At 69.9% G+C, this 57,671-nt stretch carries 48 protein-coding genes and 1 tRNA gene (1 of these 49 only partly in view); 35 read left to right on the top strand and 14 right to left on the bottom strand.

The genetic code is table 11. From position 1 onward, the window contains the following. Positions 1-150: 150 nt before the first annotated feature. Positions 151-357: a DUF397 domain-containing protein gene (locus ACIPYQ_RS20690; protein ID WP_401253048.1), complete on the bottom strand. Its 207-nt coding sequence runs from the start codon at positions 355-357 to the stop codon at positions 151-153. Beyond that, positions 354-1,238 carry a helix-turn-helix domain-containing protein gene (locus tag ACIPYQ_RS20685; RefSeq protein ID WP_401253045.1) on the bottom strand — a complete coding sequence of 295 codons (885 nt, stop codon included), beginning with the start codon at positions 1,236-1,238 and terminating at the stop codon, positions 354-356. The genes ACIPYQ_RS20690 and ACIPYQ_RS20685 overlap by 4 nt, the downstream gene beginning before the upstream one ends. A gap of 260 nt (positions 1,239-1,498) precedes the next feature. Here ACIPYQ_RS20685 and ACIPYQ_RS20680 point away from each other — a divergent pair, with 260 nt between their 5' ends. After that, positions 1,499-2,056: an ATP-binding protein gene (locus ACIPYQ_RS20680; RefSeq protein ID WP_401253042.1), complete on the top strand. Its 558-nt coding sequence runs from the start codon at positions 1,499-1,501 to the stop codon at positions 2,054-2,056. Here the strand turns inward: ACIPYQ_RS20680 and pglX are convergent, their stop codons facing one another. Next, entirely contained in the window at positions 2,057-5,842 is a 3,786-nt protein-coding gene (gene pglX, locus ACIPYQ_RS20675; protein ID WP_401253040.1) for a BREX-2 system adenine-specific DNA-methyltransferase PglX, read from the bottom strand. After that, positions 5,839-10,497, bottom strand: coding sequence for a BREX system serine/threonine kinase PglW (gene pglW, locus ACIPYQ_RS20670; RefSeq protein ID WP_401253037.1), 4,659 nt, complete (start codon positions 10,495-10,497; stop codon positions 5,839-5,841). The genes pglX and pglW overlap by 4 nt, the downstream gene beginning before the upstream one ends. Before the next feature lie 174 nt (positions 10,498-10,671). Here pglW and ACIPYQ_RS20665 point away from each other — a divergent pair, with 174 nt between their 5' ends. Together ACIPYQ_RS20665 and ACIPYQ_RS20660 are read left to right on the top strand one after the other, a co-directional pair. Further along, positions 10,672-12,150 carry an HNH endonuclease gene (locus ACIPYQ_RS20665; protein ID WP_401253034.1) on the top strand — a complete coding sequence of 493 codons (1,479 nt, stop codon included), beginning with the start codon at positions 10,672-10,674 and terminating at the stop codon, positions 12,148-12,150. A gap of 107 nt (positions 12,151-12,257) precedes the next feature. Then, positions 12,258-14,903 carry a HelD family protein gene (locus tag ACIPYQ_RS20660; protein WP_401253032.1) on the top strand — a complete coding sequence of 882 codons (2,646 nt, stop codon included), beginning with the start codon at positions 12,258-12,260 and terminating at the stop codon, positions 14,901-14,903. Positions 14,904-15,747: 844 nt separating this feature from the next. On the opposite strand, the gene ACIPYQ_RS20655 is transcribed toward ACIPYQ_RS20660, so the two are convergent. Continuing rightward, a tRNA-Arg gene (locus ACIPYQ_RS20655) sits at positions 15,748-15,819 on the bottom strand. Positions 15,820-15,901: 82 nt separating this feature from the next. Here ACIPYQ_RS20655 and ACIPYQ_RS20650 point away from each other — a divergent pair. The 26 genes from ACIPYQ_RS20650 (at position 15,902) to ACIPYQ_RS20525 (ending at position 42,891) form a co-directional block, all read left to right on the top strand. Next, complete coding sequence (locus ACIPYQ_RS20650) at positions 15,902-16,399, top strand: response regulator (RefSeq protein WP_401253029.1); 498 nt, start codon at positions 15,902-15,904, stop codon at positions 16,397-16,399. A gap of 119 nt (positions 16,400-16,518) precedes the next feature. After that, the gene (gene nrtL / locus ACIPYQ_RS20645) at positions 16,519-17,508 is read left to right on the top strand and encodes an ArgS-related anticodon-binding protein NrtL (RefSeq protein ID WP_401253027.1); all 990 of its coding nucleotides are present in this window, start codon (positions 16,519-16,521) and stop codon (positions 17,506-17,508) included. 19 nt (positions 17,509-17,527) lie between these two features. Continuing rightward, positions 17,528-18,919: a diaminopimelate decarboxylase gene (gene lysA / locus ACIPYQ_RS20640; RefSeq protein WP_361754854.1), complete on the top strand. Its 1,392-nt coding sequence runs from the start codon at positions 17,528-17,530 to the stop codon at positions 18,917-18,919. A 124-nt stretch (positions 18,920-19,043) separates the two neighbouring features. Next, a complete protein-coding gene (locus tag ACIPYQ_RS20635; protein ID WP_361754857.1) occupies positions 19,044-20,336 on the top strand; it encodes a homoserine dehydrogenase in 1,293 nt (430 codons plus the stop codon). A gap of 6 nt (positions 20,337-20,342) precedes the next feature. After that, positions 20,343-21,413: a threonine synthase gene (gene thrC / locus ACIPYQ_RS20630; RefSeq protein ID WP_401253022.1), complete on the top strand. Its 1,071-nt coding sequence runs from the start codon at positions 20,343-20,345 to the stop codon at positions 21,411-21,413. A 385-nt stretch (positions 21,414-21,798) separates the two neighbouring features. Then, positions 21,799-22,725: a homoserine kinase gene (gene thrB, locus ACIPYQ_RS20625; RefSeq protein WP_361754863.1), complete on the top strand. Its 927-nt coding sequence runs from the start codon at positions 21,799-21,801 to the stop codon at positions 22,723-22,725. 432 nt (positions 22,726-23,157) lie between these two features. Further along, the gene (rho, locus tag ACIPYQ_RS20620) at positions 23,158-25,251 is read left to right on the top strand and encodes a transcription termination factor Rho (RefSeq protein WP_401253019.1); all 2,094 of its coding nucleotides are present in this window, start codon (positions 23,158-23,160) and stop codon (positions 25,249-25,251) included. A gap of 251 nt (positions 25,252-25,502) precedes the next feature. Then, positions 25,503-26,603 (top strand): LCP family protein, encoded by a 1,101-nt coding sequence (locus ACIPYQ_RS20615; RefSeq protein ID WP_362232646.1) that lies wholly within the window; start codon positions 25,503-25,505, stop codon positions 26,601-26,603. Between the two features lie 196 nt (positions 26,604-26,799). Next, entirely contained in the window at positions 26,800-27,018 is a 219-nt protein-coding gene (gene rpmE, locus ACIPYQ_RS20610; RefSeq protein ID WP_030708126.1) for a 50S ribosomal protein L31, read from the top strand. 117 nt (positions 27,019-27,135) lie between these two features. Further along, the gene (prfA, locus tag ACIPYQ_RS20605) at positions 27,136-28,215 is read left to right on the top strand and encodes a peptide chain release factor 1 (protein ID WP_327416462.1); all 1,080 of its coding nucleotides are present in this window, start codon (positions 27,136-27,138) and stop codon (positions 28,213-28,215) included. A 49-nt stretch (positions 28,216-28,264) separates the two neighbouring features. Next, the gene (prmC, locus tag ACIPYQ_RS20600; protein ID WP_030295285.1) at positions 28,265-29,110 is read left to right on the top strand and encodes a peptide chain release factor N(5)-glutamine methyltransferase; all 846 of its coding nucleotides are present in this window, start codon (positions 28,265-28,267) and stop codon (positions 29,108-29,110) included. A gap of 49 nt (positions 29,111-29,159) precedes the next feature. Next, entirely contained in the window at positions 29,160-29,807 is a 648-nt protein-coding gene (locus ACIPYQ_RS20595; RefSeq protein WP_327416463.1) for an L-threonylcarbamoyladenylate synthase, read from the top strand. Continuing rightward, positions 29,804-30,433 (top strand): protein-tyrosine-phosphatase, encoded by a 630-nt coding sequence (locus ACIPYQ_RS20590; RefSeq protein ID WP_361754875.1) that lies wholly within the window; start codon positions 29,804-29,806, stop codon positions 30,431-30,433. The genes ACIPYQ_RS20595 and ACIPYQ_RS20590 overlap by 4 nt, the downstream gene beginning before the upstream one ends. A gap of 307 nt (positions 30,434-30,740) precedes the next feature. Beyond that, the gene (gene glyA / locus ACIPYQ_RS20585) at positions 30,741-31,970 is read left to right on the top strand and encodes a serine hydroxymethyltransferase (RefSeq protein WP_401253014.1); all 1,230 of its coding nucleotides are present in this window, start codon (positions 30,741-30,743) and stop codon (positions 31,968-31,970) included. Between the two features lie 116 nt (positions 31,971-32,086). Continuing rightward, the gene (locus ACIPYQ_RS20580) at positions 32,087-33,421 is read left to right on the top strand and encodes an MraY family glycosyltransferase (protein ID WP_401253011.1); all 1,335 of its coding nucleotides are present in this window, start codon (positions 32,087-32,089) and stop codon (positions 33,419-33,421) included. A 330-nt stretch (positions 33,422-33,751) separates the two neighbouring features. Continuing rightward, a complete protein-coding gene (locus ACIPYQ_RS20575; protein WP_401253009.1) occupies positions 33,752-34,090 on the top strand; it encodes a hypothetical protein in 339 nt (112 codons plus the stop codon). A gap of 378 nt (positions 34,091-34,468) precedes the next feature. Next, a complete protein-coding gene (locus tag ACIPYQ_RS20570) occupies positions 34,469-34,906 on the top strand; it encodes a hypothetical protein (protein WP_401253006.1) in 438 nt (145 codons plus the stop codon). Positions 34,907-35,119: 213 nt separating this feature from the next. Then, positions 35,120-35,956, top strand: a complete 837-nt coding sequence (gene atpB / locus ACIPYQ_RS20565; protein ID WP_401253419.1) for a F0F1 ATP synthase subunit A — start codon at positions 35,120-35,122, stop codon at positions 35,954-35,956. Between the two features lie 81 nt (positions 35,957-36,037). After that, positions 36,038-36,265: an ATP synthase F0 subunit C gene (gene atpE / locus ACIPYQ_RS20560; protein WP_030386954.1), complete on the top strand. Its 228-nt coding sequence runs from the start codon at positions 36,038-36,040 to the stop codon at positions 36,263-36,265. A gap of 41 nt (positions 36,266-36,306) precedes the next feature. Continuing rightward, a complete protein-coding gene (locus ACIPYQ_RS20555; RefSeq protein WP_401253003.1) occupies positions 36,307-36,849 on the top strand; it encodes a F0F1 ATP synthase subunit B in 543 nt (180 codons plus the stop codon). Next, on the top strand, positions 36,846-37,661 hold the full coding sequence (locus ACIPYQ_RS20550) for a F0F1 ATP synthase subunit delta (RefSeq protein WP_401253000.1): 816 nt from the start codon (positions 36,846-36,848) through the stop codon (positions 37,659-37,661). Before ACIPYQ_RS20555 ends, ACIPYQ_RS20550 begins: the two co-directional genes overlap by 4 nt. A gap of 129 nt (positions 37,662-37,790) precedes the next feature. After that, the gene (gene atpA / locus ACIPYQ_RS20545; RefSeq protein WP_314244060.1) at positions 37,791-39,386 is read left to right on the top strand and encodes a F0F1 ATP synthase subunit alpha; all 1,596 of its coding nucleotides are present in this window, start codon (positions 37,791-37,793) and stop codon (positions 39,384-39,386) included. A gap of 20 nt (positions 39,387-39,406) precedes the next feature. After that, positions 39,407-40,324: a F0F1 ATP synthase subunit gamma gene (locus tag ACIPYQ_RS20540; protein WP_361754894.1), complete on the top strand. Its 918-nt coding sequence runs from the start codon at positions 39,407-39,409 to the stop codon at positions 40,322-40,324. Then, the gene (gene atpD / locus ACIPYQ_RS20535) at positions 40,324-41,766 is read left to right on the top strand and encodes a F0F1 ATP synthase subunit beta (RefSeq protein WP_361754897.1); all 1,443 of its coding nucleotides are present in this window, start codon (positions 40,324-40,326) and stop codon (positions 41,764-41,766) included. The genes ACIPYQ_RS20540 and atpD overlap by 1 nt, the downstream gene beginning before the upstream one ends. Positions 41,767-41,907: 141 nt before the next feature. After that, positions 41,908-42,279 (top strand): F0F1 ATP synthase subunit epsilon, encoded by a 372-nt coding sequence (locus tag ACIPYQ_RS20530; protein ID WP_361754900.1) that lies wholly within the window; start codon positions 41,908-41,910, stop codon positions 42,277-42,279. 165 nt (positions 42,280-42,444) lie between these two features. Then, the gene (locus tag ACIPYQ_RS20525; protein WP_327416472.1) at positions 42,445-42,891 is read left to right on the top strand and encodes a DUF2550 domain-containing protein; all 447 of its coding nucleotides are present in this window, start codon (positions 42,445-42,447) and stop codon (positions 42,889-42,891) included. A gap of 129 nt (positions 42,892-43,020) precedes the next feature. Here ACIPYQ_RS20525 and ACIPYQ_RS20520 read toward each other — a convergent pair whose 3' ends face one another. The 3 genes from ACIPYQ_RS20520 to ACIPYQ_RS20510 all read right to left on the bottom strand — a co-directional run bounded on the left by ACIPYQ_RS20520 (position 43,021) and on the right by ACIPYQ_RS20510 (position 46,891). Next, the gene (locus ACIPYQ_RS20520; RefSeq protein WP_401252994.1) at positions 43,021-44,874 is read right to left on the bottom strand and encodes a glycosyl hydrolase family 18 protein; all 1,854 of its coding nucleotides are present in this window, start codon (positions 44,872-44,874) and stop codon (positions 43,021-43,023) included. A 182-nt stretch (positions 44,875-45,056) separates the two neighbouring features. Then, positions 45,057-45,710: a response regulator transcription factor gene (locus ACIPYQ_RS20515; RefSeq protein WP_361754906.1), complete on the bottom strand. Its 654-nt coding sequence runs from the start codon at positions 45,708-45,710 to the stop codon at positions 45,057-45,059. After that, positions 45,707-46,891, bottom strand: a complete 1,185-nt coding sequence (locus ACIPYQ_RS20510; RefSeq protein WP_401252992.1) for a sensor histidine kinase — start codon at positions 46,889-46,891, stop codon at positions 45,707-45,709. Before ACIPYQ_RS20510 ends, ACIPYQ_RS20515 begins: the two co-directional genes overlap by 4 nt. A 162-nt stretch (positions 46,892-47,053) precedes the next feature. Here ACIPYQ_RS20510 and ACIPYQ_RS20505 point away from each other — a divergent pair, with 162 nt between their 5' ends. Next, entirely contained in the window at positions 47,054-47,626 is a 573-nt protein-coding gene (locus tag ACIPYQ_RS20505; protein WP_401252989.1) for a hypothetical protein, read from the top strand. Between the two features lie 39 nt (positions 47,627-47,665). On the opposite strand, the gene ACIPYQ_RS20500 is transcribed toward ACIPYQ_RS20505, so the two are convergent. Further along, positions 47,666-48,238 carry a cob(I)yrinic acid a,c-diamide adenosyltransferase gene (locus tag ACIPYQ_RS20500; RefSeq protein WP_361754915.1) on the bottom strand — a complete coding sequence of 191 codons (573 nt, stop codon included), beginning with the start codon at positions 48,236-48,238 and terminating at the stop codon, positions 47,666-47,668. Positions 48,239-48,464: 226 nt separating this feature from the next. Here ACIPYQ_RS20500 and ACIPYQ_RS20495 point away from each other — a divergent pair, with 226 nt between their 5' ends. From ACIPYQ_RS20495 to ACIPYQ_RS20485, 3 genes are all read left to right on the top strand, one after another. Further along, positions 48,465-49,313: a 3-hydroxyacyl-CoA dehydrogenase family protein gene (locus ACIPYQ_RS20495; protein WP_319724631.1), complete on the top strand. Its 849-nt coding sequence runs from the start codon at positions 48,465-48,467 to the stop codon at positions 49,311-49,313. Positions 49,314-49,495: 182 nt separating this feature from the next. Next, positions 49,496-49,819: an STAS domain-containing protein gene (locus ACIPYQ_RS20490; protein ID WP_030153791.1), complete on the top strand. Its 324-nt coding sequence runs from the start codon at positions 49,496-49,498 to the stop codon at positions 49,817-49,819. A gap of 194 nt (positions 49,820-50,013) precedes the next feature. Further along, positions 50,014-52,563, top strand: coding sequence for an ATP-binding protein (locus tag ACIPYQ_RS20485; RefSeq protein ID WP_401252984.1), 2,550 nt, complete (start codon positions 50,014-50,016; stop codon positions 52,561-52,563). Between the two features lie 78 nt (positions 52,564-52,641). Here the strand turns inward: ACIPYQ_RS20485 and nucS are convergent, their stop codons facing one another. Next, on the bottom strand, positions 52,642-53,313 hold the full coding sequence (nucS, locus tag ACIPYQ_RS20480) for an endonuclease NucS (protein WP_361754922.1): 672 nt from the start codon (positions 53,311-53,313) through the stop codon (positions 52,642-52,644). 220 nt (positions 53,314-53,533) lie between these two features. On the opposite strand from nucS, the gene ACIPYQ_RS20475 reads away from it, so the two are divergent. Then, positions 53,534-53,926 (top strand): SCO5389 family protein, encoded by a 393-nt coding sequence (locus ACIPYQ_RS20475; protein WP_030660337.1) that lies wholly within the window; start codon positions 53,534-53,536, stop codon positions 53,924-53,926. A 16-nt stretch (positions 53,927-53,942) separates the two neighbouring features. Here the strand turns inward: ACIPYQ_RS20475 and ACIPYQ_RS20470 are convergent, their stop codons facing one another. Next, on the bottom strand, positions 53,943-54,974 hold the full coding sequence (locus tag ACIPYQ_RS20470) for an LLM class flavin-dependent oxidoreductase (protein ID WP_361754925.1): 1,032 nt from the start codon (positions 54,972-54,974) through the stop codon (positions 53,943-53,945). 229 nt (positions 54,975-55,203) lie between these two features. Here ACIPYQ_RS20470 and ACIPYQ_RS20465 point away from each other — a divergent pair, with 229 nt between their 5' ends. Further along, the gene (locus ACIPYQ_RS20465) at positions 55,204-55,530 is read left to right on the top strand and encodes an ATP/GTP-binding protein (RefSeq protein WP_150259404.1); all 327 of its coding nucleotides are present in this window, start codon (positions 55,204-55,206) and stop codon (positions 55,528-55,530) included. Between the two features lie 6 nt (positions 55,531-55,536). On the opposite strand, the gene ACIPYQ_RS20460 is transcribed toward ACIPYQ_RS20465, so the two are convergent. From ACIPYQ_RS20460 to ACIPYQ_RS20450, 3 genes are all read right to left on the bottom strand, one after another. Beyond that, positions 55,537-56,373 (bottom strand): ABC transporter permease, encoded by an 837-nt coding sequence (locus ACIPYQ_RS20460; RefSeq protein ID WP_361754928.1) that lies wholly within the window; start codon positions 56,371-56,373, stop codon positions 55,537-55,539. Beyond that, the gene (locus ACIPYQ_RS20455; protein ID WP_361754931.1) at positions 56,370-57,485 is read right to left on the bottom strand and encodes an ABC transporter ATP-binding protein; all 1,116 of its coding nucleotides are present in this window, start codon (positions 57,483-57,485) and stop codon (positions 56,370-56,372) included. The genes ACIPYQ_RS20460 and ACIPYQ_RS20455 overlap by 4 nt, the downstream gene beginning before the upstream one ends. Before the next feature lie 145 nt (positions 57,486-57,630). Next, on the bottom strand, positions 57,631-57,671 hold the end of the coding sequence (locus ACIPYQ_RS20450) for an ABC transporter permease (RefSeq protein ID WP_361754934.1). It continues 730 nt past the right edge of the window; 41 of the gene's 771 nt are visible here — the last part of the coding sequence; its start codon lies off the right edge, out of view — the gene reads right to left on this strand; it ends in the stop codon at positions 57,631-57,633.

Here is a 57,671-nt window from a genome sequence, read left to right as displayed (position 1 = left end):
CCTGGCGCGGGCGGCAGCGCACCGGATGTCACGCGTGGTGCGTGCGTGACGCCGGGGAGTGTCGGTCGACCGGTGTTGCAGCGGTGACGGCCTGCGGCCCACCCTCGATCGTAACTGGTGGGTGGTGTGACACCGGCGTCTACGGGCGGCTCAGGTGCCGAGGTGTGCCACGAAGGAGCGCCAGGCGTCGGGCGTGAACCCGATCACGGGGCCGGCGGGACGCTTGCTGTCGCGGACGGGGACGAGGTGGGGGACGTTGTCGGCGACCTGGACGCACTCGTTGTTGCCGCCGCTGAATGTGCTCGTGCGCCACCTTGCACCAGTCAGATCGGGCATGCTGCGGCGTCCGTTGATCATGTTCTGTGCTCCTTGGCCCTACGCTCGATGACGGCACGGGATTCCGTTGGGGAGAGCGCAGAGGTTCGTGCGGCATTGAAAAGCTCCTGGTAGCGGGAGACCTCGGCTTCCCGCTCCAGCCAGATGGATCCGGTCGGGTTGTCCGCCAGCACTACGTCCAGCGCCCCCTCCTCGCGGAAGCCCAGCACTACGTACGGGCCGAACATACTCGCATGGGCCCCGCGTGAGAACGGCAGCACTTGGACAGTCACGTTGGGTGCCTCGGAGGCGGCGAGCATGTGCTCCAGCTGTGCGCGCATGACGTCGCCTCCACCCACCTGCTGGAGGAGCACGCCCTCGGACAGGACGGCCCAGAGGTGCAACGGAGAGTCCCCGCTGAGGCGCTCCTGCCGGGCAAGCCGCACCTGCACGAACTGCTCGATCTCGCCGCCGGTCTGCCATTGCCGCGAGGCGACCGTAACGGCCCGGACGTAGTCGGGGGTTTGGAGGAGGCCGGGGATGAGCTGCGCCTGGAAGGTGCGGATTGATCCCGCCATGGCCTCCAGCGCGATGTAGTCGCGATATGTGTCGGCGAGAACCGGGCCGTACTGGTTCCACCAGCCTTCGCTGCGGCGCCGATTGGCCTTTCGGGCCAGCATGCCGAGCCTGGCTTGTGTCTCTGTGTCGGACACCCGATAGGCGTGCAACATCGCGGTCAGATCGGGCAGTCGCACGGCCACGCGGCCGTTCTCGATACGGCTGATCTTGCCCTTGGTGCAGTCCAGAGCCTCTGCGGCATCGGTGGTCGTCAGGCTTGCCGCTTCGCGCAAACAACGTAGTTCGTCGCCAAGTTGGCGCCCGAGGACGGTTGACGGGCTGGTGGTCGTGCTCTTCGTCGGCATGTCAACACGTCTAGCAGAGTCGCTGCCGTCAGAGGGCTCGCTTAACTCGAAAGGGCGAAGATTAAGCTGAAGTCGATCTGCAACGTTGCAGATTCGCGCGATGCCGGTCCATTCTGCTGGCCATGGCACCGGCCGTCGGGTGCCGGTGGCTCGCCGACTCTCAGGGGGTTGCACCATGGCCACACTCAATGAAGTCTCATTTCGGCTGTCCCGCCGTCCGCGCAGCGTGCCGAGAGCTCGGGCGGCGCTGCACGCAGTGATTGGAGACTGGGGGCGCAGGTCAGGAGGCCCTAGAGACCGCCGAGCTCGTTCTCTCGGAACTACTGACCAACGCGCTACGTGTGCGGGTGCCGAGTGACCGGCAGGTGGGTGTGCGGATCGCGCACTCGACGGCCGACGGCTTGCTCCGGCTGGAGGTCAGCGATGCGGGGGAAGGGCGGCCCGAGCTGCGATCGCCGGAGCCGGACGACACGGGAGGTCGTGGCTTGCTGATCGTGGACGCGCTGGCGCATTGCTGGGGCGTCAGTCCCCGCGCGGGAGGCATCGGGAAGACGATCTGGGCGGAGCTGAAGGCGCCGGACCTTCGAGCCGGACCGGAAACGACGGAAATGGCGGCGGTCACAGTCCGGACGGGTCAGTTGGTGCGGGTGTGGGGCGAGTGGCACACGGTGCGAAGTGTGCGGGCGGAGCGATACGTAACGGGCGGACTGGGTCTCGACGAGGGCCCACCGCTCCGGGTGCCCGCCGCAGAACCGCTGGAGGTGCGGTGCCACGGTGTGTCCTCCCCACGAAGTGGTGGGGAGGACACACCGGATTGATCAGCCCTTGGCCTTCTTCCGAGCCCCGCGCACGGCGGCCGGGGGCCGCCACGCGCGGAGGTCGTCGTCGGTCAGCCCGTGCTCGCCCTGCTTGGCCGAGCGGTAGCCCTCGAAGAAGGCTGCGGGCGAGCCACCGTAGAGGCCGTCGAACTCGTCGTGCCACTGGGTGAGCCAGGGCTGGAGCTCGAGGAGGCCGGCGAGGAGCGGGGTGAGTTCCTCGGCGGACAGCTCGTCGTGGTTGGTGAAGTACGTCGACAGTGCCTGGGCCTGTTCCCGGTGATCCCAGCCGGCCCAGCCGAAGAGGGTAGGCGTGCCGGAAATCGCGCCGGTCGCGTAGGAGATGAAGCGCTCCTTGGGCACGTCGAGCTTGCCGCGGGCCTTCCAGTAGGAAGCCTTGAGGAAGTCGGCCGAGGCGTACTTCGGAGGCACCGGGATCGAGTCCCGGATCTTCCGCTTCTCGGACTCCTCTGTGGCGGCGTCCTCCTGTCGCTGGAGGTCCCAGACGTGCTCCCAGTCCGCGCGCTTCTTGAGGGCGGCGGGCCTGTAGCGCAGGGCGGCGAGGAAGGGGACATGCTCGTCAGCGAGGAGATCGGAGACGACGGCTGAGAGCTCCTTGCGGGGAGCGTAGATCTCGGCAACCGATACGAAGTCCTCGTCGCGGGAGAGTACGTCGGTGAGCTGGTGCAGGGCGACGATGGCTGGCTGACCGTTCTCGTCGAACCAATGGTCCCGGTTCTCGATGCGGTCGAGCAGCCAGGATTTCAGGGCGCGCTCCTGGAGAACGTCCCAGCCCTCGGTTGCCCATCGGCGCTTGTACTCGGGCCGCTCGACCATGCCTATGGCGCGGCTGGTCTCGATGATGTCAATGCGCTTCTGGACGACGGCCTTGTAGGAGTCCGGCCAGTGGGTGGGGATCTTGGTGATGGGAGTCGACCCGTGCCGCTTGAACCACTCACCGGAAGCCTCGCCAGCCTCAACCCGTCGCGCAAGCACGATCTCAAACGCCCGCTCCCCAAGTGCCAGTTCGGGGACATCTGACTCGGGCGCGCGCAGATCCTCGGAGTGCAGGTTGTAGAGCGAGTAGACCTGCCAGTCCAATTCCTCTTGCAGCGCGATCATCGTGGCGCGAGTCGACTCCCACTCGGTGCGCGCTTGCCGGAGGGTCGCAGGGTCTGTTGGAGCAGAAGCGGGAAGGCCGCTGCTGGCAATTTGCTGCGCGAGGGCGTCAAGGGTTGCTGCTATGGCCGTGGGGTAAGCGGCAGGAAGGGGAAAGCCCTCGAGCTTGGTGCCAGTGAACTCGTAGCGGTCTGACCACGGATGGATACTGACGCGTGCACCATCGCCGCCCACAGGGTCGCCACCCTTGGGATAGCTCACCATCTTGAGCCAGAAGCAGGCGGTGGAACTATTGAGGAGCCCAAGGAGGCGGATGTGATTCTCCTCGGTTGCGCCAGAATGCAGCCTGATCACCGGGGCGGTACTACCGAACAGTCGTGCCTCGCGGTCGAGTGCGAAGTGATTGTGCGTTGCTACGAAAGGAAAAGTGATGCCGATGCGTGTCGTCAGCTTCTTGGGATAGCACTCGAGATGCGCGTACCAGGGGCGGCCGTGCGCTGTGATCGTCTTCCCGAAAAGCTTTCGCCCTCTGAGTATGGTGCGAGCCATCCACAGGTGTCGCGAGACTAGCCGGGACGTTTCTGGCAGCGGGCTGTTATTAGAGCTGTCGGTGTAGGGATTGCAGAGGGTAACGGTATCTGTAATTTCGAAATCCCGAACACTCGTCCCAGTGACCAGCTCGCGTACGTTGTCGAGAAGCGACAGGCGTGCGGCCGTAGAGGTATCGGGCAGGAAGAACACATCGTCAGCCCCTGATTTCGTGGTACGTCCAATACTGTCCGTCTTGTGGGCCAGTCGGAGGGGCGTGGCCGCATTGAGCCTTTCGGTCATCTCGAGTCCGCCGTCGCTCAAGATCCACGGCTGCTTTCCGAAATATCGAGAGCGCTCGAGATCGTCTACTGACACCCATTTACTCGTTGAGCCGGGTTTGTCGATCTGCTCCAAGATGGCATTCCAGACAAATCCGGTGGCGCCTTCTTTGGGTGCGGCGGGCTCTCCCTGGATGCTCCGAACGGCCCGGATCGTCCCCTCTCGCTCGCGCCCAAATCGCCGTCGACCCACCAAAATCACCGTCGGCGTGCCGTGTCCTGGAATGTACGCTCCAGAAGTGTCAATCACCTCTGCAAGTTCAACCTTATGTGCGAAGTACTCTTCGATGAGTTTCGTCCCGAATTCACGCTTCGCGAAAGAATTCGAAGTAATTTGGCCGACCATCCCATAGCCGCGACCGTGTGAATCCCCTGCCTTGCCTAGTTGGAAAAATCGCTCAGCGAAGGGGATCGAGAGGGCGTATGTTCCCGTGCACGACTTGTACAGTTCTCGATACAGTTTGTTGAGATTGACATCGTCGACTTGGATGTACGGCGGGTTTCCCACGACCACGTCATACCGGCCCTGATCCAGGATCCCCTTGTGCTCGTGCACGTCCTCCGTGGCGTAAGAGAACTCGGCCAGCTCATCCCGCTGCTCAGCGACGAGCTCCAGCTCGCCCTGCCCAGTCCCACCGCGCAAGCCGAACTCAAGCTGCCGGGCCTTGATCAGCGAGTCGCCCACCGCCAGGTGCACCGGCCAGTCGTAGCGGCCCGCCTCCGCCAGCGTGCGGATGTTTGCCGCCGCCATCGCTGCCATCAGCAGTCGGAACCGGGCGATGGCCACGGCGAACGGGTTGACGTCTACGCCGTGCACCGCGTTCAGCGAGGTCCGGACGCGCTCGTGCAGCTCCATGCCCGGCTGTTTCTCCGCCAGCAGCCGCACCATCCGTCGGAACGCGCCCAGGACAAAGTGGCCCGACCCGCACGTGGGGTCGATCATCTTCAGCTCGCCGACACGGCCGCCCATCTCCCGTACCACCGGGTCCATCGTCCGGTCGAGGATGAACTCCTCCACGAACTCCGGCGTCTGCAGCAGCGCATAGGTCTTCCGCGCCGCCTCCGACAGGTCCTGGTACAGGTCGCCCAGGAACCGGGTGTCCCAGCCCTCCGTGCCGTCCTCGTTCAAGGGGTCGGTGAAGTCATGCACCAGCACATCCGCGTCGTCGCGCTCGCGCCAGAACTCCACCAGTTTCCGCGCACCGTCATGCGACAGCGGGATCTGGTACAGAGGGTTCCGGCGCGGGTTGAACAGCAGCTTGCCGGCTTCGCCCGACCCCAGCTCCGCGAAGGCACGCTCCAGCCACCCACGGAACGTCGGGTTCGGGGTCTCCTCGACGTACTGCGCGTACCGAGCCTCCGCCAGGTCGCGCCGCTCCGGCTCCGCACCCGTCAGGTACGGGTCCGGGATGAGCCGGTTGTCCTCGCAGAAGCGGACGAACACCGTGCCCAGCACCCACGCCACCGCGACCTGCGTGACCCGCTCGTCCAGCCAGGCGTTCCAGGTCGCCGCCGTGCGCCCCAGCTCCCGCGCGCGGTCGTACTCGGCGCGCAGCCGCCCCGCACCCGACTGGGCCAGCCGGACTCGGTCCGCCTGGTCCTCCTGCATCTCCGCGGCGCGGGAGTCCACCCAGACCGGCCACTCCGGCGTACCGCCCGCATCGGCCTTCGCCGCCTTCGCGTACTCAGCCTTCAGCGGCCTCAGGATGGCCTCGCCGTCCTTCACCTGCTCGGCGAGGTCCGCCTCGACCGCCTTGACCTGCTTGATCAGGTCAGCCAACAACGCCTTGCGGTCGATCACTGCGCCACATCCCCTTCACCAGCACCAACAGCATCAACAGAAACTCGCGCCCCGGACCTGTGCAGGTTGTCCACCCACGCATCCGGCAGCGAAATCCACTCACCCAGCCCGGCCTGATACGGCACGGACGTCGTCCCCAGCCGCGGCGCCCGTGCGGGGTCGCCCTGCGGGCACAGCAGCCACAGACCGCGCCCGCCGCCCCGGGCTCGCTCCGCCAGCCGGTCCAGCACGCTCATCGCGTCGTACCGGGCCAGGGCACCCGCATCCGTCAGTAGCAGCGGGAGCCGCACATCGGCCGCCAGCCGCTCCGCCAGCCGCGGCTCGACCGCACCCCACGCCGTACGCGCGTACTCCGCGAACTTCAGCGCGGCCTTCGAACCCGGCTCCGCCGCATCCGCCCGCAGGATCGTCTCCCACGAAGGCTTCGGACGCGGATCCACCAGCTTGTGCAGGGCGTCCAGGAACAACTCGGTCACCGACACCGGCTGCGCCCCGAAACGCTCCGCGACCAGCGACCGCACCGCATCCTGCGTACGGCTCATCCGGACCGTCAACACCCGGAAGCCGTCCCGCTGCGCCGACGACAGGAGCCGCTCCTCCGACGTGAACGCCTCCGCGAGCTGCGGGTCGTCTGCGTACTTGTGCGCCGAGAGCACCGCCGTCGGCTGCCGCTGGTTGCCCAGCGAGATGAACGTTGAGGCGTCCTGGCGCTTCCGCGGCAAGTACCGCACGGTCCGGGTGCCGGCCCGGGTGGAGAGCTCCAGGTCGAAGCCGGCATCCCGCAGCGCCTTCGTCAGCGGGCCGGCCGTCGGCAGAGAGTGGCCGCCCTTCGCGTCCAGCAGCTCCGGGAACCGGGCCCGTACCCGCTCGTGGATCTCGTCCCCGGTCAGACCGGGCTGACGCTCCCACGGAACCCCCGGGATCAGTCGGACCAGGCCCGCCTGCGTCAGACGCAGCGCCCGCACCAGCGGGAGCTGCCGCGGGTAGAGCTCCAGCCGCGGCGTCGCCGCCGCATCGGCCGAGGCCGCCGCCGCCAGCTCCACCGTACGGCGGTCGTCCCACTCCACCAGCCCGCTCGGCAGCGGTACGTCGCCCAGCGCGCCCAGCACCGTGGCCGCGGTCGGCAGCGTGTCCAGCTTTGCAAGACGGTCGGCCTGCTTGCCCAGCCGCTGGGCGTAGTCCAGCAGGCCGGGGGCCGACGGGGTCTCCGGGTCGTCCTCGTCCATGACCTCCAGGGCCAGCAGGCCGCCGCGCATGCCCTCGTCCGTCGCGTCCCGGTTGGGGGAGTTGCGGAAGTGGCTCTCGTCCGGGATGAGCTGCTCGACCTCGACGACGGCACGCACCGCCGCCAGGCCCATGGCCCGGCGCAGCTTGCGCTCCTGGAACTCGGTGCCACGCCGCACGGCCAGCGCGTCCGCGATCTCGGCGGTCGAGGCGATCCGGCCTCGCTCGCCCAGCAGCTCCAGGATCTCGCCGCGCAGCGCCTGCACCGCAGGATGGCGCTTCCACCGGCCGCGCTGGACCTTCAGCATCTGCGGGATGCGGCCCGCCGAGAGATGCAGGGCCTCCGCGACGTCCTTCTGCTTGGGCCAGACCCCGATCTCGGGCATGGCGCCCCGCTCGTCCGGCAGTCGCAGCAGGAGGCGCACCATGTCGCACTCGTTGCGGTTCGAACCGTCCTTCTTCAGCTCCGGCACGAAGAGGGTGGCGAGCGTGTCGAGACTGACCGTTCGCAGGGCACGCGCGGTGAGCTCGTTCGCCGCCCCGCCCTCGGCAGCAGCCACGGCGACGGCGGCCTCCGCGGCCGACAGCTCCTCCTTCGCGGCCTTCCGGCCCTCAGGCGTGAGCGGCGCGGCCGGCTGGGCGGTCAGCTTCTGCCGCCATTGCTTGATGCGGCCGAGAACTTCCTTACGGGTCTTCGCGCCGAGGCCCGGTGCGTTGACCAGGGTCCGCTGGCTGTAGTCGAGCAGCTCGCCGACCGTGTTCACCTGCAGGCTGTACACGAAGGACTCGGCGGCCGGGCTCAGCCCGGCACCGGAGATCAACGTGTCGCGGTCCGCCTGGGCGGCGCGGCGTTCGCGCTGCTCCTCAGCCGTCTCGTCCTCGGCCTCGGCGATCGCGGCATCGGCGGAGGCGCCCGCCCCGGAGGGCTCGTGCCGCGACCGCTTGGTGGAGGGCTTCGCCTCGTCCATCGCCAGGAAGATCTTCTTCCAGGCGTCCCGCATCGGCTTGAGGTCGGCGAAGCGCTCCGCCGCATCCCGGTGCAGGGCCTTGCGGAAGAAGGCCACCAGTCCGTCCTTGACCGCCGGGTCGAAGGCGTCCGCAGCGATCGTCGGGTACGGCTCCTCCTTCGCGTCGGTCTGCCGGGCCACGACCTTGCCGCCGCCCCACACGGGCAGCTCGCGGGAGGCCATCTCGTGCAGGGTGACGGCCACTGCGTACCGCTCCGCGTGCGCGTCGTAGACCGAGCGGTCGGTGAGCGTGCCGATGAATGGGTCCAGGTAGCCGTCCGTACCCGCTTCGGTCTCCTTCACCGGGTACCCGGCGAGGGAGAAGTCGATCAGTACGAGCTCACGCGTGCGGTTGGGACGGATCCGGATCGCGATGTTGTCCGGCTTGATGTCACGGTGCCAGACGCCCTCGCCCTCGAGGAAGTCGACCGCACCGAACAGGTAGTCGCCGTACGCCTCGAGCTGGTCGACCGACAGCCGGCCGAATTCGCGCAGCTGGCGGGCGACCGTCTCCTCGCGGCGGCGGTTCTTGGACGCGCCGGGCTCTGCCGGGTCGCTTCCGACCTCGCGCTCGTCACCGACGTACTCCATGACGAGGACCGTCCGGCCGCCGATCTCCTGCGGCTCCGGGTCGATCAGCCGGATGACCCGGGAATCGGGGCGCAGGCTCGACATGACCTCGGCCTCGCGCCGCAGCACCGCGTTGCTGCGCTCGGACACGGCGACCTTGAGCACGGCGAGGGTCTTGGCGAAACGCACGTCCGGGCCTGCAGTGAGGTCGTGTACGAGGAAAGCGCGGCTCGTGGAACCGGTACCGAGGCGCCGGTGGACCCTCCAGCGCCCGGCCAGGACATCGCCGGCCACGGCCTCCAGCGGGTCCTTGTCCGGTTCCGGCGCAGCTATCGGGCGGACGACCGGCTGGGCGCTCGGCGAGGGCTCGGTAAGGGACTCCTCGACGACTTCCAGCATCTCCAGGAAGTCGTCCACGGACGGCAGCCGGACGCTGGCCTTGTAAGCGGTCGCCGCCTGCACGAGCTCGTCGATGTACTCCGAGAGTCCGTCGGCCACCGCGCTGGGGCGCAGACCCTCGCCCGCTTCGAAGCGGGCCATCAGCTCGGCCTGGCTGGCAGCCGGCGCCTTACCGGTGGCCAGTAGGTACGTGAGGACGCCGAGGCCGTACACGTCGAGTGCGACGGGATCGGCCTTGGGGGCGGTCAGCTCGGGCGCCAGATAGGGGTCGGCGCCCTCGGCGATGTGCCCGCCGGCCAGGGAGAACGTCGTAGGGGCGAACCGCTCGCCGCCGCCGGCGCTGCCGCTCTGCTCGGAGCTGCGCTGCACCGCGACCTGCCAGTCCGAGATCTGCAGGTGCGGGGTGAGCCAGCCGGACTCCTCGGCGTCCTTGCGCGGTGCCCGGCCGCCTGGCATCACGTGGATCGCGCGGGCGGCGAGAGTGCGGTGGTAGAGCTTGCGGCCGTGCGCCGAGCGCAGGGTCTCGGCGAGCTGGCGGACGAGGGCCATACGGGTCAGTACGTCCAGCCGGTCGCCGTACTGGATGAGGTACTCGTCCAGGCGGAGGGTGCGCGGGTCGTAGTCGAAGATCAGCGCGGGCCCGGCCGAGTGACCGGTGGGGTCGTACTGCTTGAGCTGGACGACCCCAGGGTGACGGAAGCGGCGCAGGACGGCAGCCTCGCGCCGGGCCGCCCGCTCGACGGAGGCGCGGAGCTCGGAGCCAGCCCCGCGTTCGCGCAGGTATACCCGGATGCGGGCCGCCTCGGGCAGGTCGGTGTGCCGGGCCAGGTAGTCGGCCCAGGTGGGACCCGAGTCGAAGGATTTCCTGTTCAGCAGGTACGGGCCGACCTTGAACTCAGCATCGCTGCGAGCGATGCCGATGCGCTCGAGGGCGGTCGCGATCTCGCGCGACTTGGGGGCGTCGATGCGACGGCGTTCCTCCGTCGGAGGCTTTTCCAGCATCGTGATGAGCTGGGACACGGTGTGCACGCCGTGCTGATCGTGGGCGGGCAGGCGGTTGCGTAGGGAGGAGTCGGTGAAGCAGACCGCTTCTGACACCCACACCCGGTCGACCTGGGGCCTGAGTAGTCCGGCGAGCTCTTTGGCCTTTTTGTTGGCCAGGTGCAGGGGGTTGCTGTGGGCGAGCTGCCGTCCGCCAGGCTGGGTCTGCAGCCAGGTGCCGTTGCGGGACTCGACCGAGCCGTGCCAGTCCTTGAGCTCGATCAGGTAGACGCCGCCGGGGGCGACGACGAGGAGATCCACTTCGCGGACGTGCCCGCTGGCGGCGGTGAAGGTGAAGTTCGACCAGGCGCGCCAAGGATCATGGTCCCGGAGCTGCCCACGAATGGCCTCCAGGCCCCGTCGCTCATGCGGAAACTCGGATTCGGTGACCGTTACCCACCGGCCGTCCCGCATATGTGATCCCTCTTTGTGCCGGTTTTGATGATTTTGTCGCTGTTCGGGGGAGTAAGCCTTGGCTCAAATCGTAACGGGTGTGGTCCCGGAAGGGGTCCTGTCGATGAGAATCGATCAGGGCCGCCGCGCGTGTCAGACCTACCAAATAGTCTGATCATCATGATGGTTCGTGGGGTGGGACAGTCCGAAGGTGAAGCTGCCGAGGAGGGCGGGGTGCAGTGGCTCCTGCAGCCACGCGGCACGCCGAGGGTGCGGGGGCCGCAACACTTTCGGCACTCGGTCCAGAACGGCATTCAGCTGTCGGATTACGAGGACGTTCTCGGGGAGAACGCGGCTGAACTCCACCGGATCTTTCCCGACGGTGTGGCCCGACTATGGGGCGCGACGCCGCCGAAGGCCGCCAACAACGAGAAGGCGAAAGCCCTCCGCGGCCGCAGGGTTGGTGATGAAGTCCTGTTCTACGCAGAGAAGAGCTTCATCGCCAGGGCCACCGTCCGGGGGATCTTCCGGAATCGAGCCCTGGCGCGGAAGGTCTGGGGGGAGAACGACGACGAGGCCACCTGGGAGCACATCGTCGCCCTGGGCGATGTGCTCGAGTTCAGGTCGGACGCCATGCCGCTTCTGGCCGAGGTGGGTACGCCGACCAAGCTGTGGAGCCTCATGCTGGTCTCGGCATCCGATCGACTCCGCCTGCTCGACCGAGTCGAGATTCCACCCGTGCGGGAGCCGGAAGCCGTCATGCTGCCCACTCCCAGGTTGCCCAGGCTGGGCCGTCGGGAGCTACTGCGAGCACTCCGCACATTGCGCACCTCCACCCAGCCGCAGGGCCCTTCCCGGCACAAGCCCCTGGCGCTGCTCTGGGCCATCGGTCGGGTGGCTGCCAAGGAGGACCGGCTTGCGCCCTGGGAGCTCTTCGAGCGGGAGGTTGGGCCTCTCCTGGGCGAGTTCGGACGTCCCGGCTCCCGGGCCACTCCCCACTACCCCTTCTGCCATCTGCGCAGCAGTGGGGTGTGGGAGGTGGAGGGTGTTGCGGACGGTATGGATGTCGGCCCAGGGGCTCTGCGGGAGGCCGGGGCCAAGGCCGGATTCGTGGCCGAGGCTGCGCGGCTGCTGCGCGGACCCCGGATGCGTGCCGAGGCGATCAACGTGCTGCACGCCACCTACTTCGGTGATGTGGACCGCGCCCGCCTCCTCGCCCGCGCCGGACTCGGTGGATATCTGAGCGCGAGCGGCGCCACGGGCGAAGAAGAGGCCGACGCAGGCTCGGCGGGACCGGTGAACCGCCGTCCGACCAGCGGGACGCGCCCGGAGCGGGACCAGGAGCTGGTCCGGAGGGTCAAGGCCATGCACGGTGCCATCTGCCAGGTTTGTTCCGAGCCGCTGGAGGTCCTGGCCGGCTATCACAGCGAAGCCGCGCACATCCAAGGGATCGGCGCTCCGCACGACGGCCCCGACAGGCTGGCGAACCTGCTGTGCTTGTGTCCCAATCACCACGCCCAGTTCGACAGGCTGGCCATCTACATCGACGTCGACTGGACCGTGAAGCGCACCCGGGACGGAAAGGCCCTGTTCGACCTACGGCGTCATCCCCAGCACGCGATAGGCGAGGAGTACGTCGAATACCACCGGTTGCTGGCCCAACAGGGTCTGTAGCGATTCGGCATCGGATGTCTGGAGGCGCCGCGCGCGGGCCGCAGTCTCCACCAAGATCGATCCCGGACGATGTTGCGCAGTTCAGACCATGATCAGGAGCGCCACGTATGGCGGGTACCCGGCGTCGCGCGATCATCGCGCGTGAGCAGGAGAACGTAAACCTCGCATACAGCAGTCTCGAGGCGCGCCGGGCCGCGGATGTTGCCGACGACGTCACGTACCGCGTGCAGAACGAAATGCCGGCACCGGGTTCGGCGCGTGCCGGTGCCGGACTCGGCTCCGACGACGAGCCGTTGGTGATCATGCGGGTGAGCACTCGGACGGGCGACTCGTTTCTAGTCGGACGCCAGGCGGTGTGGAGCGACGTGCGCGATCTGGTCGTCCTCTCTTCCGCGACGCAGAAGGTCGTCGACTGGCGGCTGGCGACCGAGGACGATCCTGGTGAACTGCTCCTACGCCGGAAACTACAGTTCAAGCCCCGCAAACCGGACGAAGTGACGGGATGCTTCGACGAGCTGCGGCTCCGGCAGTACGACGAAGGACTCGACCAAGGGATGGTGGTGGAGAATCCCACCGCCATCGCGGAGGCAACGCCGGATGCAGCCGGCGAGGAGTCGGCGGAGTCGAAAGCCACCTCAGAGGGTTCGGTAGAAGGTGTGACGCCCTCGCTCGAGTCCCTGCTGCTGGATGATCTGGACCTGCCCCGCGACGGAACGCTGCGCGACATCGTCGAGACGGTGCAACGGGAGCAGCTGCTGCTGGTGGCACACCGACGATCAGGCGCCCTCGTCATCCAAGGCGGCCCCGGCACTGGCAAGACGGCGGTCGGCCTCTACCGGGTCATGTGGCTCCTCGACAATAAGCATTGCGCGGCGGACCAAGTTCTCGTCGTCGGCCCGCATCAGGGATTTCTTGACTACGCCGGTCGGGTATTGCCCGCCCTCGGGGGTGGGGACGTGACGACCATCACGCTCCAGCGACTCCTCAACGGCGACCGCAGAGTGGCTCCGACGACGAGCCACTCACCCGAGGCGCGGTTCGTGAAGGCCGACGACCGGATGGCAGATGTCCTTCGGCGTGCAGTAGAAGCCAATTGTCGGCCCACCCGGTCACGGGTGGCCGGTCTGCTGGCGGACGGTGATGAGCCAGAAGCGGTATTCCGCTTCATGTGCAAGGGCCGCATGCATCAGGCCGACGCCGACACGCTGCTCGATGTTGCCCGTGAAGCACTCTACGAGTCGGCTCCTTTCAATGTCCGCCAGGGCCGGTTTCGCCTCAGGGTCGCAGGCAAGCTCTTGCTCTCCGTCCCTGGAGCGACGCCCCAGGACATCCTGGCGAGCAAGGAGGTGGCCGCATTCATCCAACGGGTGTGGCCGAGGCTCAATACGACTGATGTCTACGAGCGTCTCCTCGACAGCCCGAAGCTGCTCGAAGCGGCCGGCCCGCTGCTGACCGCGGAGGAGGGATCTGCCCTTCGCCGGCCGAGGGCCGCAAAGGCGGAGTGGGACACCGTCGACCTCGTCTGCCTGGACGAACTGGACTGGCTGCTCAACGGCGCGGGCGACCGACGTACGTACGCGCACATCGTGGTCGACGAGGCTCAGGACCTCACGCCGATGGAGGCCCGCGCGCTGGCCCGCCGATGCCCCACTGGCTCCATGACCATCCTCGGTGACCTGGCACAGGCTGCCGGGCCGCACGAGTACCTGTCATGGCGCGAGCTCGCGGCGCTGCTGACCGCCGGGGCGCCGTGGACGGTGGAGGTACTCCATGTGGGGTTCAGGTTGCCACCGGAAGTCGCTGAATTCGTAGAGCCGTTGGCTCGGGCAGCGGCTCCTCGCGTCCCGGCGGCACTGTCCGTCCGCCCGACGCGAGGGAAATCCGTACAGGTGCGGAGCGTTGACGCCCGTGACGAGCTGGCGGAGGCCGTCGCCCGATCTGTGGCCGCGACCGTCACCGTGCAGGACGGTCGCTCGACAGCCGTCATCGCGCCCGCCGACAGCGGGCTTCTGAGGAGCATCGGGGCGGAGCTCATCAAGACGGGGGTGACAGCAGACGTTCCGCTCCTGGAACCGCATGAGGCGAAGGGAATCGAATTCGATCACGTGGTGGTCGTGGAGCCGGCCGCGATAGCCGGCCGCACCCGCTCGGGAATGCGTAGCCTGTACGTCGCGCTCACACGCTGCACCCAATCGCTGAGCGTTGTCCATCACGAGCCCCTGCCCGTACCCATCGGCCCTTGCAAGAGCCCCGTGCCTCGCCCAGCCGTGGTTCCCAGCCCCGGGGATGTGCCTTCTTCCATGATTCCCACGCAGTCCGTCCGTCCCGTGGCCGAGGCGGCCTCCGACCTGGACGACTTCCTCCGTACCGCGGTCGAGACCGACAGGAAGCAGCCTGTTCACGAGCGGCTGCGCCACAAGCTTCTCGCCCAGCTCTGGGAAGTCGGGGAACCCGAGCAGGGGAGTACGGCCGACGTCATGCGAACCGATGGCGGCAGCACGCAACTGTTCGAGGTGCTCCACGTCGAGCACGCGACCTACGCGGACCTCCGAGATGCGGCGGCCCGCACGGCCGAGATCCGCTTCACACTCGACCGTGTGGTGGATCGCAGCTTTCTGGTCTGCGCTGCCCCACCGGTCGAGCCCTGGGCGGTCGCAGCAGTGGAGGGTGCCTTCGGCGTGTCGGTGCTGTGGTGGGAGAGCGGGGCATGGCACGGACGTGATGCGGCGGTCATCGCCCCGGCAGGCGACTAGACCGAATGCCTTACCTCTGAGTCCCGGAGGTCCGTATGCTCAGGATCTCCGCGCAGACGGCCGTGACCGTCTCCGTTGGGGTCCGGGGCTCCGAGGTCGATGGGGCCGTGGATCCGACCCGGCTGCTCCGCGCTGGCGCCGACCGGCAGCGGCGCTTCGAGCCGGCGCACATGGGTTTTGCGGGACCCGAACGCACCGCCGTACGGGATGCCCAGGTCAAGGGCGGTGCCCAGCGACGGCTGGCCGAATCCGAGGGCCTGGCGCGGCCGGACCCTACTCTCCCGTCCGCTGGGTGGGGTAAGGCTGTGGCTGCACAGGTCCCGGCCCAGCGTCGGCAAGCAGTGGATCGATTCGTGCGAGAGCCACGACGGTCGCGTGCCGAGGACAGGCCTGCCGAGGAGGTCCGCCAGGTGCCGAATCCGCCTCAGCTGATTGCGGTGCTCCGGGATCACGCCGATGCCTTCGGGTCCACTAACGCTGCAGGCGGCTTAACGCTGGCGTAGATCAGACCGAGGTAGCCGTGTGGAGGTCCTCTTGGGTCGGCACGCCCAAGCGTTTGGACGGCTGGCAGGAGGTCGGCAACCGTCGTATCGCGGAGTGGCCCCGCGAGGACGGGTGGGTGCGGAGCGAGCCGCTGTGGTCCGAGCCGCCTGCGCGAATCCTGGGGGGCTTTCTCATTTCCGCGGTTGACAGTTGACCTGCGCAGTTCTGGCGACGTCTGGGCCGCGAATAGGCCGCAGAGGCTGTCATATGGCTGCACAGCACGGCAGTTGGCTGCGCATACGCGAAGACCCCGTCTCAGCGAAGGCGCTGATGGCGGGGTCTTTGGGCACTTCCTGCGAAGTGCCCCCGGCAGGATTCGAACCTGCGCACACGGCTCCGGAGGCCGTTGCTCTATCCCCTGAGCTACGGGGGCGCGTCGTTTGTGTTGCGGCGACGGGTTGAACACTACCAGCTTCCGTGGGGTGATCAGGAACGGGTTTGCGGGGGAGGAGGGAGTGGGTCGCCCGCAGGGGGTGGAAGTGGCAAAAACCCGGACGCGGGGGCCCGGCTCGACCTACTCTCGAGTTGTGCCAGGCGTCTCAGGCCGGGTGCTTGTTGTCGACGACAACAAGGTCATCCGGCAGCTGATCAAGGTCAATCTCGAGCTGGAGGGCTTCGAGGTCGTGACCGCGAACGATGGTGCCGAGTGTCTGGACGTCGTGCACCGCGTCTGTCCCGATGTGATCACCCTTGATGTGGTCATGCCGCGGTTGGACGGGTTCGGTGCGGCCGCGCAGTTGCGGGCCGATCCGCGGACCAGGGACGTTCCCGTGGCCATCGTCAGTGCCTGCACCCAGCAGGAGGTGGAGGCCGGGATCGAGGCCGGGGTGGACGCCTTCCTCGCGAAGCCCTTCGAGCCCGCCGAGCTGGTGCGCATCGTGCGGCGGCTGGTCGAGCGCAAGGACCGGCGCGACGGGAGGAAGGGGACCCCCGCCGGGAGGGGGAGGGGGTAGATGCGTTCGCATTCTTCGTGGCTGTCGGCCTCCCGTTCTGTCGCCCTCCGTCGTGGGCGCTCTGTTCACATGGCGAAACCCTTCGTGGGATGACGGGACGTCTCCCCTAGGCTGGTCCCGTGACCCCCGCAGACCTCTCCCCTTGCGTCGTACGCGCCGTGCGCTGTGCCGTCGCCGACGGGGAGCTGCAGGAGGGCGGGGCGGAAGGGGTCGTGCCGCAGCGGGTCGTCGTCGAGCGGACGCGGCCCGGTGGGGTGGGCGACTACGCCACCCCCGTCGCCTTCCAGATCGCCAGGGCAGCCGGCCGCCCGCCCCGTGACGTGGCGGACGTACTGGCCCGCCGGCTCGCGGCCGAGCCGGGCATCGAGCGCGTCGAGGTCACGGGAGCCGGGTTCCTCAACTTCGTGCTGCCGCCGCCGTCGGCCCCCGCCGTCGTCCTGGACGCCGTCCTCCACGACGTCGCCATCCGGGACGTACGGGGCGGGGCCATGGCCGCCGCCCTCGCCGACGAGACCGGGCTCGGGCTGCGCGAGCGCGTCGTACGCCGCAGCGTCCTGCGGCTCGTGTGCGCCCAGGGCGGTACCGAGCGCGACCTGCCCGAGGTGCTGCCCGTCGCCCCCCTCGCCAAGCGGGACTCCGACGTCGTCGAACGGTACGGGGCCGCGGCGGCGCACTGGCGGATGCTCGCCGTGCCGGCCCGCGAGACCCCCGTCTTCTCCGAGGGACTGCTCCTCCAGGGCGAGGGGAACGAATTCTTCCGGGTGCGGTACGCCCACGCCCGCAGCCGGGCCCTGCTCAGGAACGCCGACCAGCTGGGGTTCCACCCCGAGAGCGGGGACGTGACCGACGCGCCCGCCCTGCTGCGCGCCCTCGCCGACCACCCCCTCGCCCTCGAAGCCGCCGCGCACCACCGCGCGCCCGAACGGCTCGCCAGGCACCTCGTCGAGGTGGCGGACGCGCTGCTCGACTTCCAGTACCGCGTACTGCCCCAGGGGGACGAGAAACCCTCGGCCGCCCACCGTGCCCGGCTGGCTCTTGCCGAAGCCGCCGGGACGGTGCTGGCCGGTGGCCTGGCCCTGCTCGGCATAGACGCACCTGAACGACTGTGACCTGCGAAGAGAGATACCGATGAGCCGCTCCGCGCACCCCGCCGGACCCCGCCACGCCGACGTCCTGCCCGAGGGGCACTACTCCCCGCCGCCCGCCGACCTGAACGCGCTGGACGAGAAGGTCTGGGCGCGGACCGTCACGCGGGGCGGTGACGGCGTCGTCTCCGTCGGCGGCATCGAAGTGACCAGGCTCGCGGAGGAGTTCGGGACGCCCGCGTACTTCCTCGACGAAGAGGACTTCCGGGCGCGGTGCCGGGCCTGGGCGCACGCCTTCGGTCCCGACGCCGACGTCTTCTACGCCGGCAAGGCGTTCCTCTCCAAGGCCGTCGTGAAGTGGCTGAAGGAGGAGGGGCTGAACGTCGACGTGTGCTCCGGCGGGGAGCTGACGACCGCGCTCGCCGCCGGGATGCCCGCGGAGCGGATCGCCTTCCACGGCAACAACAAGTCCGAGGGCGAGATCCGCAGGGCCGTCGGGGCCGGGGTCGGGCGGATCGTCCTCGACTCCTTCCAGGAGATCGCCCGCGTCGCGCACATCGCCCGTGAGCTGGGCGTACGCCAGCCCGTGCAGATCCGCGTGACCGTCGGGGTGGAGGCGCACACGCACGAGTTCATCGCCACCGCGCACGAGGACCAGAAGTTCGGGATCGCCGTCGCGGACGGGTCCGCCGCCGAGGCGGTGCGGCGCGCGCTCGGCCACGACTCGCTGGAGCTGCTCGGCGTCCACTCCCACATCGGGTCGCAGATCTTCGACATGGCCGGCTTCGAGGTCTCCGCCAAGCGCGTCGTCCGGCTGCTCGCCGCCGTGCGCGACGAGCACGGGGTGGAGCTGCCCGAGATCGACCTCGGCGGCGGGCTCGGCATCGCCTACACCTCGGGCGACGACCCGCGCGAGCCCCACGAGATCGCCAAGGCGCTCACCGAGATCGTCGCCCGGGAGTGCGAGAGCGCCGGGCTGCGCGCCCCGCGGATCTCCGTCGAGCCCGGCCGGGCCATCGTCGGCCCGACCGCCTTCACGCTCTACGAGGTGGGGACGATCAAGCCCCTCGAAGGACTCCGTACGTACGTGAGCGTCGACGGCGGGATGTCCGACAACATCCGCACCGCGCTGTACGACGCCGAGTACTCCGTCAACCTCGTCTCCCGCACGTCCGACGCCGAGCCCATGCTCGTACGCGTCGTCGGCAAGCACTGCGAGAGCGGCGACATCGTCGTGAAGGACGCCTTCCTCCCCGCCGACCTGGCCCCCGGCGACCTGCTCGCCGTCCCGGCCACCGGCGCGTACTGCCGCTCCATGGCCAGCAACTACAACCACGCGCTCCGCCCGCCCGTCGTCGCCGTGCGTGACGGACAGGCCCGAGTGATCGTCCGCCGCGAGACGGAGGAAGATCTCCTGCGCCTCGACCTCGGATGATGAAATAGGTGTCTCACTGAATGGACCGAGGATGGAAACTGCTGTCCATTGAGTGAGACTTGTTCCACCCGGCGGGCAAACCGCCCGCACGGGTACTGATGGAAGATCGAAAGGCGTAGGTCGAATGATGCGTACGCGTCCGCTGAAGGTGGCGCTGCTGGGCTGTGGAGTGGTCGGCTCAGAGGTGGCTCGCATCATGACGACGCACGCCGACGACCTCACGCAGAGGATCGGCGCGCCCGTGGAGCTCGCCGGCGTGGCCGTACGCCGCCCCTCGAAGGTGCGCGAGGGCATCGACCCGTCCCTGGTCACCACCGATGCGACCGCCCTCCTCAAACGCGGCGACATCGACATCGCCATCGAGGTCATCGGCGGCATCGAGCCCGCCCGTACGCTGATCACCACCGCCTTCGAGCACGGCATCTCCGTGGTCTCCGCGAACAAGGCGCTGCTCGCCCAGGACGGCGCCGCGCTGCACGCCGCGGCCGAGCAGCACGGGCTGGACCTGTACTACGAGGCCGCCGTCGCCGGCGCCATCCCGCTGGTCCGCCCGATGCGCGAGTCCCTCGCGGGCGACAAGATCAACCGGGTGATGGGCATCGTCAACGGCACGACGAACTTCATCCTCGACAAGATGGACTCGACCGGCGCCGGCTACCAGGAGGCGCTCGACGAGGCCACCGCCCTCGGGTACGCCGAAGCCGACCCGACCGCCGACGTCGAGGGCTACGACGCCGCCGCCAAGGCCGCGATCCTGGCCGGCATCGCCTTCCACACCCGCGTCCGCCTCGACGACGTGTACCGCGAGGGCATGACCGAGGTCAGCGCCGCCGACTTCGCCTCCGCCAAGCGGATGGGCTGCACCATCAAGCTCCTCGCCATCCTGGAGCGCGCCGCCGACGGCGAGTCCGTCACCGCCCGCGTCCACCCGGCGATGATCCCGCTCACCCACCCGCTCGCCTCCGTCCGGGAGGCGTACAACGCCGTCTTCGTCGAGGCGGAGGCCGCCGGGCGGCTCATGTTCTACGGGCCCGGCGCGGGCGGCGCGCCGACCGCGTCCGCGGTCCTCGGCGACCTCGTCGCCGTCGCCCGCAACAAGCTCGCCGAGGCAACGGGGCCCGGCGAGTCCGCGTACACCCAGCTGCCGGTCAGCCCCATGGGCGATGTCGTCACCCGCTACCACATCAGCCTCGATGTGGCGGACAAGCCGGGCGTTCTCGCCCAGGTGGCGACCACGTTCGCGGAGCACGGTGTCTCCATCGACACGGTCCGCCAGCAGGGCAAGGACGGCGAGGCCTCCCTCGTCGTCGTCACTCACCGCGCGCCCGACGCCGCCCTCTCCGGGACCGTCGAGGCACTGCGGAAGCTGGACACCGTCCGCGGTGTCGCCAGCATCATGCGTGTTGAAGGGGAGTAAGGACCCATGAGCAGCAATCGCACCCACCAGTGGCGCGGCATCATCGAGGAGTACCGGGACCGCCTGCCGGTGACGGACACGACTCCCGTGGTGACGCTCCGCGAGGGCGGCACTCCCCTCGTTCCCGCGCAGGTGCTCTCCGAGCGCACCGGCTGCGAGGTCCACCTGAAGGTCGAGGGGGCGAACCCCACCGGGTCCTTCAAGGACCGCGGCATGACCATGGCGATCACCAAGGCCAAGGAGGAGGGCGCCAAGGCGGTCATCTGCGCCTCCACCGGCAACACTTCGGCCTCCGCCGCCGCGTACGCGGTGCGCGCCGGGATGGTCTGCGCGGTGCTCGTGCCGCGCGGCAAGATCGCGCTCGGCAAGATGGGCCAGGCCCTCGTGCACGGCGCCAAGATCCTGCAGGTGGACGGCAACTTCGACGACTGCCTGAACCTGGCCCGCGCGCTCTCCGACAACTACCCGGTCGCGCTGGTCAATTCGGTCAACCCGGTACGCATCGAGGGCCAGAAGACGGCCGCGTTCGAGATCGTGGACGCGCTCGGCGACGCCCCCGACATCCACGTGCTGCCCGTCGGCAACGCCGGCAACATCACGGCGTACTGGAGGGGCTTCAAGGAGTACAAGGCCGACGGCCTGTCCACCCGTACGCCCCGCGTGTGGGGTTTCCAGGCCTCCGGCTCCGCACCGATCGTGCGCGGCGAGGTCGTCAAGGAGCCGCACACCATCGCCACCGCGATCCGGATCGGCAACCCGGCCTCCTGGGACTACGCGCTGGCCGCGCGCGACGAGTCGGGCGGCTTCATCGACGAGGTGACGGACCGCCAGATCCTCGCCGCCTACCGGCTGTTGGCCGCGCAGGAGGGCGTCTTCGTCGAGCCCGCCTCGGCCGCCTCGGTGGCCGGCCTGCTCAAGGCCGCCGAGCTGGGCCTGGTGGACCCCGGCCAGAAGATCGTGTGCACCGTCACCGGCAACGGCCTGAAGGACCCCGACTGGGCGATCGCCGGCGCACCGCAGCCGGTCACCGTTCCGGTGGACGCCGAGGCCGCCGCCATCCGTCTCGGCCTGGTCTAGTCCCGTCCGGCGCGTGGTCCGGGCCCGCCCGGGTCCGGACCGCGGCTGGTCCACGCCGGTCCCCACCGGTCCCGGGAGTAACGCACACCACGTGTGAGCCGGTTCCGGAGGGCTCCCGAAGCCCTCCGGAACCCGGCAACTCACCCCGTACGACGACAAAAGTGCGGCCGAAGCCGTCGAAGTCCGCGACACGCATCGTGCGCCTCCTGTGCGCCCTATGTCGCGAGAGAACCTTCCTTCGATACGCTGTACTTACATCCGCCACCGCGCATATGACTGCGGTGCTGCCCCGAGGGCCTTCGGGTGTCGTACGTTCTCCAGTACATTCGCAGCGAGCCAGCGAAGAGCGAAGATCTCGCACAGTCACAAGGAGTGTCATCGGACGATGGCCGGTCCAGCGTTCCGCGCCGCCGCCGTACGGGTGCGCGTCCCCGCCAGCAGTGCCAATCTCGGCCCGGGTTTCGACGCCCTGGGCCTGGCCCTGGGGCTCTACGACGACGTAGTCGTCCGGGTGGCCGACTCCGGCCTGAACATCGACATCGCGGGTGAGGGCGCCGACACCCTCCCGCGGGACGAGAGCCACCTGCTCGTACGCTCCATGCGCACCGCCTTCGACCTGCTGGGCGGACAGCCGCGCGGCCTCGAGGTCGTCTGTGCCAACCGGATCCCGCACGGCCGGGGCCTCGGCTCCTCGTCCGCCGCGATCTGCGCCGGCATCGTCGCCGCCCGCGCCGTGACCATAGGCGGCGAGGCCAGGCTCGACGACGCGGCGCTGCTGGAGCTCGCCACCGAGATCGAGGGACACCCCGACAACGTCGCCGCCTGTCTGCTCGGCGGATTCACCCTGGCGTGGATGGACGGGGGCAGTGCCAAGGCGATCCGGATGGAGCCTGCCGAATCCATCGTTCCGGTGGTCTTCGTACCTTCCAAGCCGGTCCTGACGGAGACCGCGCGCGGCCTGCTGCCGCGCACCGTCCCGCACGTGGACGCGGCCGCCAACGCGGGCCGCGCCGGCCTGCTCGTGGAAGCCCTGACCAGGCGTCCCGAGCTGCTGCTGCCGGCCACCGAAGACCGGCTCCACCAGGAGTACCGGTCCCCGGCGATGCCCGAGAGCGTCGCACTTGTGAACCGGCTGCGGGCGGACGGGATCCCCGCGGTCATCTCCGGCGCGGGCCCCACGGTCCTCGCGCTGGTCGACAACGGCGCGGCCGACAAGGTCGCGCAGCTCGCGGGCGAGGGATGGGCGGCCAACCGGCTCGCACTCGACGCCGCGGGCGCGAGCGTACTTCCGCTGGGCACCCAGGGCGGCTAGGGCCGTTCTTCTGGAATGCACAGCCGGTCAGGGGCGGGCGGCCCGGGCAGGCCGCCCGCGCGGAAGGGCGCGATTGCCGGTGATTGAGAGGGGGAATATCTATTGGATCCGGTAGTGTTAGTCTCAAGTGCGCATCGGAAGCCGCCATGGCTCGGTGCTCAGTGTCCCCATCCGGGACCACATTTCTTCCGGGAGCCTCCCCGACTGCTTTGATCACTTCCAGCAGTTTCGAGCACGCTCCGGAATCGGCGTGACATTCCCACGCTTTCAGCTCGGGGGCTTCTCGCCGGAACCACCCATGCACGTTTCTTCCGCCGTATCTCTATCGGCGGACCACCGCCCCGGCACGGTCCACACCTAGGACTGTTGTCGGACAGCACAACCGGTCGCCGAGCCAGACAGGCCGACGTCCGCTCCAGGGAAGGACCCTTCGTGAGCGACACCACCGATCTGATGGGCGCTGCCGACACCTCTGTCGACACCAGTGCCCCCGCCGCGGGCGCCGCACCCAAGCGTCGACGCACCGGCACCGGCCTTGACGGCATGGTCCTGGCCGAGCTGCAGCAGGTCGCGTCGGGCCTCGGGATCAGGGGCACCGCGCGGATGCGCAAGAGCCAGCTGATCGAGGTCATCAAGGAGGCGCAGGCGGGCAGCGGCGCCCCCAAGGCCGCGGCCTCCGCCGCCGCAGACACCGCCGAGGCCAAGCCGAAGCGCCGCGCCACCAGCAAGGCCCGCACGGGTGAGGCCGCCGCCGAGGCGCCCGCCGAGAAGCCTGCCGCGCAGGCGCAGATCGAGATCCCGGGTCAGCCGGCCAGCGACGACGCGCCGGTCGGCGAGCGCCGCCGCCGTCGGGCCACGGCCCCCTCCGGCAGCCCGGAGGCCTCGGCCCCCGTCGCCGTGCAGGTCGAGCAGAAGACCGAGACCGTGACCTCCGCCCCCGCGCAGCCCGAGGTCAAGGCCGACGCCACGGCGGTCTCCGCCGGCCAGGCGCAGGGCCAGGACGGCGAGGGCCGCGGCCGTCGCGACCGCCGTGACCGCGCCGAGCGCGGCGAGCGCGGTGACCGTCAGCGTGACCGCCGTGACCGCGGTGCCAAGGCCGACGACCAGGGCCAGGCCGGCCAGGGTCAGGGCGCGCAGGGTGGCCAGGGCGGACAGGGCGGCCGTCAGGACCGCGCCGACCGCCCGGACCGCCAGCAGCAGGGCGGCCGTGGCCAGGGTCAGGGTCAGCAGGGTCAGCAGGGCCGTCAGGACCGCCAGGACAACGGTCCGCAGGACGACTTCGACGACGAGAGCGGCCGCCGTGGCCGCCGCGGCCGCTACCGCGACCGCCGTGGCCGTCGCGGCCGTGACGAGTTCGCCCCGAACGAGCCGCAGGTCGCCGACGACGACGTGCTGATCCCCGTCGCGGGCATCCTCGACATCCTCGACAACTACGCGTTCATCCGGACCTCGGGCTACCTGCCCGGCCCCAACGACGTGTACGTCTCCCTCGCCCAGGTCCGCAAGGCGGGTCTGCGCAAGGGTGACCACACCACGGGTGCCGTGCGCCAGCCCAAGGACGGCGAGCGCCGCGAGAAGTTCAACGCCCTCGTCCGCCTCGACTCGGTGAACGGCATGGCGCCCGAATCCGGCCGCGGCCGACCGGAGTTCCAGAAGCTGACGCCCCTGTACCCGCAGGACCGTCTGCGCCTGGAGACCGACCCGGGCGTGCTGACCACCCGCATCATCGACCTCGTGTCGCCGATCGGAAAGGGCCAGCGCGGTCTGATCGTGGCCCCGCCGAAGACCGGCAAGACCATGATCATGCAGGCGATCGCCAACGCGATCACCACGAACAACCCCGAGTGCCACCTGATGGTCGTCCTGGTCGACGAGCGTCCGGAAGAGGTCACCGACATGCAGCGGTCGGTCAAGGGCGAGGTCATCTCCTCGACCTTCGACCGCCCGGCCGAGGACCACACCACCGTCGCCGAGCTGGCCATCGAGCGCGCCAAGCGTCTCGTCGAGCTGGGTCACGACGTGGTCGTCCTGCTGGACTCCATCACCCGTCTGGGCCGCGCGTACAACCTCGCGGCGCCCGCCTCCGGACGCATCCTGTCCGGTGGTGTCGACTCGACCGCGCTGTACCCGCCGAAGCGCTTCTTCGGTGCCGCGCGCAACATCGAGGACGGCGGCTCGCTGACCATCCTGGCCACCGCGCTCGTCGACACCGGCTCGCGCATGGACGAGGTGATCTTCGAGGAGTTCAAGGGCACCGGCAACATGGAGCTCAAGCTCGACCGGAAGCTCGCCGACAAGCGCATCTTCCCGGCCGTCGACGTCGACCCGTCGGGCACCCGCAAGGAGGAGATCCTCCTCAACGCGGAGGAGCTCGCCATCGTCTGGAAGCTGCGCCGGGTGCTGCACGCGCTCGACTCGCAGCAGGCGATCGAGCTGCTTCTCGACAAGATGAAGCAGACGAAGTCGAACGCCGAGTTCCTGATGCAGATCGCGAAGACGACCCCGTCGGGCAAGAACGACGACTGAGGTCCGGCGCCGGGCGTCCGACGTCCGGCACGCGCATCACCACAGCAGCCCCCGCCGCACCCGCGGCGGGGGCTGCTGTGTGCTGTACGGGGCTTCCACGGGGCTCCACGCGCGGTTGCACGGGCTCCGGTGCGGGCTTCGACACACCCGCCCCTGGAACCCTGGAAGGCGTTCACCCGTCTGTGTGAGAGGAGCCCGCGGTGGACGCGGGCCTGAACGGACCAGGGGACCGACTCAGGACTGAGGAGAGCATGACCGAGGACAGCAAGGGCCGCGGCCGGCGTGCCGCGGGCCGGCGCCGACGCAAACCGGCGAAGCGCCGCAAGGCTCTCGTCATCGCCGCGTGGAGCGCCGCGGGGGTGGTCCTGCTGGGGGGTGCGGGCCTCGGCTACTTCTACTTCAAGCTGAACGGCAATCTGAAGACCGTCGACATCGACCAGGCGCTCGGCACCGACCGCCCGCAGAACGTCGACAACGGCTCGATGGACATCCTCGTCCTCGGCTCCGACTCCCGGGGCGGCGCCAACGGCGAGTACGGCCAGGACGACGGCGGCTCCGCCCGCTCGGACACCGCGATGATCGTCCACCTGTACGAGGGCCACAAGCAGGCCAGCGTCATATCGATACCCCGCGACACCATGACGGCCCGTCCCGAATGCCCCACCGGCAAGGGCCGGACCGACCCCGGCGGCCCGCGCAAGCAGTTCAACGAGGCCTACACCATCGGCGGGGCCGCCTGCGCGGTCAAGACCGTCGAGAAGATGTCGGGGATCCGCATGGACCACTACATCGAGGTCGACTTCACGGGCTTCAAGAAGATCATCGACAACCTCGGCGGCGTCGACGTGACCACCACCAAGCCGATCAAGGACGGCGCCAGCCACCTCGAGCTCGCGGCCGGCCCGAACCACCTCAACGGCGAACAGGCCCTCGGCCTCGTCCGTACCCGCAAGAGCGTCGGCGACGGCAGCGACCTGGGCCGAATACAGCTCCAGCAGGCCTTCATCAAGGCACTGATCAAGCAGGTCAAGAGCGTCGGGCTGTTCGACAACCCCAAGCGGCTGGTCGACCTCGCCGACTCCGGGACCAAGGCCCTCACGACCGACAAGGCGCTCGGCGACGTGAAGTCCCTCATGGGCTTCGCCCAGGGCCTGCAGGGCATCGAGGCCCAGAACATGCACATGATCACCCTGCCGGTGACCGTGGACCCGCGCGACGCCGACCGCGTCGCCCCGCTGACGAAGGAGTCGAAGCTGGTCTGGGACGCACTGCTCGCGGACCGGCCGATCCCGGCCGAGGCCACCGAGAAGTCCATGGGGGACAAGGGCACGGCCGGCGGCATCGTCCAGTAGGGAGCCCCTGCTCAGGCGGCTCCCGGACGGATTGCGCGGGGGTGCGGAATAGATGCCGGCCCCCCTCCGTTGAGGGAGGCGTCCTCAGAATTTTGACAGGCAGCCCGGTCCTGGCAGACTGGTCTGTCGGCCCCGGTTCACGCAGTGCGCAATTCGGCTCCTGCGACCCGGCGCCCTCCCGAATCTAGGAGACACCTTGAAGCGCGATGTTCACCCCGAGTACGTCGAGACCCAGGTCAGCTGCACCTGTGGCGCGTCGTTCACCACCCGTAGCACCCTGACCGAGGGCTCCATCCGAGCCGAGGTCTGCTCCGAGTGCCACCCGTTCTACACGGGCAAGCAGAAGATCCTCGACACCGGTGGCCGCGTGGCCCGCTTCGAGGCGCGCTTCGGCAAGGGTGCGGCCAAGAAGTAGCGCGACCCAGGCGCCGGTCTCCGGCCGCCCCCTGTCCACTCGGGGGCGGCCGGACCGGCGCCTTTGTCGTCGTCTCGCCAAGTCACCCCGTTCGTACTTTCACCACAGGAGCCCCCGATGTTCGAGGCGGTCGAGGAATTGGTCGGCGAACACGCCGATCTTGAGAAGAAGCTCGCCGACCCTTCGGTCCACTCCGATCAGGCCAACGCGCGCAAGCTGAACAAGCGCTACGCGGAGCTGACCCCGATCATCGCGACCTTCCGTGCCTGGAAGCAGTCGGCCGAGGACATCGAGACGGCCAAGGAGTTCGCGGCCGACGACCCGGACTTCGCCGCCGAGGTCAAGGAGCTGACCCAGCAGCGCGAGGAGCTCACCGAGAAGCTCCGCCTGCTGCTGGTCCCGCGCGACCCCAGCGACGACAAGGACGTGCTCCTCGAGGTCAAGGCGGGCGCGGGCGGCGACGAGTCGGCGCTGTTCGCCGGCGACCTGCTGCGCATGTACCTGCGCTACGCCGAGCGGGTGGGCTGGAAGACCGAGATCATCGACGCCACCGAGTCCGAGCTCGGCGGCTACAAGGACGTCCAGGTCTCCGTCCGCACCAAGGGCGGCAACGGCGCCACCGAGCCCGGCCAGGGCGTGTGGGCCCGCCTGAAGTACGAAGGCGGCGTGCACCGCGTCCAGCGGGTTCCGGCCACCGAGTCCCAGGGCCGCATCCACACCTCCGCAGCCGGCGTGCTCGTCACCCCGGAGGCCGAGGAGGTCGAGGTCGAGATCAACATGAACGACCTCCGCATCGACGTGTACCGCTCGTCCGGCCCCGGCGGCCAGTCCGTCAACACCACCGACTCGGCCGTGCGCATCACGCACATCCCGACCGGTGTGGTCGCCTCCTGCCAGAACGAGAAGAGCCAGCTCCAGAACAAGGAGCAGGCCATGCGCATCCTGCGCTCGCGCCTGCTGGCCGCCGCCCAGGAGGCCGCCGAGCAGGAGGCCTCCGACGTGCGCCGCAGCCAGGTGCGCAGCGTGGACCGCTCCGAGAAGATCCGTACGTACAACTACCCGGAAAACCGGATCTCGGACCACCGGACCGGTTTCAAGGCGTACAACTTGGACCAGGTGCTCGACGGCGACCTCGACCCGGTCATCCAGGCCTGCGTGGACACCGACTCCGCAGCCAAGCTCGCGGCCGCGCACTGACCCTGATCCCTGCTTCACCCCCCGTTCGACAGCAGCCCGGAGGACCAGCGTGAACTTGCTGCTTGCCGAGGTGGCCCAGGCCACCCAGCGGCTGGCCGCCGCCGGCGTGCCCTCACCGCGTTTCGACGCGGAGGAGCTCGCGGCCTTCGTGCACGGCGTCAAACGGGGGGAACTGCACCACGTCAAGGACGCGGACTTCGACGCCCGCTACTGGGAGGCCGTCGCCCGCCGCGAGGCGCGCGAGCCGCTCCAGCACATCACCGGCCGCGCCTTCTTCCGGTACCTGGAGCTCCAGGTCGGACCCGGGGTCTTCGTGCCACGGCCCGAGACCGAGTCGGTCGTCGACTGGGCCATACACGCCGTCCGGGCGATGGACGTGGTCGAGCCCATGATCGTGGACCTGTGCACCGGTTCCGGCGCCATCGCGCTGGCCATGGCGCAGGAGGTGCCGCGCTCGCGCGTGCACGCCGTCGAGCTGTCCGAGGACGCGCTGCGGTGGACCCGCAAGAACGCCGAGGGCTCCCGGGTCACCGTGCACCAGGGCGACGCCCTGAGCGCCCTGCCGGAGCTCGACGGCCAGGTCGACCTGGTCATCTCCAACCCGCCGTACATCCCGCTCACCGAGTGGGAGTACGTCGCACCCGAGGCCCGCGACCACGACCCGGAGATGGCGCTCTTCTCCGGCGAGGACGGCCTGGACACCATCCGCGGCATCGAACGCACCGCCCACCGGCTGCTGCGGCCCGGCGGCATCGTCGTCATCGAGCACGCCGACACCCAGGGCGGCCAGGTCCCGTGGATCTTCGCCGAGGAACGGGGCTGGGCCGACGCGGCCGACCACCCGGACCTCAACAACCGCCCCCGCTTCGCGACCGCGCGCAAGGCACTGCCGTGACGGGCGCGACGATTTCCGCCACCCCCCAGCTGCACGAGGAGGCCCGCTGATGGCCCGGCGATACGACTGCAACGACGCGACGGACCGTAAGACGGGTCTGCGTGAAGCCGCATCCGCCGTGCGCCGCGGCGAGCTCGTCGTGCTGCCCACCGACACCCTGTACGGGATCGGCGCGGACGCCTTCAGCCCGGAGGCCGTCCACGACCTGCTCGCCGCCAAGGGGCGGGGCCGCGGCATGCCCACTCCGGTGCTCATCGGCTCCCCGAACACCCTGCACGGCCTCGTCACGGACTTCTCCGAGCAGGCGTGGGAGCTCGTCGACGCCTTCTGGCCGGGCGCGCTGACCCTGGTCGCCAAGCACCAGCCGTCCCTGGCGTGGGACCTGGGCGACACCGACGGCACGGTCGCCGTCCGCATGCCCCTGCACCCCGTCGCGATCGAGCTGCTGACGGAGGTCGGTCCGATGGCGGTGTCCTCGGCCAACCTGTCCGGGCACCCGGCGCCGGAGGACTGCGACGCGGCGCGCGAGATGCTCGGGGACTCCGTGTCCGTGTACCTGGACGGCGGCCCGACGCCCGGCATCCAGCCGTCGTCGATCGTCGACGTCACCGGGAAGGTTCCCGTCCTGCTGCGGGAGGGTGCGCTCACCGCCGAGCAGCTGCGGGAGGTCGTACCGGACCTCGAGGTCGCCCCGTGAGCCCTGAGGGGCGTGGCATAGCTGGGGGAAGTTTCCGCATACTCCACGTCAGCACCGGCAACGTGTGCCGCTCGCCGATCACCGAGCGGCTGACGCGGCACGCCCTGTCGCACCGGCTCGGCGGGATCGTGACCGGCGACCTCATCGTGGAGAGCGCGGGTACCTGGGGCCACGAGGGCGCCCCGATGGAGGCCAACGCGGCCGCCGTACTGGCGGACTTCGGGGCCGACGCCTCCGGCTTCACCGGGCGGGAACTGCTGGACGAGCACGTCATACGCGCCGACCTGGTCCTGACCGCCACGCGCGACCACCGGGCCCAGGTCATCTCGATGGGTCACTCGGCCGGCCTGCGGACCTTCACGCTGAAGGAATTCACCCGGCTGGTGCGGGCGATAGATCCCGCCACGCTGCCGCCGCTGGACGACGGCATGGCGGAGCGGGCGCGGGCGCTGGTGCGGGCCGCCGCGGCGCTGCGGGGGTGGCTGCTGGCCCCTTCGCCCGACGCGGACGAGGTGTACGACCCGTACGGGGCCCCGATCACCTTCTTCCGCTCCATCGGCGACGAGATCAACCAGGCGCTGGACCCCGTGGTCACGGCCCTGACGGGCGTCACGGCCTCCCGCTGACCCTGCTGGCCGGCCGCCGGGCTTCCGCCCCCGGCCCCGCGCCTCAAACGCCGGCGGGGCTGAAAGATCGGGGCTCCGCCCGGACCCCGCGCCTCAAACGCCGGCGGGGCTGAAAGATCGGGGCTCCGCCCCGGACCCCGCGCCTCAAACGCCGGCGGGGCTGGATGTACAGGCCGGGCCGGATGTGCAGGCCGGGCCGGATGCGTAGGCCGGGCCTGATCGGGAGGAGCCCCCGGCGGTGCCGCAGGGCGCGGTGCGGGGCGCAGGCCTACAGTGGCTGGTACCCGGTACCACCTGGAGTCGCGCCATGAGCGTCATCACCCCGCCCACGGACCTGCTGCGGCAGCAGGACCCGCAGATGGCCGACGTGCTCGACGGGGAGCGGCGGCGGCAGGCCGGCAGCCTGCAGCTGATCGCCGCCGAGAACTTCACCTCCGCCGCCGTGCTCGCCACGCTCGGATCGCCGCTCGCCAACAAGTACGCCGAGGGATACCCCGGAAACCGGTACCACGGCGGCTGCGAGTACGCAGACCTGGCCGAACAGGTCGCCGTGGAGCGGGCCAAGGCGCTGTTCGGAGCCGAGCACGCCAATGTGCAGCCGCACTCCGGCTCCTCCGCCGTGCTGGCCGCGTACGCCGCCCTGCTGCGGCCCGGGGACACCGTGCTGGCGATGGGGCTCCCGTACGGCGGGCACCTCACCCACGGCTCGCCCGTCAACTTCTCCGGGCGCTGGTTCGACTTCGTCGGGTACGGGGTCGACGCCGAGACGGGTCTCATCGACTACGAGCAGGTGCAGGACCTCGCCCGCGCGCACCGGCCCAAGGCGATCGTGTGCGGATCCATCTCCTACCCCCGCCACCCCGAGTACTCGGCCTTCCGGGAGATCGCCGACGAGGTCGGGGCCTACCTGATCGCCGACGCCGCCCATCCGATCGGACTGGTGGCCGGCGGGGCCGCGCCCAGCCCCGTGCCCTACGCCGACGTGGTCTGCGCGACCACGCACAAGGTGCTGCGCGGGCCGCGCGGCGGGATGGTCCTGTGCGGCGCCGAGTTCGCCGAGCGCATCGACCGGGCGGTGTTCCCCTTCACCCAGGGCGGCGCCCAGATGCACACCATCGCCGCCAAGGCCGTGGCCTTCGGCGAGGCGGCCCGGCCGGCCTTCACCACGTACGCCCACCGGGTCGTCGCCAATGCCCGGGTGCTCGCGGGCGCCCTCGAAGAGCACGGGTTCACCATCACCACCGGCGGTACCGACACCCATCTGATCACCGCCGATCCGGCGCCGCTGGGCATGGACGGACCGACCGCGCGCGGCCGGCTGGCCGCCGCCGGGATCGTGCTCGACACGTGCGCCCTCCCGTACGGGGACCAGCGGGGCGTCCGGCTGGGAACGGCGGCCGTGACCACGCAGGGGATGGGGGAGGCGGAGATGCGCCGGATCGCGGCGCTGTTCGCGGCCGGGCTGCGCGGGGACGGCGCGAAGACACGTACGGAGGTAAATGAGCTGGCACTGGAATTTCCCCCTTACGGGGAGTAAGTGGGACAAGAGGGGCGTAGTGCAACCGGGATGCGGCCCCCTCGCGTCCTCGGGGGAGGGGACATCGCAGCTAATGTGTGGGGCTGAGATGGCCGGCGATACATCTGGGGCAGCCCGTGCGTGAATATCTGCTGACGCTTTGCGTCACGGTCGCGGTGACCTACCTGCTGACCGGGCCCGTGCGGAAGTTCGCGATCGCGGCCGGGGCCATGCCGGAGATCCGTGCCCGCGACGTGCACCGAGAGCCCACGCCACGGCTGGGCGGCATCGCCATGTTCGGCGGTCTGTGCGCCGGCCTGCTGGTCGCCGACCACCTGCGGAACCTCAACGGCGTCTTCGAGCTGTCGAACGAACCGCGCGCCCTGCTCTCCGGGGCCGCCCTGATCTGGCTCGTCGGCGTCCTCGACGACAAGTTCGAGCTCGACGCCCTGATCAAGCTCGGCGCGCAGATGATCTCCGCCGGCGTGATGGTCATGCAGGGTCTGACCATCCTGTGGATCCCCGTCCCGGGCATTGGCACGGTCCCGCTCACCCAGTGGCAGGGCAACCTGCTCACCGTGGCCCTCGTCGTGATCACCATCAACGCCGTGAACTTCGTGGACGGCCTCGACGGCCTGGCCGCCGGCATGGTCTGCATCGCCGCCACGGCGCTCTTCCTCTACGCGTACCGGATCTGGTTCGGCTACGGCATCGAGTCGGCCGCGCCCGCGACCCTCTTCGCCGCCATCCTGATGGGCATGTGCCTGGGCTTCCTGCCGCACAACATGCACCCCGCGCGGATCTTCATGGGCGACTCCGGCTCCATGCTCATCGGCCTGGTGCTGGCCGCCTCCGCGATCTCGCTGACCGGACAGGTGGACCCGGACGCCCTGGCCCTCTTCGCGGGCGGTGAGCGCAACGCGACGCACGCGATGCTCCCCGCCTACATCCCGCTGATCCTGCCGCTGACGGTCATCGCGATCCCGATGGCGGACCTGATCCTGGCCATCGTGCGGCGTACGTGGAAGGGCCAGTCGCCCTTCGCGGCCGACCGCGGGCACCTGCACCACCGGCTCCTGGAGCTCGGGCATTCGCACAGCCGCGCGGTCCTGATCATGTACTTCTGGTCGGGGCTGATCGCCTTCGGCACGGTGGCGTATTCGGTGCATTCCTCCACGATGTGGATCGTGCTGGGGATCGCCGCGCTGAGCGCCGTGGGTCTGATCCTGCTGCTCCTGCCGCGCTTCACCCCGCGCGCCCCGCGCTGGGCGGAGGGTCTGGTTCCGCCGCGCTACCGGCACGCCGCACGTGCGGCCGAGGCCGCCGCGGAAGCGGCCGCACTGGACGTCTCGGGCAAGGAGCCGGAGCCCGCCAGGCCGATCGCGGCGGGCGTCTCCGGCGTCAACGGAGCGACCGCCGTGGGCCCCCGTTCGCGCTTCCCGGACCGGCGTAAGGCTGAATCCACCCGCTGAAATTTCCGGCATATGGTGCTTCCGGGCCTGCGATTCTCACGATTCCAGGCTCATTCTCGGGCGTGATCCAGATCACTCTCATGGCGTGGGGCATCCCTTTGCCTCGTGCGGGGGCTCGGCGTTGCAGGTGGGGTTTCGGAGGCTGAGGTTCCCTCTTGCTCGGCCACGGGCCCGTAAGGGTCCGATCGGCCAATGGGGGTGGTGGTGCTGCAGATGTCCGGTCGGTCTGTGGGGTCCGGCAGGCATGCGAACTAGCGTTTGGTTCCACGGGTCGCCGCGCACCGCAGTTGCGGCGACCGACCGGTTCGCTGATTCCTGGAGGAGTCGCACATGCGTAAATCCATCACATCTGGCTTAGTCGCCGCCGCCGCGCTCGGATGCCTGAGCGCGCTCAGCCCGGCCGCCATGGCGGCCACCGGCGCTGCCGAGGTGTCCTCGGCTCCGACGGTCGCGGCGGCGTCGTGTGTCGAGGTCGTGAGGTGGTACACCAACTGGCCGGACAAGTTCGTCGAGGTCAAGAACAACTGTGGTTCCACGGCCTGCTTCAGTGTCACCGTGGCGGCCAACCGTGACCCGGAGTTCTCCATCGGCGCCTACCGTCAGCAGTCCTTCCGATACGGCGGTGCCCTGTGGACGTCCGGAACGGGCATCAAGAACATCGGTTGCTGACCTGATCGACCGGCTCGACGGCGTGGGCCCCGTGTGGACGCGGGGGCCCACGCCTCTGTGTGTGGTCAAGGGCGCGAGTGGCCTAGCCTCGATCGTGCTCGTTCGCGGGGGTGGCGGTTTCGTGCCCAAAGCCCCACTAGCAGACATTCCGATGCCGTGTCGTGCACACACGCGCAGGGTCACTCTCATGTGTGACAGTCGGCACACCTGGCAGGTAAAGCTCTCATCAAATAGTTTGTGATACCGTTCACTAAACCCGGCGACAGAGCCGAAGGACCGTAGTGCGACGGTCCATTGGCCCGAGGAACCAACTCGGACCGGGCTTACGCTCGTCCCGTACGAGTCCCGTGCCCCCACCACCACGCGGAGCAAACCGCCATGCGGTCAGATGACGTCCGATCCCTCCTGCAAGCCGCCGTACCCACGGCTGTCGCCGGCGCTCTCGCCGCCGTGATCAGCGCGTTGGTCGTCGGCGGCAAGGGTGCGGTCGGGGCGGTCGTCGCGACGCTGGTCGTGATTTTGTTCATGGGCATCGGATTCGTCGTTCTGCAGCGCACGGCGAAATCACTCCCGCACCTCTTCCAGGCCATGGGGCTCATGCTCTACACGGCCCAGATCCTGCTGCTTTTCGTCTTTGTCGCGGTGTTCAAGAACACCACGCTGTTCCACCCCAAGGCCTTCGCCATCACGCTCGTCGTCACCACCCTGGTGTGGATCGGCGCGCAGACGCGTGCTCATATGAAGGCCAAGATTCTTTACGTCGAACCGGACTCGGTGAAGGGCGACAAGCCCGAAAATCCGGGGCCGAAGTCGTGAAGGGTAGGGCCGGGATAAGTGGGCGTTCGAGATCCTGCTATCGTCCGGTGCTGCCAACTGCGGCACTGCGGGCGCGGGCATCTGAGCTGACGCCTGTCCCATCGCGAGGCTCGATGCCTGATCGCCGCCCCATCATCCGTAACACCAGTCCAGTGCCGAACAGCGGCTGTGCGCCGCGCCGACACAACGAGGTTGCCGTACCTATGCGCCACGCTGAAGGAGCCCGCGGTGAGTGCTGACCCGACGACGGTGCTCGCCTTCGAGACCGACTGCCACATCTTCGACGGTTGTGGCTTCCCGGCTCCCGGCCTGCACTCGTTCCTGTTCCAGCCGATCTTCGGCGACGCGGACAGCAACCTGTACTTCAACAAGACGATGCTCCTGGCCCTGCTGGGCTCGGTCATCATCGTCGGCTTCTTCTGGGCTGCGTTCCGGAAGCCGAAGGTCGTCCCGGGCAAGCTGCAGATGGTTGCCGAGGCCGGCTACGACTTCGTGCGCCGCGGCATCGTCTACGAGACGCTCGGCAAGAAGGAGGGGGAGAAGTACGTCCCCCTGATGGTCTCCATCTTCTTCTTCGTCTGGGTCATGAACCTCTGGTCGATCATCCCGCTCGCCCAGTTCCCGGTGACCGCGATCATCGCGTACCCGGCCGGCCTCGCGCTGATCGTCTACGTGATCTGGATGAGCGTGACGTTCAAGCGTCACGGCTTCGTCGGCGGCTTCAAGAACCTCACCGGCTACGACAAGTCGCTCGGCCCGGTTCTTCCGCTCGTCATGGTCATCGAGTTCTTCTCGAACGTCCTGGTGCGCCCCTTCACCCACGCGGTCCGACTGTTCGCGAACATGTTCGCCGGTCACACCCTGCTGCTGCTGTTCACCATCGCCAGCTGGTACCTGCTGAACGGGATCGGCATCGCGTACGCGGGCGTCTCGTTCGTCATGGTCATCGTGATGACCGCGTTCGAGCTCTTCATCCAGGCTGTCCAGGCGTACGTCTTCGTCCTCCTGGCCTGCAGCTTCCTCCAGGGCGCGCTCGCCGAGCACCACTGAGCCAGACCCGCCCCGCTTAGCCCCCCGTATTCGTCCGGTGGCCAACCCCCACCGGTCCGTGAAAGAGAAGGAAGAACTGGCATGTCCCAGACCCTTGCCGCCGTCACCGGCTCCCTCAGCTCCGTTGGTTACGGTCTCGCGGCCATCGGCCCCGGCGTCGGCGTCGGCATCATCTTCGGTAACGGCACGCAGGCCCTCGCCCGTCAGCCCGAGGCTGCCGGTCTGATCCGCGCCAACCAGATCCTCGGCTTCGCCTTCTGTGAGGCGCTCGCCCTCATCGGTCTGGTCATGCCGTTCGTCTACAGCTGACGAACCGCGATCACTAGTCCGAACCGACGAAAGGCACTGATGTGAACCTCCTGGTTCTCGCGGCTGAGGGTGGAGAGAACCCCCTCGTTCCGCCGATCCCCGAGCTCGTCATCGGTCTGATCGCCTTCGTCATCGTCTTCGGTTTCCTCGCGAAGAAGCTCCTCCCGAACATCAACAAGGTTCTGGAAGAGCGCCGCGAGGCGATCGAGGGCGGTATCGAGAAGGCGGAAGCCGCCCAGACCGAGGCCCAGAGCGTCCTGGAGCAGTACAAGGCCCAGCTCGCCGAAGCCCGGCACGAGGCCGCGCGCCTGCGCCAGGAAGCGCTGGAGCAGGGCACTGCGCTCAAGGAAGAACTGCGCGCAGAGGGCCAGCGGCAGCGTGAGGAGATCATCGCTGCCGGCCACGCCCAGATCGCGGCGGACCGCAAGGCCGCTTCCCAGGCGCTGCGTCAGGACGTGGGCAAGCTCGCCACCGACCTGGCCGGAAAGCTCGTCGGCGAGTCCCTTGAGGACCACGCCCGGCAGAGCCGCACCATCGACCGTTTCCTCAGCGAGCTCGAGGAGAAGGCCGAGGCGGCCCGATGAACGGAGCGAGCCGCGAGGCGCTGGCCTCCGCGCGTGAGCGTCTCGACGCGCTGACGGACAACACGTCCGTCGACGCGGCGAAGCTCGCCGGTGAGCTGGCTGCCGTCACCGCGCTGCTCGACCGTGAGGTCTCGCTGCGTCGGGTCCTCACCGACCCGGCGCAGTCCGGCGAGGCCAAGGCCGAGCTGGCCGGTCGGCTGCTCGGCGGCCAGGTCGGCGGGGAGACCCTCGACCTGGTGTCCGGCATGGTCCGGTCCCGCTGGTCGCAGTCCCGCGACCTGGTGGACGCGCTGGAGGAGCTGGCGGCCACCGCCGACCTCACGGCGGCCCAGCAGGGCGGCGCGCTCGACAACGTCGAGGACGAGGTGTTCCGGTTCGGCCGGATCGTCTCCTCGAGCACCGAGCTGCGCTCCGCGCTGACCGACCGCGCGGCGACCGCCTCCGCCAAGAGCGAGCTGCTGCGCGGCCTGCTCGGCGGCAAGGTGAACGCCGTCACCGAGCGCCTGGTGATCCGTCTCGTCACGCACCCGCGTGGACGTAGCCTGGAAGCGGGACTCGAGTCCCTTTCCAAGCTCGCCGCCGAGCGCCGTGACCGCATGGTCGCCACCGTGACCAGCGCGGTTCCGCTCAGCGACGTGCAGAAGACGCGTCTCGGCGCGGTGCTGGCCAAGCTGTACGGCCGCCAGATGCACCTGAACCTCGACGTGGACCCCGAGGTCCTCGGCGGGATCTCGGTGCGAGTCGGCGACGAGGTCATCGACGGCACCATCGCGGACCGCCTCGCAGAGGCGTCCCGCCGCATGGCCGGCTGACCAGCCACCAAAAGTACAAAGCATTCCTAGCGGCCCGGTTGGGCCGTGCAGAACTTGCAGAAGATTCCTGGGGGTCGCCCCCAGACCCCTAAGAAGCTTCAGGCCCAACAAGGAGAGCAGGGAACCCAGATGGCGGAGCTCACGATCCGGCCGGAGGAGATCCGGGACGCACTGGAGAACTTTGTCCAGTCGTACCAGCCGGACGCGGCCTCGCGCGAGGAGGTCGGAACGGTCAGCGTTGCCGGCGACGGCATCGCGAAGGTGGAGGGCCTGCCCTCCGCCATGGCGAACGAGCTGCTGAAGTTCGAGGACGGCACCCTCGGTCTCGCCCTCAACCTCGAGGAGCGCGAGATCGGTGCGGTCGTCCTCGGCGAGTTCAGCGGTATCGAGGAGGGCCAGCCGGTGCAGCGCACCGGTGAGGTGCTCTCCGTCGGCGTCGGCGAGGGCTACCTCGGCCGCGTCGTCGACCCGCTCGGCAACCCGATCGACGGTCTCGGCGAGATCGCGACCGAAGGCCGCCGCGCCCTCGAGCTGCAGGCCCCCGGCGTCATGGTCCGCAAGTCGGTCCACGAGCCGATGCAGACCGGCTACAAGGCCATCGACGCGATGGTCCCCGTCGGCCGTGGCCAGCGTCAGCTGATCATCGGCGACCGTCAGACGGGTAAGACCGCCCTGGCCGTCGACACGATCATCAACCAGCGCGACAACTGGCGCTCCGGTGACGTGAACAAGCAGGTCCGCTGCATCTACGTCGCCATCGGCCAGAAGGGCTCGACCATCGCGTCGGTCCGCGGCGCGCTGGAAGACGCGGGCGCGCTCGAGTACACGACGATCGTCGCCGCCCCGGCGTCCGACCCGGCCGGCTTCAAGTACCTGGCGCCGTACACCGGTTCCGCCATCGGCCAGCACTGGATGTACGCCGGCAAGCACGTCCTGATCATCTTCGACGACCTGTCGAAGCAGGCCGACGCCTACCGCGCCGTGTCGCTGCTGCTGCGCCGCCCGCCGGGCCGTGAGGCGTACCCGGGCGACGTCTTCTACCTGCACTCCCGTCTGCTGGAGCGCTGCGCGAAGCTGTCCGACGACATGGGCGCCGGTTCGATGACCGGTCTGCCGATCGTCGAGACCAAGGCGAACGACGTGTCGGCGTTCATCCCGACCAACGTCATTTCCATCACCGACGGCCAGTGCTTCCTGGAGTCCGACCTGTTCAACGCGGGCCAGCGCCCGGCGCTGAACGTCGGTATCTCGGTCTCCCGCGTCGGTGGCTCCGCCCAGCACAAGGCCATGAAGCAGGTTTCCGGCCGTCTGCGCCTGGACCTTGCCCAGTACCGTGAGCTGGAGGCGTTCGCCGCCTTCGGTTCCGACCTGGACGCCGCTTCGAAGGCTTCGCTGGAGCGCGGCAAGCGCCTGGTCGAGCTGCTGAAGCAGGGCCAGTACCAGCCGATGCCCGTCGAGGAGCAGGTCGTCTCCGTCTGGGCCGGCACCACCGGCAAGATGGACGACGTCCCGGTCAACGACATCCGTCGCTTCGAGTCGGAGCTGCTGGAGCACCTGCGCCGCGAGCGCAAGGACCTCCTCACCTCCATCGCCGAGGGCGGCAAGATGTCGGACGACACGCTGACGTCGATCGCTGACGCCATCGCCGGCTTCAAGCGCCAGTTCGAGACCTCGGACGGCAAGCTCCTGGGCGAGGACGCACCGGCCGTCAACGTCTCCAAGTGACGACGGAAGGGACCTGACTCATGGGAGCGCAGCTCCGGGTCTACAAGCGTCGCATCCGTGCCATCACGGCGACCAAGAAGATCACCAAGGCGATGGAGATGATCGCCGCCTCGCGCATCGTCAAGGCGCAGCGCAAGGTGGCGGCATCGATGCCGTACGCGACCGAGCTCACCCGTGCGGTGACCGCGGTCGCGACCGGCTCGAACACCAAGCACGCCCTGACCACCGAGGTCGAGACGCCGACCCGTGCCGCGATCCTGCTCATCACGAGCGACCGCGGTCTGGCCGGCGGCTACTCCTCGAACGCCATCAAGCAGGCGGAGCGGCTCACCGAGCGGCTGCGCGCTGAGGGCAAGGACGTCGACACCTACATCGTCGGCCGCAAGGGTCTGGCCTACTACGGCTTCCGCGAGCGCAAGGTCGCGGATTCGTGGACCGGCTTCACCGACAGCCCGGCCTACGCCGACGCCAAGCGCGTCGCCGGGCCGCTGATCGAAGCCATCCAGACGGAGACGGCCGAGGGCGGCGTCGACGAGCTGCACATCGTCTACACGGAATTCGTGTCGATGATGACGCAGAACCCGGTCGACGGCCGGATGCTGCCGCTCAGCCTCGACCAGGCTGCGGAGGAGACCGGCACGAAGGGCGAGATCCTTCCGCTGTTCGACTTCGAGCCGTCGGCGGAGGACGTCCTCGACGCCCTGCTGCCGCGCTACGTCGAGAGCCGTATCTACAACGCACTGCTGCAGTCGGCCGCTTCCGAGCACGCCGCCCGCCGCCGTGCGATGAAGGCGGCGACCGACAACGCCGGAGACCTCATCAAGAGCCTCTCCCGGCTTGCCAACGCGGCCCGCCAGGCCGAAATCACCCAGGAAATCAGCGAGATCGTCGGTGGCGCGAGCGCCATGGCTGACGCGACCGCGGGGAGTGACAAGTAATGACGACCACTGTTGAGACGGCCGCCGCCACGGGCCGCGTCGCCCGGGTCATCGGCCCGGTCGTCGACGTGGAGTTCCCCGTCGACGCCATGCCCGAGATCTACAACGCCCTCAAGGTCCAGGTCACCGACCCGGCCGAGGACGGCAAGCTCAAGACCCTGACCCTCGAGGTCGCGCAGCACCTGGGTGACGGCCTCGTCCGTACCATCTCGATGCAGCCGACCGACGGTCTGGTCCGCCAGGCCCCGGTGACCGACACGGGCGAGGGCATCACCGTCCCCGTCGGTGACTTCACCAAGGGCAAGGTGTTCAACACCCTCGGTGAGGTGCTGAACTACCCGGAGGAGAACGCCAACGTCACCGAGCGCTGGCCGATCCACCGCAAGGCGCCCCGCTTCGACGAGCTCGAGTCGAAGACCGAGATGTTCGAGACCGGCGTCAAGGTCATCGACCTTCTCACCCCGTACGTCAAGGGTGGAAAGATCGGTCTGTTCGGTGGTGCCGGTGTCGGCAAGACCGTTCTGATCCAGGAAATGATCTACCGCGTCGCCAACAACCACGACGGCGTGTCGGTCTTCGCGGGCGTCGGTGAGCGTACCCGTGAGGGCAACGACCTCATCGAGGAAATGGCCGACTCGGGCGTCATCGACAAGACGGCGCTTGTCTTCGGCCAGATGGACGAGCCCCCGGGCACGCGTCTTCGCGTCGCGCTGGCCGGTCTGACCATGGCGGAGTACTTCCGCGATGTGCAGAAGCAGGACGTGCTCTTCTTCATCGACAACATCTTCCGTTACACCCAGGCCGGTTCCGAGGTCTCCACGCTGCTCGGCCGCATGCCGTCCGCAGTGGGTTACCAGCCGAACCTGGCTGACGAGATGGGTCTGCTGCAGGAGCGCATCACCTCGACCCGTGGTCACTCGATCACCTCGATGCAGGCGATCTACGTCCCCGCGGACGACCTGACCGACCCGGCGCCGGCGACCACCTTCGCCCACCTCGACGCGACGACGGTTCTCTCCCGTCCGATCTCCGAGAAGGGCATCTACCCGGCCGTGGACCCGCTGGACTCGACGTCCCGCATCCTCGACCCGCGGTACATCACGGCGGACCACTACGCCACGGCGATGCGCGTCAAGGGGATCCTGCAGAAGTACAAGGACCTCCAGGACATCATCGCGATCCTCGGTATCGACGAGCTGGGCGAGGAGGACAAGCTCGTTGTCCACCGTGCCCGTCGCGTCGAGCGCTTCCTGTCGCAGAACACCCACGTGGCGAAGCAGTTCACCGGTGTGGACGGTTCGGACGTTCCGCTCGACGAGTCGATCACCGCGTTCAACGCGATCTGCGACGGTGACTACGACCACTTCCCCGAGCAGGCGTTCTTCCTGTGCGGTGGCATCGAGGACCTGAAGGCCAACGCCAAGGAGCTGGGCGTCTCCTGATCCGGCGCGCCCCTCGCGGGGCGCATCCGGCTCGAAGGTTTCACGGGAGAGGGGCGGGTGTGTCCCGTCCCTCTCCCCACGCCCATTAGAATTTGACCCAACACCCGGCCGACCCGCCGGGTGGTGACCCGAGGAGCCACCTTGGCTGCTGAGCTGCACGTCGAGCTGGTCGCGGCGGACCGCAATGTCTGGTCCGGCGAGGCCACCCTTGTTGTCGCCCGCACCACGTCCGGCGACATCGGCGTCATGCCCGGTCACCAGCCGCTTCTCGGTGTGCTGGAATCGGGCCCTGTGACCATCCGCACCAGCGAGGGCAGCACTGTCGTCGCCGCGGTGCACGGCGGTTTCATCTCGTTCGCGGACAACAAGCTGTCCCTGCTGGCCGAGATCGCCGAGCTCGCGGACGAGATTGACGTCCAGCGTGCGGAGCGGGCACTGGAGCGCGCGAAGGCGGAGGCCGATGCCGCCGCCGAGCGTCGCGCTGATGTCCGGCTGCGCGCCGTAACGGGCTGAACGCCCGTCGGAGTTTGAACCGCTGAGTACCCGGGGGGCGACCGCCGGGGCTCGGCAGACCTCAGCCGCGGTCCGTTCTGGAATTTTCCAGACCGGGTCGCGGCTGTGGCGATGCAGGTCTGTTTTTTTCTCATGCGTATTCGATGAGCGAGGAGGTCGGTGAAGATGCTCCTCGCTCTGCTTGTGAGCGGCCTGGTCGTAGCCCTGGTGGTGATCGGGTTGTTTGTCTTCGGACTGCGCCGCAGGCTCATCCAGCGGTCCGGCGGAACCTTCGACTGCAGCATGCGCTGGGGCGTGGCCGACAAGCCCGACGTCTCCGGCAAGGGCTGGGTGTACGGGGTCGCGCGCTACAGCGGTGACCGGATCGAGTGGTTCCGGGTGTTCTCGTACTCCCACCGGCCGCGCCGGCTGCTGGAGCGTTCCTCCATCGAGGTCGTGGCCCGCCGCGCCCCGGAGGGCGAGGAGGAGCTGGCCCTGCTCTCCGACGCCGTCGTGCTCGGCTGTGTCCACCGCGGGACGCGCCTGGAGCTGGCGATGAGCGAGGACGCGCTGACCGGCTTCCTGGCCTGGCTGGAGGCGGCGCCTCCCGGGCAACGGGTGAATGTTGCCTAAATTCCTTTCCCGTTGAGTGGGGGTCCCCCCGGACGAAGTCTGGGGGAGGTGAACGTGGCCTGAGGGCCTTCAGGACGTGAAGAAGCCGGGGAGACGGGGGCGGACCCGTCTCCCCGGCTTCCGTCTTTCCTACTGCAGCCCGGTGTGGATGGCGTTCGCGAGCTCACCGTTGGTGGTGTCGCCGCTGAACTCCCAGAAGAAGGCTCCCTTGAGGCCCTGCTGCTTGGCCCAGGTCATCTTCCCGGCGATGGTCGCGGGGGTGTCGTAGCTCCACCAGTTGCTGCCGCACTTGGCGTAGGCCGTACCGGCGATCGTGCCGGTGGCCGGGCAGCTGGTCTTGAGCACCTTGTAGTCCTCGATGCCCTGCTCGTACGTGCCCGGTGCCGGTCCGGTGGCGGTGCCGCCGGGGGTCGCCTGGGTGACGCCGGTCCAGCCGCGGCCGTAGAAGCCGATGCCGAGGTTGAGCTTGGCGCCGGGGACGCCCTTGGCCTTGAGCTTGGCGATGGCGTCGGCCGAGTTGAACCCGGCCTGCGGGATGCCCGCGTACGAGGTGAGCGGGGAGTGCGGGGCCGTCGGGCCCTGCGCCGCCCAGGCGCCGAAGAAGTCGTACGTCATCACGTTGTAGAAGTCGACGTACTGCGCGGCGCCGCCGTAGTCGGCCGCGTCGATCTTGCCGCCGCTGGAGGCGTCGGCGGTGATGGCCGCGGTGACCAGGTTGTTCGCGCCGAACTTGGCCCGGGTCGCCTGCATCAGGTTCTTGAAGGCGGCGGCGCCGCTGGTGTCACAGGACAGTCCGCAGGCGTTCGGGTACTCCCAGTCCAGGTCGATGCCGTCGAAGACGTCGGCCCAGCGCGGGTCCTCGACCAGGTTGTAGCAGGACTGGGCGAAGGCGGTCGGGTTGGCCGCGGCCTGCGGGAATCCGCCTGACCAGGTCCAGCCGCCGAAGGACCACAGGATCTTGATGTGCGGATAGGCCTTCTTCAGCTTGCGCAGCTGGTTGAAGTTGCCGCGCAGTGGCTGGTCCCAGGTGTCGGCGACGCCGTCGACGCTCTGGTCGGCGGTGTAGGCCTTGTCGTAGTCGGCGTAGGCGTCACCGATGGTGCACTGGCCGTTCTGGACGTTGCCGAAGGCGTAGTTGATGTGGGTGATCTTGCCGGCCGTACCCGAGGTGACCAGGTTCTTCACGTGGTAGTTGCGCCCGTAGACGCCCCACTCGGTGAAGTAGCCGAGCTTGACCTTGCCGCCCGGGTCCGGGGGAATGACGCCGCCGGTGGTCGTCACCGAGACCGTGCCGGAGGAGGGGCCGGTCTGGTCGGCGGTGTCACGGGCGGTGACGCTGTAGGTGTACGTGGTGCCCTTGGTCAGGCCCGAGTCCGCGTAGCCGGTGCCGGTGACGGTGGCGATCTTGGCGGAGCCCCGGTAGACGTCGTAGTTCTTGACGCCCTTGTCGTCGGTGGCGGGGGACCAGCTCAGGGTGAGCGAGGTGTCGGCGACGTTGCTCGCGGTGGGGGTGCCGGGAGCCGAGGGGGGAGCGTCGCCGGGCTGGGTGCCGCCGTCGCAGGAGGCGCCGTTGATCTTGCAGCCGCCGGGGGAGCCGCTGCCGGCGCCGTTGAAGCCGAAGCTGGCGGTCGCGCCGGGGGCGAGGGTGCCGTTCCAGCCGACGTTCTTGGCCGTCCAGTGGGTGCCCGAGCTGGTGACGGTGGCGTCCCAGGCCGAGGTGACCGAGGTGCCGGCCGGGTAGTCCCACTCCACGGTCCAGCTGGTGAGGGTGGTGGTGCCGGTGTTCTTCACCACCCACTTGCCCTCGAAGCCGGTGCCCCAGTCGGAGACCTTGGTGTACGTCGCGGTCGCGGCGGCGGCCGCCTGGGCCGGGGCGGCGAGCACGACGAGCCCGGTGACGGGCAGGGCGAGCGCGGCCACGATCGCCGCGACGCGGGTGAAGAACCGGGTGCGCCTGGTGCGGGGTGGGGATGCTGTGCTCAAGGGTGATCCTCCGTAGGTCCGTCTCGGTCGTGGGGGACCTCGACATGGGGGTGGGACCTGCGCCGCCCGTGAGCACGCTTTGTCATGGCACGCTCACCACAGTGTTGCGGCGAGCGTAGAAAGGTCTGGACCAACCGTCAAGAGGTCCAGACCGGTACGCGAGGTGCCGCCCGGGGTCGGGGCTATATCCCCAACTCCTGGGCCAGCACCGCGGCTTGGAGTCGACTGCGCAGCTCCAGCTTGCCGAGCAGGCGGCTGACGTGGGTCTTCGCCGTCGCCTCCGCCATCTCCAGCCGCTCGGCGATCTCCGCGTTCGACAGGCCCTCGCCCAGCGCGCTCAGCACCTCCCGCTCCCGCGGGGTCAGGGAGGCCACCGCCGCGGCCGTCTCCGGCGCCGGGGTCGCCCGCGCCGGCCGGGGGGCGGCGAACTCGGCGATCAGCCGCCTGGTCACCGCCGGGGCGATCAGGCCCTCCCCGCGCGCGACCGTCCGTACCGCCGCGATCAGCTCCGCCGCGTCCGCGTTCTTCAGGAGGAAGCCCGCGGCCCCGGCGCGCAACGCCCCGAAGACGTACTCGTCGAGGTCGAAGGTGGTCAGCACCAGGACATCGGCCAGCCCCTCCGCGACCACCTCGCGCGTCGCGGACACCCCGTCCAGCCTGGGCATCTGCACGTCCATGAGGACGAGGTCCGGCCGCAGCTCCCGGGCCAGGCGGACCGCCTCCTCCCCGTCGCCGGCCTCGCCGACCACCTCGATGTCCCCCGCGCTGCGCAGGATGAGCACCAGCCCGGCCCGCACCGCGCCCTGATCCTCCGCCACCACCACCCGGATGGTCATGCCTCCACCGCCTTCTCCTCCGCGGGCAGTGTCGCCCGTACCTGCCACACCGCGCCGGACCGGCCCGCCGTGAACGCTCCGCCCAGCAGTTCCGTCCGCTCCCGCATGCCGATCAGCCCGGCCCCGGAGCCGGGGGCGCGGGGGCCCGGCCGGTCCCCGTAGGGCGAGTCCACCCCCACGGTCAGCAGCCCGTCCGTGTGCGCCACGCGGATCGTGACCGTGCCCGGGGCGGCGTGCTTGAGCGCATTGGTCAGCGACTCCTGGACGATCCGGTACGCCGCCAGCTCCACCGGGGCCGCCGTCTGCTCCCCGGGCGGCCGCTCGTCGTGGAGCACGAAGTCCAGCCCGCTCGCCGAGCCGTTGGTCCTCGCCTGTCCGACCAGGGCGTCCAGACCGTCCAGCGAGGGCACGGCGACCGGCTCCTGCCCCGCCCCGGCCTCCCGCAGCAGCCCGATCAGGCGGCGCATCTCGGCCAGGCCCTGCACGCTGTTCTCGCGGATCACCCCGAGCGCCTCGCGGCTGGTGGCGGCCGTGTCGATGGAGAGCGCGGCCGTGGAGTGGATCGCGATGGCGGACAGGTGGTTGGCCACCATGTCGTGCAGCTCGCGGGCCATCCGGGCGCGTTCGGCGACCACGGCCTGGCTGCGGTCCATCTCGGCCAGCAGCGCGGTCTGCTCGGCGCGCAGCCGGGCGGCCACGGCGGCCTCGCGGTGGTTGCGCAGCGTGGCGCCGGTCAGCGCCGGGGCGAAGCTCACGATGCCGGTGACCACGCCGATCAGCAGGGCCTGCGGGGTGCGAAGCCAGGCCACCGAGGCGATGGTGACGATGACCGTGATCAGCCCGGTGCTGACCGGGAGCCGGCGGGCCATGGACGGTTTCCCGTACACGACGGCGGCGTACATCAGGTCGGTGAAGATCACGACGGTGGCGAGGCTGCCGACCGTGAACTGGTCGGCGATCACCCCGAGGGTGCCGACGATCAGGGTCACGGACGGCATGGTGCGGCGCAGCAGCTCCATCGAACCGAGGGCCACGAGGGGGACCAGGGCGGCCCAGTCGGGCAGGAGGTGCCGGTTGCCGCTGCTGTAGACCCCGAGCGACCAGAACACCAGGCCCGCGAGCACGCTGAACACCGCCAGCAGGACGTCGTCGCGGTGGGGGCGCAGGCTCTTCGTGGTCACGGTCCCATCCAACAGGGTGCGCGGGCCGCGTACGTCGGCGGAGCGGCCGACGTGCGGCTACATCGAAGGATGCAGGCACAGGTCGTCAGCGGCGACGACGCGACCGGCCCGGCGGGACGGGAGTCTGGGAGGGAACCTGAAACCTAGCGGACGGAGAGTCCCGTGATCGTCGCGCTGATCATCGCCTGTGAGGTCGGCTTCTGGGTGCTGCTGGCGGCCGGTCTGGGCCTGCGGTACCTCGCGAAGATGCCCAGGCTGGGGGCGGCGGTCCTGCTGTGCGAGCCCCTGATGGAGCTGGTGCTGCTGGTGGTCACCACGCTCGACCTGAAGAACGGCGCCGAGCCGGACTGGAAGCACGGTCTGGCCGCGCTCTACATCGGCTACACCGTCGCCTACGGCCACTACACGATCAAGTGGCTCGACGGGCACGCCGCGCACCGGCTGGCCGGGGGCCCCAAGCCGGCCGGCGCCGGGTACGGGAAGGCGCGGGCCGTGCACGAGTGGAAGCTGTGGGTCCGTACCCTCGTCGCCGCCGCGGTCGCCCTCGGCCTGCTCCAGGTGGCCATCTGGTACGTCGGCGACGCGGGCGACGTCAGCTCGCTCCAGGCGTGGCAGTTCGGCGCCCTGCGGGCGGTCGGCATCCACGCCCTGGTCGCCGTCGCTTACACGATCTGGCTGAAAAAGGCCCCTGCGGGCGTGGAGGAGCGGCCCGTACTGGCGAAGACCGAGCGATAGCGCCACGGGGCCGGGTGGCGGCCGGCGGCGCCCCGCGCGCTACCGTTCGCCGCCCGGCACCCACAGCACGTCCCCGACCTCCTTGTTGGCCACCCGGGCCAGGATGAACAGCAGGTCGGAGAGACGGTTCAGATAGGTGGCGGTCAGCGGGTTCATCACCTCGCCGTGCACCTCCAGCGCCGCCCACGTCGAGCGCTCGGCGCGCCGGACCACCGTGCAGGCCTGGTGGAGCAGGGCCGCGCCGGGGGTGCCCCCCGGGAGGATGAAGCTGCGCAGCTTCTCCACCTGCTCCAGGAAGTGGTCGCAGTCCGCCTCCAGCTTGTCGACGTAGAACTGCTCCACCCGAAGCGGCGGGTACTCCGGCTTCTCGACCACCGGGGTGCACAGGTCCGCGCCCACGTCGAACAGGTCGTTCTGCACGCGGACCAGGACCTTCACGACCTCCGCCGGCAGCCCGCCGAGCGCGATGGCCGTCCCGATGGCCGCGTTGGCCTCGTTGGCGTCGGCGTACGCGGAGATCCGCAGATCGGTCTTGGCCGTGCGGCTCATGTCGCCGAGGGCGGTCGTGCCCGAGTCGCCGGTACGGGTGTAGATGCGCGTGAGGTTCACCATGCGGCCAGCGTAGACGGACCGCCCCCGGCGGCGGCGAGCCGGAGGACGGGCGAACTGGAGGGCTGGGCAGGGGTGCTGGGCCGTACCGGTGTGATGTCCGTCATCTGAGACGTGACGCGTGTTACTTCGCGGTCACACCGCACCGCCCGGGCGCTAGTCTCCGCCGGAGTGGCTACGAGGCCGTGCCGTATTCGAGACTGGTCATTTGAAGAACGTGGGGTGTGCAGTGGCTGGGAAGCTCGCCGTCATCGGTGCCGGACTGATGGGTTCCGGGATCGCTCAGGTCTCCGCTCAGGCGGGTTGGGACGTCGTGCTGCGCGATGTCACCGACGCCGCGCTGACCCGTGGCACGGACGGGATCAAGGCCTCGTACGACAAGTTCGTCTCCAAGGGGAAGATGACGGCCGAGGACGCCGAGGCGGCGCTGGCGCGCATCACGACGACCACCGACCTCGACGCGGTGGCCGACGTGGACATCGTCGTGGAGGCCGTCTTCGAGAAGATCGAGATCAAGCACGAGATCTTCCGCGCCCTCGACAAGATCGTGCGTGAGGACGCCATCCTCGCCTCCAACACCTCCGCCATCCCGATCACCAAGATCGCGGCCGTGACGGAGCGTCCGGAGCGGGTCGTCGGCGCGCACTTCTTCTCGCCCGTCCCCATGATGCAGCTGTGCGAGCTCGTGCGCGGCTACAAGACGAGCGACGAAACCCTCGCCACCACGCGGGCGTTCGCCGAGTCCGTCGGCAAGACCTGCATCGTCGTCAACCGCGACGTCGCCGGTTTCGTGACCACCCGTCTGATCTCCGCGCTGGTCGTCGAGGCCGCCAAGCTCTACGAGTCGGGCGTGGCCTCCGCCGAGGACATCGACATCGCCTGCAAGCTGGGCTTCGGCCACGCGATGGGGCCGCTGGCCACCGCCGACCTCACGGGCGTCGACATCCTGCTGCACGCCACCAGCAACATCTACACCGAGTCGCAGGACGAGAAGTTCGCGCCGCCGGAGCTGATGCGCCGGATGGTGGACGCCGGTGACATCGGCCGCAAGAGCGGGCAGGGCTTCTACAAGCACTGAGGCCCGGGCCGGCCGCCGAGCGCCACCGTTCGAATATTGGTTCACCCCTCAGGGTGAATTAGGTATCGGTTCGCTCACGGTCGGCAACTTCCCTGCCCGTGGGGCAGTCAGTTCAAGTGAGAGTTGCCGACCACGGACCAGTCGGACCATACGTACGCAGTACTGCACTGCCGGGAGTACACATGCACATCAGGGGCGACCACGCCGAACTCGCTGTCGGGGGCCGCCTCGACGTGCGCAGCGCGGCGGACGCCCGTACGGCCCTCCACACCGCGCTCGACGACGGCCACGGCGACCTCGTGCTCGACCTCACCGGGCTCGACTCCTGGGACGCGACCGGCCTCGGCGTGATCATGGGCGCGCACCGGCGGGCCGGCCGGACCGGCCGGCGCCTCGTCCTGCGCGGGGTGCCGCCGCAGATGCAGCGGCTGCTCGTCGCGACCCGGCTGCACCGGATCCTCGCGATCGAGGGCGGCCTGGAAGCAGAGTCCCTGCCCCGCGTCTGAACGGGCAAGCCGCTGACCTTTGCATTTCCTGCGGAAACGTAACGGTCCGGTGGTGATCGCACCCCTGCGGTTTCCCGCACGACCGGCCACGGTCTAGGGTTCGGGCGGAAACCGGACCAGGAGCGACCGCGGGTGCGCCGAGGCCGGGCGGTACGACGGCGAGGCGCTCGGCCCGCGATCGGGGGGACTGGATCATGGACCGAATACAGGGGCAGACCGGGCAGGACGGGCGGCAGCCCGCAGGCGGCTCCACGCCGTCCGTGCCCGGATCCGGGCAGGCTCCGGCCCCGTCCGGAGCGACCGCCGCGCCCACGGCGACCTCCGGGACCTCCCCGACGTCCGGGACCTCCCCGGCCTCCGCACCCATGCCACACGGCCCCGCGCGGGTCGTCACCCTGACCGCAGGCGACTTCACCCTCACCGTCAACCCGGTCGACGGCAGCGAGATCGAGCCGCTCCGCCCCGGCACCGAGCGGAGCCGCCCCGCCAAGCGCGACGCGGCCGCCCGCACCGCCCGGGACACCGCCGCACGGCCGCCCGCCCTGCCGGGCCCCGCCGGCCCCGTACGGCCGCTGCTCGCCCGCGAGGAGGAGCAGGAGCGCCTCGTCCGCCTGCTGGCCCGGGGCCGGTCCGTACGGCTGACCGGACCTTCGGGATCCGGGCGCAGCGTGCTGCTCGACGCGGTCGCCGCCCGGTGCGCGGGCCTCGCGCCCGACGGCGTCGTACGGCTCTCCGGGTACGGGCACCAGCAGCCCTCCGAACTCCTCCAGACGCTCTACGCGACCGTGTACGAGGCTCCCGGGGAGCGCCCCGAGCGCGACGAGCTCCTCGCCCGCGTCCGGGACATCGGCGCCGTCGTCCTCCTCGACGACCTGGAGATGGGCGGCGCCGCGCTCGACGAGCTGCTGCGCGCCACCCCCGAATGCGCCTACCTGCTCGCTGCGACCCCCGACACCCGGTCCCCCTCCGACGACTCGCACATCGAGGAGGTCTTCCTCGGCGGGCTGGGCAAGACCGAGTGCGTGGACCTCCTCGAAGCGGGCCTGGGACGGCCGCTGACGGACGAGGAGACCGCCTGGGCGGGAGACCTGCGCTTCGCCTCCGAGGGGCTGCCGCTGCGCTTCGTGCAGGCCGCCGCGCTGCTGCGGCAGCGGGACGAGCTCAACCACGCCGTCGAGGACGACGACGAGGAGGAGCCCGGCGTCTTCGACGAGCGCCCGCGCGACCGCGCACAGGTGCCGCTGCCGACGCTGGCCGAGGGCGCGGCCCCGGCCGAGCTGCTGGCCTCGCGGGTCAGCGAGTCGGCGCGGGCCGCCCTGCGGATCGCCTGCGCGCTCGGCGGGGAGCTGCCGCACCACGCGCACCTGCCGGCGCTGGTGGGGGACACCCACGCCGACACGGCGGTGCCCGAGCTGCTGGCCTGCGGGCTGCTGACGCCCGTCGGGACGCGCTACCGGCTGGCCGCCGGCGTCGCGCGACAGCTGGAGGAGGTCGGCTACGGGGACACCGCCGCGGAGGAGGCCCGTACGGCCGCCCGGCACTACGCCTGGTGGACCGGGCACGCCTCGGTGACCCCGGAGCGGGTCGCGGCCGAGGCCGACGCGGTCCTCGCGGCGCTGGCCGGCGCCGACGTGGTGGCGGCGGTGCTGCTGGCACGGACGGCGGCTCCGGCGTTCGCGGGCTCGCTGCACTGGGAGGCGTGGGAGCGGGTGCTGCGCTCCGGGGCGGAGGCCGCGCGCAAGGCGGGAGAGGTCGCCGAGCAGGCGTACTTCCACCACGAGCTCGGCGTGCTGGCCCTGTGCGAGGGGCGCCTGGACCGGGCGCGGGCCGAGCTGGAGACCTCGATCGGGCTGCGGGGCGCGCTGGCGGACAAGCGGGGCACGGTGGCCGGACGGCGCGCGCTGGCGCTGGTCGTGGACCGGGAGGCGGCAGAGCTGGCTCCGTCGCCGCCGCTGAGGCTGGAGGCGCCGGCGGCCCTGGCGGCGGCTTCGGAGGCGGTGACGGCGGTGACCCCGGTCGCCCCGGCGGCCTCGCCGGTCCCTGCGGCCCCTGCTGTGAACCGGTCGGCCGCGTCCCTCGCGCGGACCCCGTCCAACCGCGTCGCCCCCGTGATCCCGGTGGGCCCCGTCTCCGCCGAGGCGGTGACGCGGATGACCCCGGTGGTGCCGGTGTCCCGGAGCTCGGAGCCGCCCACGACGCTGTCGGAGGTGTTCGAGGACGCCTTCCCGCTGTCGCCGAAGCCGGTCCCGCCCACCGCCCTTCCCAAGCCGGCGCCCGCGCCGGCCAAGGACGCGGGCCGGCGCCGGCTGGTGCTGCTGGCCGGCGCGGGAGCGCTGACGGTGGTGGCGCTGGGCACGGTCGTGGCCCTGGCGCTGGGTTCCTCGGACGACGCGCCGCCGGCGCAGAGCCCGGCGGTCTCCCTGACCCCGACGGCCGTGGTCCCGTCGACCGTGCCGAGCGCCGGCGGGAACGATCCTGCACCGGAGCCGCCGGCCTCCGCCCCGGCGTCGGAGGCCGTGCAGCCGGGACAGAGCACCGCCGCCCCGACCCCCGGCCGCACGCCGGGCCGCACCCCGTCCCGCCGCCCGTCCCCGACGCCGCCGAACTCCCCGCCGCCGTCGTCCGTTTCGCCCCCGCCGACCAGCACGGGGCCGACTCCGACGCCGACCGAGACCGCCGAGCCGACGCCGACGGCCACCCAGGCGGTCACGGCGACCGCCGCCTCCCCGCCCGCGGGCCCGTGAACGCCGACGGCTCCGTCCTTCGGGACGGAGCCGTTGCGTCAGTGGGCGGTCGGCCGGGCGGCCGGTCGGGGCCGGGGATCAGAACAGGCGGAGCTTGTCGTCCTCGATGCCGCGCAGCGCGTTGTAGTCCAGGACCACGCAGTCCATCCCGCGGTCCGTCGCCAGCACCTTGGCCTGCGGCTTGATCTCCTGGGCGGCGAAGATGCCCCGGACCGGCGCCAGGTGCGGATCGCGGTTGAGCAGCTCCAAGTAGCGGGTCAGCTGCTCGACGCCGTCGATCTCGCCGCGCCGCTTGATCTCCACGGCCACCGTCGCACCGGAGGCGTCCCGGCAGAGGATGTCCACCGGACCGATCGCCGTCATGTACTCGCGCCGGATCAGGGTGTAGCCCTCGCCCAGCGTTTCGATGCGGTCCGCGAGGAGTTCCTGCAGGTGCGCCTCGACGCCGTCCTTGATGAGCCCCGGGTCGGTGCCGAGCTCGTGGGAGGAGTCGTGCAGGACTTCCTCCATGGTGATGATGAGCTTCTCGCCCGCCTTGTTGATGACCGTCCACACCCCGGCGTCATCACCGCTCCCCTCCTTGAGGGTGCAGGGGGGCGACATCCAGTTGAGCGGTTTGTACGCCCGGTCGTCCGCGTGGATCGAGACACTGCCGTCGGCCTTCACGAGGATCAGACGGGGTGCCGAGGGCAGATGGGCGGTGAGCCGGCCCGCGTAGTCGACGGAGCAGCGGGCAATGACGAGACGCATGGTCGGCAACGCTACTCGACCAACGGGCCTCCACGCGATTCGCCCCCGAAAGCCCCCTTCGCGGATGGCGCGTTGTATGCGCATTCTCCTGGTGCGCCACCCATGGGACGCCTACCGTGGTGAGCGGGAGGTGGCGAAGCGTGCACTCTGCGTCGCGATCTCCTTCCCTGCCCGTAAGACTCCGGCAACCCAATCGGCCGGGGTCGCGAGAGGAGAACCCATGTCGCTCGACGTCTCACCGGCCCTACTCGAACAGGCCGAGCGAGGCGAGGTCGACGAAGCCGCTTTCGTCGACTGCGTCCGGACCTCCCTGCCCTACGCATGGGAGATGATCAGCTCGCTGGTGGCCCAGCTGAAGGTGGACGGCGGACAGTTCGCCGACAACCAGACGCCGCCGCCCGACGAGCAGGCGCGGGGGCAGCTGCTGCGTGCCCTCGCGAGTGACGCGATACGGGGTGCCCTGCAGCGGCACTTCGGAGTGCGCCTGGCTTTCCAGAACTGTCACCGGGTTGCGGTGTTCCCGCTGGACCCCTCGGTGGACGACCGGCTGGCCAAGTTCACTTCGATCCGCGGTCAGCTGCTCAACCAGTCGCCGGAACTCCGGGACTGCTGAGCAGGTCCGGTAGATCTCAGCCGAGGCGGGGCAGGACCTCGACGCCGAGTCGTCGTACGTTCTCCTCCGTCGCGGCGAGATCGCCGGAGCCTTCCGTCAGGAGGGCGAAGCGCGTGATGCCCGTCCGTGCCGACGTGGCCGCCAGCCGGTCCGCCGCCACCTCCGGGGTGCCCACCGGGTGCAGGTCGCACAGCAGTTCCGTGTACGCGACCGGATCCCGCATCGCGCGCGCGCGTCCGTCCACCGTCACGTGCGCGTCCAAACCCTGCTTGAGCCAGCCCGGCATCGCCTTGAGCAGGGTCTCGCGGGCGTCCGCCGTGCGGTCCGCGAGCTGGCACACCCCGGCGGAGACGTGCCCCGCGCCGGCCACCTGATCCCGCGAGTGGCCCGCCGCCAGCGCCGTGCTGCGCCACAGCGCGACCATCTCCGCCTTGGTCTCGTCCCCGCAGTGCATGCCGAGGAGCATCGGCAGCCCCCGCTGAGCGGCCAGCCGTACCGACGCGGGAGAAGTGCACGCCACGATCACCTCCGGCCCCGCGCCGTCCCCGTCCAGGGCCTCCGAAGGCCGCGGTACGACGGCCACCTCGCGGAAGCCGTACCGCTCGCCGGCGGCTCCCACCCGCGCCTGCGTCAGCCAGCGCCGCAGCAGGTCCAGGGCCTCCGGGAAGCCGTTCTCGTACGCGTCCAGGCCGCCCCCGAACACCTCCAGGTCGACCCACGGCCCGCCGCGGCCCACCCCGAGGGTGAAACGGCCGCCCGAAGTCAGGTGCAGCAGGGCCGCCTGCTCCCCGAGGGCCACCGGGTGCGTGCTCGGCAGCACGCTCACCGCCGTGCCCACGCGCAGCCGCCGGGTCCGGCCCAGCAGCAGGGCCGCCAGGGTCACCGCCGAGGGACAGACCCCGTACGGGACGAAGTGGTGCTCGGCGAGCCAGACCGAGTCCAGCCCGGCCTCCTCGGCCACCTCGGCGGTCCGCACCGCCCGGTGCAGTGCCTCTCCCTGTCCCTGGCCCGGGAACTGGGCCGCCAGTACAAACGCTCCTACGCGCATCGCCTTTAGCCTCCTCGCGGCTGACGCGGCCTCCCCCAGGTGGACCGGTTCTTCCTATGGCAACAACGTCTGACACGTGCCAAAGGCACGGGCTGACAGGAAAGTTATTGGGATTGTCGGGCCATTCCTCTTCGCGAGGCCGTCTTCCTCGGCCACCCTGCGGGTACCCGGCCTCGCTGCGCGTAGTCTGGGAGAAAGTCACTGCCGTCCGCCCTCCCGTGAGGTATACGTGTCACCGCGCAACAACCGCCCCAGGGGCGGCGAGACCCCGGATGAACGCCCGGGCACCGGCCTCGACCGCTACGGGCTGGAGCGCACCGAGGAGTACCAGGGCGAGGACTGGAAGGTCCGCCACGTGGCCGGCGCCAGCGCGGCCGGCAAGCGCTACCGCTGTCCCGGCTGCGACCAGGAGATCCCCTCCGGCACCCCGCACCTGGTGGCCTGGCCGGAGTACGGCGGCGTGGACGACCGGCGGCACTGGCACAAGGCCTGCTGGAACGCGAAGGACCGCCGCACCTCGAAGGTGCAGCGGTCCCGTAACGCGCCCCGGTACTAGAGCGCCCTAGACGTCCCGGCGGCCGACCGCCAGGTACGAGGCGGTCACCGCCGCGCCCGTGATCAGCACGATGAGCAGCAGGTGCGAGAGGTTGCTGGGGGCCACGCCCAGGTCGCCGCCCTCCCGCATGCCGAACAGCTGGCTGAGAGCCACCGGCACGTTGCGCTGGAGGATCATGCGTCCGACGGGCGCGACGGCTTCCCAGCTGGTGAGCATGGCCCCTATCACCGGCGGCAGCGTGACCAGGCCGAGCATGACGGCGATCCCCCCGGCCGAGTGCCGCACCAATGCGCCGATCGCCAGCGCGAGCACGCCGAGCAGGGTGACGTAGAGGCAGCCGAACAGCGCGCCCAGCCATTCGTGGGCGGCGTGCGTGCCGGCCGCGGCGCCGTCGTGGGCCAGCGCCGCGGCGATCCCGACGACGAAGACGGACAGCACGGTGGTGACGAAGGCCGTGGCGCTGAAGACCAGGTACTTCGCGGTGAGCACCCGGAACCGGTCCGGGGCGGCGGTGAAGGTGGTCCGCGCCAGTCCGGTGCCGTGCTCCGAGGTGATGGTCAGCACGCCGAGGACCATCACCGCGACCTCCCCCACCAGCAGGCCGAAGAGGGCGGGTGTGGTGAAGGTGATCCCCTCGTAGTCCTGGTCGGTGGTCTGCGAGACGAAGAGCAGCCCGACGCCGACGACGATGAGGACGAGGGAGCCCAGCGTCCACATGGTGGAGCGGATCGAGATCAGCTTGGTCCACTCCGAGGCGAGGGCGTGCCCCAGGTGCGGCCGCGGCGTGGGGAGGGGAGAGCTGTAGCTCCGGGGCCGCTCCGGCGTCGGGGTCGTCGGGGTCATCGTGTGTCCTCGGGGGATTTCTTGGCGGTGCTCGTGAGCTCGCCGGGATTGCTGGGCATGAGGAAGGGCTGCCCGCCCGCTCCGGGCGGCGGCGGGGCGAAGAAGCCCGCTTGCGGGACGTGCGGCGCCGCCGGCTCCTCCTCCCACGCCGGGAGGGCCAGCGGCTCGGGCTCCCAGAGCTCGGCCCGCGGGTCCTCGGTGGAGGTGTACTCGACGGCGGACTGGGTCATCCGCATGTACGCCTCCTCCAGCGAGGCGTGGTGCGGTGACAGCTCCCACAGGCGTACGCCGGCCTCGTGCGCGAGGTCCGAGATGCGGGGCAGCTCCAGGCCGGTCACGCGCAGTGCTCCGTCGGGCTCCTGGAGGACCCGGCCCCCCGCCCTGGTGAGGGTCGTACCCAGCGTCTCCCGGCCATCCGGATCAGTGTCGGCCGCGCGCACCCGAGCGAATCCGGCCGAGTTGTGCGCGATGAACTCCCGGGTGCCCATATCGGCCAGCAGCCGTCCGCGGCCGATGACGATCAGGTGGTCGGCGGTCAGCGCCATCTCGCTCATCAGGTGCGAGGAGACGAAGACGGTGCGGCCCTCGGAGGCGAGCCGGCGCATGAGGTTGCGGACCCAGAGGATGCCCTCGGGGTCGAGCCCGTTGACCGGCTCGTCGAACAGCAGCACCTGCGGGTCCCCGAGCAGTGCGGTGGCGATGCCGAGCCGCTGGCCCATGCCGAGCGAGAAGCCCTTCGTACGCTGCCGGGCGGCGTCCTGGAGCCCGACCACGGCCAGGACCTCGTCCACCCGCCTCTCCGGGATCCCGGAGAGCTGGGCGATGGAGAGCAGGTGCGTACGCGCCCGGCGGCCGCCGTGCACGGCCTTGGCGTCGAGCAGGGCCCCGACGTGCCGCTGGGCGTTCGGGAGGTCCCGGAAGGGGCGCCCGTTGATCGTGACATGACCGGATGTGGGCCGGTCCAGGCCCACGATCATGCGCATGGTGGTGGACTTCCCGGAGCCGTTGGGCCCCAGGAATCCCGTCACGTGACCCGGCTTGACCTGGAAGGACAGCTGGTCGACGGCGGTCTTGGCGCCGTAGCGCTTGGTCAGGCCGACTGCCTCGATCATCTTGCTGCCCCTTACCAGGCCGGGACGACTCTCGCCCGCGTAAGGGTTAAGAGGATAACGAGGTTCCTCTGGTTCCGTCCCGAGTGGATCCCTGAGCTCCCCCTGAGACCGACCCGGGGATCTCCCGTAGTACGCGGGCAGGAGGTCAGGCGTCCCTCTTGCGGAGGACGCCGTAGCCCCCGAGTA

The organism is Streptomyces sp. NPDC090045, from assembly GCF_044747975.1.
In the GTDB taxonomy this organism is placed as follows: Bacteria; Actinomycetota; Actinomycetes; order Streptomycetales; family Streptomycetaceae; genus Streptomyces.
Note: the sequence above shows the minus strand (reverse complement) of the source record. Positions and strands in the feature narration are given on the sequence as shown.

Bases quoted from the DNA above. Each gene is read 5' to 3' on its own strand.
- ACIPYQ_RS20690 (WP_401253048.1), bottom strand. From the start codon at position 357: ATGATCAACGGACGCCGCAGCATGCCCGATCTGACTGGTGCAAGGTGG.
- ACIPYQ_RS20685 (WP_401253045.1), bottom strand. From the start codon at position 1,238: ATGCCGACGAAGAGCACGACCACCAGCCCGTCAACCGTCCTCGGGCGC.
- pglW (WP_401253037.1), bottom strand. From the start codon at position 10,497: ATGCGGGACGGCCGGTGGGTAACGGTCACCGAATCCGAGTTTCCGCAT.
- ACIPYQ_RS20660 (WP_401253032.1), top strand. From the start codon at position 12,258: ATGGCGGGTACCCGGCGTCGCGCGATCATCGCGCGTGAGCAGGAGAAC.
- lysA (WP_361754854.1), top strand. From the start codon at position 17,528: ATGAGCCGCTCCGCGCACCCCGCCGGACCCCGCCACGCCGACGTCCTG.
- ACIPYQ_RS20635 (WP_361754857.1), top strand. From the start codon at position 19,044: ATGATGCGTACGCGTCCGCTGAAGGTGGCGCTGCTGGGCTGTGGAGTG.
- thrC (WP_401253022.1), top strand. From the start codon at position 20,343: ATGAGCAGCAATCGCACCCACCAGTGGCGCGGCATCATCGAGGAGTAC.
- thrB (WP_361754863.1), top strand. From the start codon at position 21,799: ATGGCCGGTCCAGCGTTCCGCGCCGCCGCCGTACGGGTGCGCGTCCCC.
- ACIPYQ_RS20615 (WP_362232646.1), top strand. From the start codon at position 25,503: ATGACCGAGGACAGCAAGGGCCGCGGCCGGCGTGCCGCGGGCCGGCGC.
- prfA (WP_327416462.1), top strand. From the start codon at position 27,136: ATGTTCGAGGCGGTCGAGGAATTGGTCGGCGAACACGCCGATCTTGAG.
- ACIPYQ_RS20595 (WP_327416463.1), top strand. From the start codon at position 29,160: ATGGCCCGGCGATACGACTGCAACGACGCGACGGACCGTAAGACGGGT.
- glyA (WP_401253014.1), top strand. From the start codon at position 30,741: ATGAGCGTCATCACCCCGCCCACGGACCTGCTGCGGCAGCAGGACCCG.
- ACIPYQ_RS20575 (WP_401253009.1), top strand. From the start codon at position 33,752: ATGCGTAAATCCATCACATCTGGCTTAGTCGCCGCCGCCGCGCTCGGA.
- ACIPYQ_RS20570 (WP_401253006.1), top strand. From the start codon at position 34,469: ATGCGGTCAGATGACGTCCGATCCCTCCTGCAAGCCGCCGTACCCACG.
- atpE (WP_030386954.1), top strand. From the start codon at position 36,038: ATGTCCCAGACCCTTGCCGCCGTCACCGGCTCCCTCAGCTCCGTTGGT.
- ACIPYQ_RS20550 (WP_401253000.1), top strand. From the start codon at position 36,846: ATGAACGGAGCGAGCCGCGAGGCGCTGGCCTCCGCGCGTGAGCGTCTC.
- atpA (WP_314244060.1), top strand. From the start codon at position 37,791: ATGGCGGAGCTCACGATCCGGCCGGAGGAGATCCGGGACGCACTGGAG.
- ACIPYQ_RS20540 (WP_361754894.1), top strand. From the start codon at position 39,407: ATGGGAGCGCAGCTCCGGGTCTACAAGCGTCGCATCCGTGCCATCACG.
- atpD (WP_361754897.1), top strand. From the start codon at position 40,324: ATGACGACCACTGTTGAGACGGCCGCCGCCACGGGCCGCGTCGCCCGG.
- ACIPYQ_RS20525 (WP_327416472.1), top strand. From the start codon at position 42,445: ATGCTCCTCGCTCTGCTTGTGAGCGGCCTGGTCGTAGCCCTGGTGGTG.
- ACIPYQ_RS20515 (WP_361754906.1), bottom strand. From the start codon at position 45,710: ATGACCATCCGGGTGGTGGTGGCGGAGGATCAGGGCGCGGTGCGGGCC.
- ACIPYQ_RS20500 (WP_361754915.1), bottom strand. From the start codon at position 48,238: ATGGTGAACCTCACGCGCATCTACACCCGTACCGGCGACTCGGGCACG.
- ACIPYQ_RS20490 (WP_030153791.1), top strand. From the start codon at position 49,496: ATGCACATCAGGGGCGACCACGCCGAACTCGCTGTCGGGGGCCGCCTC.
- ACIPYQ_RS20485 (WP_401252984.1), top strand. From the start codon at position 50,014: ATGGACCGAATACAGGGGCAGACCGGGCAGGACGGGCGGCAGCCCGCA.
- nucS (WP_361754922.1), bottom strand. From the start codon at position 53,313: ATGCGTCTCGTCATTGCCCGCTGCTCCGTCGACTACGCGGGCCGGCTC.
- ACIPYQ_RS20475 (WP_030660337.1), top strand. From the start codon at position 53,534: ATGTCGCTCGACGTCTCACCGGCCCTACTCGAACAGGCCGAGCGAGGC.
- ACIPYQ_RS20470 (WP_361754925.1), bottom strand. From the start codon at position 54,974: ATGCGCGTAGGAGCGTTTGTACTGGCGGCCCAGTTCCCGGGCCAGGGA.
- ACIPYQ_RS20460 (WP_361754928.1), bottom strand. From the start codon at position 56,373: ATGACCCCGACGACCCCGACGCCGGAGCGGCCCCGGAGCTACAGCTCT.
- ACIPYQ_RS20455 (WP_361754931.1), bottom strand. From the start codon at position 57,485: ATGATCGAGGCAGTCGGCCTGACCAAGCGCTACGGCGCCAAGACCGCC.